Source organism: Maricaulis sp. (assembly GCF_034670125.1).
Classification (GTDB): Bacteria; Pseudomonadota; Alphaproteobacteria; order Caulobacterales; family Maricaulaceae; genus Maricaulis.
On the sequence record NZ_JAXMOC010000007.1, the window covers coordinates 55,052 to 111,016 of the forward strand.

General features: G+C 63.5%; 57 protein-coding genes (2 of these 57 only partly in view). 28 read left to right on the top strand and 29 right to left on the bottom strand.

What is annotated here, in order from left to right; all coding sequences use genetic code 11:
* A protein-coding gene (locus VOI18_RS12530; RefSeq protein ID WP_323762757.1) for a cupin domain-containing protein crosses the window boundary here: on the top strand, nt 1-34 show its 3' end. The gene continues 680 nt to the left of window position 1, outside the view; the window shows 34 of its 714 coding nt (coding positions 681-714); its start codon lies off the left edge, out of view; it ends in the stop codon at nt 32-34.
* 276 nt (nt 35-310) lie between these two features.
* Nucleotides 311-619, top strand: a complete 309-nt coding sequence (locus VOI18_RS12535; RefSeq protein WP_323762758.1) for a GIY-YIG nuclease family protein — start codon at nt 311-313, stop codon at nt 617-619.
* On the opposite strand, the gene VOI18_RS12540 is transcribed toward VOI18_RS12535, so the two are convergent.
* From VOI18_RS12540 to VOI18_RS12565, 6 genes are all read right to left on the bottom strand, one after another.
* Nucleotides 620-1,537 (bottom strand): N-acetylneuraminate synthase family protein, encoded by a 918-nt coding sequence (locus tag VOI18_RS12540; RefSeq protein ID WP_323762759.1) that lies wholly within the window; start codon nt 1,535-1,537, stop codon nt 620-622.
* 3 nt (nt 1,538-1,540) lie between these two features.
* Nucleotides 1,541-2,269, bottom strand: coding sequence for a cytidylyltransferase domain-containing protein (locus VOI18_RS12545; protein WP_323762760.1), 729 nt, complete (start codon nt 2,267-2,269; stop codon nt 1,541-1,543).
* Nucleotides 2,266-3,315, bottom strand: a complete 1,050-nt coding sequence (locus VOI18_RS12550; RefSeq protein ID WP_323762761.1) for an ATP-grasp domain-containing protein — start codon at nt 3,313-3,315, stop codon at nt 2,266-2,268. Before VOI18_RS12550 ends, VOI18_RS12545 begins: the two co-directional genes overlap by 4 nt.
* Nucleotides 3,312-4,277 carry a sulfotransferase gene (locus VOI18_RS12555; RefSeq protein WP_323762762.1) on the bottom strand — a complete coding sequence of 322 codons (966 nt, stop codon included), beginning with the start codon at nt 4,275-4,277 and terminating at the stop codon, nt 3,312-3,314. Before VOI18_RS12555 ends, VOI18_RS12550 begins: the two co-directional genes overlap by 4 nt.
* 82 nt (nt 4,278-4,359) lie before the next feature.
* Nucleotides 4,360-5,304, bottom strand: a complete 945-nt coding sequence (locus VOI18_RS12560; protein WP_323762763.1) for a hypothetical protein — start codon at nt 5,302-5,304, stop codon at nt 4,360-4,362.
* A gap of 5 nt (nt 5,305-5,309) precedes the next feature.
* Nucleotides 5,310-7,106 carry a tetratricopeptide repeat protein gene (locus VOI18_RS12565; RefSeq protein WP_323762764.1) on the bottom strand — a complete coding sequence of 599 codons (1,797 nt, stop codon included), beginning with the start codon at nt 7,104-7,106 and terminating at the stop codon, nt 5,310-5,312.
* Between the two features lie 174 nt (nt 7,107-7,280).
* Here VOI18_RS12565 and flbT point away from each other — a divergent pair, with 174 nt between their 5' ends.
* The 7 genes from flbT to pseC all read left to right on the top strand — a co-directional run bounded on the left by flbT (nt 7,281) and on the right by pseC (nt 13,083).
* Entirely contained in the window at nt 7,281-7,667 is a 387-nt protein-coding gene (gene flbT, locus VOI18_RS12570) for a flagellar biosynthesis repressor FlbT (RefSeq protein ID WP_323762765.1), read from the top strand.
* Nucleotides 7,667-8,047: a flagellar biosynthesis regulator FlaF gene (gene flaF / locus VOI18_RS12575; RefSeq protein ID WP_323762766.1), complete on the top strand. Its 381-nt coding sequence runs from the start codon at nt 7,667-7,669 to the stop codon at nt 8,045-8,047. The genes flbT and flaF overlap by 1 nt, the downstream gene beginning before the upstream one ends.
* 199 nt (nt 8,048-8,246) lie before the next feature.
* Nucleotides 8,247-9,074: a flagellin gene (locus VOI18_RS12580; protein ID WP_323762767.1), complete on the top strand. Its 828-nt coding sequence runs from the start codon at nt 8,247-8,249 to the stop codon at nt 9,072-9,074.
* Between the two features lie 351 nt (nt 9,075-9,425).
* Complete coding sequence (locus VOI18_RS12585; RefSeq protein WP_323762768.1) at nt 9,426-10,250, top strand: flagellin; 825 nt, start codon at nt 9,426-9,428, stop codon at nt 10,248-10,250.
* Nucleotides 10,251-10,412: 162 nt separating this feature from the next.
* Entirely contained in the window at nt 10,413-10,715 is a 303-nt protein-coding gene (locus VOI18_RS12590; RefSeq protein WP_323762769.1) for a flagellar protein FlaG, read from the top strand.
* Between the two features lie 230 nt (nt 10,716-10,945).
* On the top strand, nt 10,946-11,779 hold the full coding sequence (locus VOI18_RS12595) for a flagellin (protein ID WP_323762770.1): 834 nt from the start codon (nt 10,946-10,948) through the stop codon (nt 11,777-11,779).
* 137 nt (nt 11,780-11,916) lie between these two features.
* Complete coding sequence (gene pseC, locus VOI18_RS12600) at nt 11,917-13,083, top strand: UDP-4-amino-4,6-dideoxy-N-acetyl-beta-L-altrosamine transaminase (RefSeq protein ID WP_323762771.1); 1,167 nt, start codon at nt 11,917-11,919, stop codon at nt 13,081-13,083.
* Here the strand turns inward: pseC and pseB are convergent.
* On the bottom strand, nt 13,080-14,153 hold the full coding sequence (gene pseB, locus VOI18_RS12605; RefSeq protein WP_323762772.1) for a UDP-N-acetylglucosamine 4,6-dehydratase (inverting): 1,074 nt from the start codon (nt 14,151-14,153) through the stop codon (nt 13,080-13,082). The two genes, pseC and pseB, sit on opposite strands and share 4 nt — an antisense overlap.
* 239 nt (nt 14,154-14,392) lie before the next feature.
* Here pseB and VOI18_RS12610 point away from each other — a divergent pair, with 239 nt between their 5' ends.
* A complete protein-coding gene (locus VOI18_RS12610; protein WP_323762773.1) occupies nt 14,393-17,143 on the top strand; it encodes a hypothetical protein in 2,751 nt (916 codons plus the stop codon).
* A gap of 31 nt (nt 17,144-17,174) precedes the next feature.
* Here the strand turns inward: VOI18_RS12610 and VOI18_RS12615 are convergent, their stop codons facing one another.
* From VOI18_RS12615 to VOI18_RS12630, 4 genes are read right to left on the bottom strand one after another with little or no spacing between them, the layout of a single operon-like run.
* Nucleotides 17,175-17,849, bottom strand: coding sequence for a class I SAM-dependent methyltransferase (locus VOI18_RS12615; RefSeq protein ID WP_323762774.1), 675 nt, complete (start codon nt 17,847-17,849; stop codon nt 17,175-17,177).
* A gap of 59 nt (nt 17,850-17,908) precedes the next feature.
* Nucleotides 17,909-18,358: a flagellar basal-body protein FlbY gene (locus VOI18_RS12620; RefSeq protein ID WP_323762775.1), complete on the bottom strand. Its 450-nt coding sequence runs from the start codon at nt 18,356-18,358 to the stop codon at nt 17,909-17,911.
* Nucleotides 18,359-18,360: 2 nt separating this feature from the next.
* Nucleotides 18,361-18,687: a rod-binding protein gene (locus tag VOI18_RS12625; protein WP_323762776.1), complete on the bottom strand. Its 327-nt coding sequence runs from the start codon at nt 18,685-18,687 to the stop codon at nt 18,361-18,363.
* A 2-nt stretch (nt 18,688-18,689) separates the two neighbouring features.
* Entirely contained in the window at nt 18,690-19,805 is a 1,116-nt protein-coding gene (locus VOI18_RS12630) for a flagellar basal body P-ring protein FlgI (protein WP_323762777.1), read from the bottom strand.
* 249 nt (nt 19,806-20,054) lie between these two features.
* Here VOI18_RS12630 and VOI18_RS12635 point away from each other — a divergent pair, with 249 nt between their 5' ends.
* Complete coding sequence (locus VOI18_RS12635; protein WP_323762778.1) at nt 20,055-20,465, top strand: flagellar assembly protein FliX; 411 nt, start codon at nt 20,055-20,057, stop codon at nt 20,463-20,465.
* 161 nt (nt 20,466-20,626) lie between these two features.
* Nucleotides 20,627-21,055 (top strand): RNA polymerase-binding protein DksA, encoded by a 429-nt coding sequence (gene dksA / locus VOI18_RS12640; protein ID WP_011643887.1) that lies wholly within the window; start codon nt 20,627-20,629, stop codon nt 21,053-21,055.
* A 121-nt stretch (nt 21,056-21,176) separates the two neighbouring features.
* Here the strand turns inward: dksA and flgH are convergent, their stop codons facing one another.
* From flgH to VOI18_RS12660, 4 genes are read right to left on the bottom strand one after another with little or no spacing between them, the layout of a single operon-like run.
* Complete coding sequence (gene flgH, locus VOI18_RS12645; protein ID WP_323762779.1) at nt 21,177-21,932, bottom strand: flagellar basal body L-ring protein FlgH; 756 nt, start codon at nt 21,930-21,932, stop codon at nt 21,177-21,179.
* A gap of 16 nt (nt 21,933-21,948) precedes the next feature.
* Nucleotides 21,949-22,893, bottom strand: a complete 945-nt coding sequence (gene flgA / locus VOI18_RS12650; protein WP_323762780.1) for a flagellar basal body P-ring formation chaperone FlgA — start codon at nt 22,891-22,893, stop codon at nt 21,949-21,951.
* A gap of 12 nt (nt 22,894-22,905) precedes the next feature.
* A complete protein-coding gene (flgG, locus tag VOI18_RS12655; RefSeq protein ID WP_323762781.1) occupies nt 22,906-23,691 on the bottom strand; it encodes a flagellar basal-body rod protein FlgG in 786 nt (261 codons plus the stop codon).
* Between the two features lie 16 nt (nt 23,692-23,707).
* Nucleotides 23,708-24,457, bottom strand: coding sequence for a flagellar hook-basal body complex protein (locus tag VOI18_RS12660; protein ID WP_323762782.1), 750 nt, complete (start codon nt 24,455-24,457; stop codon nt 23,708-23,710).
* A 261-nt stretch (nt 24,458-24,718) separates the two neighbouring features.
* Here VOI18_RS12660 and VOI18_RS12665 point away from each other — a divergent pair, with 261 nt between their 5' ends.
* The 5 genes from VOI18_RS12665 to VOI18_RS12685 are packed head-to-tail and all read left to right on the top strand — an operon-like array spanning nt 24,719 to nt 30,976.
* The gene (locus VOI18_RS12665) at nt 24,719-25,282 is read left to right on the top strand and encodes a flagellar basal body-associated FliL family protein (RefSeq protein WP_323762783.1); all 564 of its coding nucleotides are present in this window, start codon (nt 24,719-24,721) and stop codon (nt 25,280-25,282) included.
* A 29-nt stretch (nt 25,283-25,311) separates the two neighbouring features.
* Nucleotides 25,312-26,442, top strand: a complete 1,131-nt coding sequence (gene fliM, locus VOI18_RS12670) for a flagellar motor switch protein FliM (RefSeq protein ID WP_323762784.1) — start codon at nt 25,312-25,314, stop codon at nt 26,440-26,442.
* Nucleotides 26,439-26,831, top strand: a complete 393-nt coding sequence (locus VOI18_RS12675) for a DUF6468 domain-containing protein (RefSeq protein ID WP_323762785.1) — start codon at nt 26,439-26,441, stop codon at nt 26,829-26,831. Before fliM ends, VOI18_RS12675 begins: the two co-directional genes overlap by 4 nt.
* A 4-nt stretch (nt 26,832-26,835) precedes the next feature.
* Entirely contained in the window at nt 26,836-27,567 is a 732-nt protein-coding gene (locus VOI18_RS12680; RefSeq protein WP_323762786.1) for a hypothetical protein, read from the top strand.
* On the top strand, nt 27,551-30,976 hold the full coding sequence (locus VOI18_RS12685) for a hypothetical protein (RefSeq protein WP_323762787.1): 3,426 nt from the start codon (nt 27,551-27,553) through the stop codon (nt 30,974-30,976). Before VOI18_RS12680 ends, VOI18_RS12685 begins: the two co-directional genes overlap by 17 nt.
* Before the next feature lie 653 nt (nt 30,977-31,629).
* Here the strand turns inward: VOI18_RS12685 and fliP are convergent.
* Nucleotides 31,630-32,385 carry a flagellar type III secretion system pore protein FliP gene (gene fliP / locus VOI18_RS12690; protein WP_323762788.1) on the bottom strand — a complete coding sequence of 252 codons (756 nt, stop codon included), beginning with the start codon at nt 32,383-32,385 and terminating at the stop codon, nt 31,630-31,632.
* Entirely contained in the window at nt 32,382-32,714 is a 333-nt protein-coding gene (locus VOI18_RS12695; protein ID WP_323762789.1) for a hypothetical protein, read from the bottom strand. The genes fliP and VOI18_RS12695 overlap by 4 nt, the downstream gene beginning before the upstream one ends.
* Nucleotides 32,715-32,821: 107 nt before the next feature.
* Between VOI18_RS12695 and flgB the strand changes: the two genes are divergently transcribed.
* The 3 genes from flgB to fliE are packed head-to-tail and all read left to right on the top strand — an operon-like array spanning nt 32,822 to nt 34,063.
* The gene (gene flgB, locus VOI18_RS12700; protein WP_323762790.1) at nt 32,822-33,274 is read left to right on the top strand and encodes a flagellar basal body rod protein FlgB; all 453 of its coding nucleotides are present in this window, start codon (nt 32,822-32,824) and stop codon (nt 33,272-33,274) included.
* A 10-nt stretch (nt 33,275-33,284) separates the two neighbouring features.
* A complete protein-coding gene (gene flgC / locus VOI18_RS12705; protein ID WP_323762791.1) occupies nt 33,285-33,698 on the top strand; it encodes a flagellar basal body rod protein FlgC in 414 nt (137 codons plus the stop codon).
* Between the two features lie 44 nt (nt 33,699-33,742).
* A complete protein-coding gene (gene fliE / locus VOI18_RS12710) occupies nt 33,743-34,063 on the top strand; it encodes a flagellar hook-basal body complex protein FliE (RefSeq protein WP_323762792.1) in 321 nt (106 codons plus the stop codon).
* 86 nt (nt 34,064-34,149) lie between these two features.
* Here fliE and VOI18_RS12715 read toward each other — a convergent pair whose 3' ends face one another.
* From VOI18_RS12715 to VOI18_RS12725, 3 genes are all read right to left on the bottom strand, one after another.
* Nucleotides 34,150-36,027, bottom strand: a complete 1,878-nt coding sequence (locus tag VOI18_RS12715; RefSeq protein WP_323762793.1) for a DUF885 domain-containing protein — start codon at nt 36,025-36,027, stop codon at nt 34,150-34,152.
* Nucleotides 36,028-36,048: 21 nt separating this feature from the next.
* Nucleotides 36,049-37,935: a DUF885 domain-containing protein gene (locus tag VOI18_RS12720; RefSeq protein ID WP_323762794.1), complete on the bottom strand. Its 1,887-nt coding sequence runs from the start codon at nt 37,933-37,935 to the stop codon at nt 36,049-36,051.
* 119 nt (nt 37,936-38,054) lie between these two features.
* Complete coding sequence (locus tag VOI18_RS12725; RefSeq protein ID WP_323762795.1) at nt 38,055-39,944, bottom strand: DUF885 domain-containing protein; 1,890 nt, start codon at nt 39,942-39,944, stop codon at nt 38,055-38,057.
* Nucleotides 39,945-40,055: 111 nt separating this feature from the next.
* Here VOI18_RS12725 and fliQ point away from each other — a divergent pair, with 111 nt between their 5' ends.
* The 6 genes from fliQ (at nt 40,056) to VOI18_RS12755 (ending at nt 48,555) form a co-directional block, all read left to right on the top strand.
* The gene (gene fliQ / locus VOI18_RS12730) at nt 40,056-40,319 is read left to right on the top strand and encodes a flagellar biosynthesis protein FliQ (RefSeq protein WP_323762796.1); all 264 of its coding nucleotides are present in this window, start codon (nt 40,056-40,058) and stop codon (nt 40,317-40,319) included.
* Nucleotides 40,316-41,068, top strand: coding sequence for a flagellar biosynthetic protein FliR (gene fliR, locus VOI18_RS12735; RefSeq protein ID WP_323762797.1), 753 nt, complete (start codon nt 40,316-40,318; stop codon nt 41,066-41,068). Before fliQ ends, fliR begins: the two co-directional genes overlap by 4 nt.
* Before the next feature lie 15 nt (nt 41,069-41,083).
* Nucleotides 41,084-42,175, top strand: a complete 1,092-nt coding sequence (gene flhB / locus VOI18_RS12740) for a flagellar biosynthesis protein FlhB (RefSeq protein ID WP_323762798.1) — start codon at nt 41,084-41,086, stop codon at nt 42,173-42,175.
* Nucleotides 42,176-42,214: 39 nt separating this feature from the next.
* Nucleotides 42,215-44,791 carry an ATP-binding protein gene (locus VOI18_RS12745; protein ID WP_323762799.1) on the top strand — a complete coding sequence of 859 codons (2,577 nt, stop codon included), beginning with the start codon at nt 42,215-42,217 and terminating at the stop codon, nt 44,789-44,791.
* A 117-nt stretch (nt 44,792-44,908) separates the two neighbouring features.
* Nucleotides 44,909-47,581 (top strand): valine--tRNA ligase, encoded by a 2,673-nt coding sequence (locus VOI18_RS12750; protein ID WP_416374885.1) that lies wholly within the window; start codon nt 44,909-44,911, stop codon nt 47,579-47,581.
* Nucleotides 47,581-48,555 (top strand): DUF3137 domain-containing protein, encoded by a 975-nt coding sequence (locus VOI18_RS12755; protein WP_323762801.1) that lies wholly within the window; start codon nt 47,581-47,583, stop codon nt 48,553-48,555. Before VOI18_RS12750 ends, VOI18_RS12755 begins: the two co-directional genes overlap by 1 nt.
* Here the strand turns inward: VOI18_RS12755 and mnmH are convergent, their stop codons facing one another.
* Complete coding sequence (gene mnmH, locus VOI18_RS12760; RefSeq protein WP_323762802.1) at nt 48,556-49,632, bottom strand: tRNA 2-selenouridine(34) synthase MnmH; 1,077 nt, start codon at nt 49,630-49,632, stop codon at nt 48,556-48,558. It lies immediately after the preceding gene.
* Between the two features lie 33 nt (nt 49,633-49,665).
* Here mnmH and selD point away from each other — a divergent pair, with 33 nt between their 5' ends.
* A complete protein-coding gene (selD, locus tag VOI18_RS12765) occupies nt 49,666-50,715 on the top strand; it encodes a selenide, water dikinase SelD (protein ID WP_323762803.1) in 1,050 nt (349 codons plus the stop codon).
* A 22-nt stretch (nt 50,716-50,737) separates the two neighbouring features.
* On the opposite strand, the gene VOI18_RS12770 is transcribed toward selD, so the two are convergent.
* The 5 genes from VOI18_RS12770 to VOI18_RS12790 form a co-directional block, all read right to left on the bottom strand.
* On the bottom strand, nt 50,738-51,565 hold the full coding sequence (locus tag VOI18_RS12770; protein ID WP_323762804.1) for a DUF2145 domain-containing protein: 828 nt from the start codon (nt 51,563-51,565) through the stop codon (nt 50,738-50,740).
* Nucleotides 51,562-51,915: a hypothetical protein gene (locus VOI18_RS12775; protein ID WP_323762805.1), complete on the bottom strand. Its 354-nt coding sequence runs from the start codon at nt 51,913-51,915 to the stop codon at nt 51,562-51,564. The genes VOI18_RS12770 and VOI18_RS12775 overlap by 4 nt, the downstream gene beginning before the upstream one ends.
* Before the next feature lie 126 nt (nt 51,916-52,041).
* On the bottom strand, nt 52,042-52,833 hold the full coding sequence (locus VOI18_RS12780) for a DUF2145 domain-containing protein (protein ID WP_323762806.1): 792 nt from the start codon (nt 52,831-52,833) through the stop codon (nt 52,042-52,044).
* Between the two features lies 1 nt (nt 52,834).
* The gene (locus VOI18_RS12785) at nt 52,835-53,113 is read right to left on the bottom strand and encodes a hypothetical protein (protein WP_323762807.1); all 279 of its coding nucleotides are present in this window, start codon (nt 53,111-53,113) and stop codon (nt 52,835-52,837) included.
* A gap of 195 nt (nt 53,114-53,308) precedes the next feature.
* Nucleotides 53,309-54,097, bottom strand: coding sequence for an exodeoxyribonuclease III (locus tag VOI18_RS12790; RefSeq protein WP_323762808.1), 789 nt, complete (start codon nt 54,095-54,097; stop codon nt 53,309-53,311).
* A gap of 82 nt (nt 54,098-54,179) precedes the next feature.
* On the opposite strand from VOI18_RS12790, the gene VOI18_RS12795 reads away from it, so the two are divergent.
* Complete coding sequence (locus VOI18_RS12795) at nt 54,180-54,722, top strand: hypothetical protein (protein WP_323762809.1); 543 nt, start codon at nt 54,180-54,182, stop codon at nt 54,720-54,722.
* Here VOI18_RS12795 and VOI18_RS12800 read toward each other — a convergent pair.
* The 3 genes in view from VOI18_RS12800 to erpA are tightly spaced (at most 60 nt apart) and all read right to left on the bottom strand, a layout consistent with a single transcriptional unit that may run on beyond the window.
* On the bottom strand, nt 54,719-55,396 hold the full coding sequence (locus tag VOI18_RS12800; protein ID WP_323762810.1) for a nitroreductase: 678 nt from the start codon (nt 55,394-55,396) through the stop codon (nt 54,719-54,721). The two genes, VOI18_RS12795 and VOI18_RS12800, sit on opposite strands and share 4 nt — an antisense overlap.
* A gap of 6 nt (nt 55,397-55,402) precedes the next feature.
* A complete protein-coding gene (locus tag VOI18_RS12805) occupies nt 55,403-55,750 on the bottom strand; it encodes a DUF1428 domain-containing protein (RefSeq protein ID WP_323762811.1) in 348 nt (115 codons plus the stop codon).
* 60 nt (nt 55,751-55,810) lie between these two features.
* Nucleotides 55,811-55,965 carry the 3' portion of an iron-sulfur cluster insertion protein ErpA gene (gene erpA / locus VOI18_RS12810; RefSeq protein ID WP_323762812.1) on the bottom strand. Its footprint extends 175 nt past the window's final position, so the window shows 155 of its 330 coding nt (coding positions 176-330); its start codon lies off the right edge, out of view — the gene reads right to left on this strand; it ends in the stop codon at nt 55,811-55,813.

The window sequence follows — 55,965 nt, forward strand, 5'->3', positions numbered from 1 at the left end:
GGCCTCGAAGATCGACGCGATCCGCACCAAGTAATTTCCGATGTCAGCCACGACAAAAGGGGCGCCCCCGGGCGCCCTTTTTTTGTTCAAGTGCTGACTCCAGCTATTTGCGCAATGCTTCCAAACTAGCGTCACCCTGACAAAGGTCAGGGCCCAGATCCAAGGGCGAGACTTATCCAGCCCGGGCACCATCTCGCTTTACAATCTGGGTCCTGACCTTCGTCAGGATGACGGTTGGTAGAGGCTGGAAAAATGACAGATGGTGACCGGCATCACGGACGCGCCAACACGCCAGCGGTACACTCCACGCATGGCTCGCCATCCATGCGTCTACACCCTCGCCAGCCAGCGCAACGGCACACTCTATATCGGTGTGACGGGCAATATCGCGATGCGGATCATGCTGCACAAGGAAGGCAAGGGCTCGGCCTTTACCCGGAAGTACAAGGTCAATCGCCTGGTCTGGTACGAGTTTCACCAGGATTTCGGTTTTGCCATAGAGCGCGAGAAACGCCTGAAAAATTGGCATCGCCAATGGAAGATCAATCTGATCGAGCGCACCAATCCCGATTGGGACGACCTATACGAGACCATCCAGATGTGGGCGCCGATGGATTGATCAAGACTCCGCGCGATCGTCCGGAGCGTGTTGCGGGCGCAGCCAGTCGGTGCCGTGATCATCCGGCCTGCCGGTGGCGGCGTCGTAGCGGCCCCGGCGCAGATTGCGGCGGCGATTGATCTCACTGGCGGCCGGTTTCTTGTCGCCATCACCGAGCGCGATCTCCAGATTGCGCAGATCGGCGATCATCGCGGCCAGCTCATCCATCTCCATGGCGAAGGGATGATCCGGACCCGGCGTCGCCCGGTCAAAGGTGACGTGCTTTTCGATCACCACCGCGCCCAGGGCCGCCGCGGCAATCGGCGCCATGGCACCGGGTGAGTGGTCGGACAGGCCGACCGGTAGCCCCAGCGTTTTCTTGAGCGTTGTGATGGCCGACAGGTTGAGATCCTCCCAGGCCGGCGGATAGCTGGCGGCACAATGCAGAACGGTGAGATGCGGGCAGCCGCTGCGGGTCAGGGTGGTGACCGCGGTGGTCACCTCGTCGAGATAGCTGGCGCCGGTGGACAGGATCAGGCGCTTTCGGGTGGCCCCGAGCGCTTCCAGCAGCGGCGTATAGGTCAGATCACCCGAGGCGATCTTGTAGCGTTTGACCCCAAGGCTCTCCATCAGCTCGACGGCGGCGAGCGAGAAGGGGGTCGACATGAACTCGACGCCATTGTCTGTCGCGCAGGCCATCAACGGGCCGTGCCACTCATCGGGCAGGCCGGCATTGCCGAAGGCGGCGAACTTCGGATTTTCGGAGATGGTGCCGTCGGCACCCTTCACGAAGCGGGCGATCAGGCCGTCGCGGGTCAGCGTCTGAAACTTGACCACATCGGCGCCGGCCTTGGCGCTGGCTTCGATATAGCGTTTGGCCTCATCGAGGTCGCCGCCGTGATTGGAGCCGATTTCGGCGATGACATCGATATGGGTCATGGGTCAGGAGGCCAGGTCTGTGAGGATGGATTTGAGGACATTGGTCTCGTCGAAGAGGTGGCACAGATGCCCGGTGTCGACGGGCCAGTCGCGATCGGCAAGGGCGGCAAAAAGCGCCCGAACCAGCTCGAGATCCTCGATCGTGTCGACCGACACATCAAGGTCCGGACGCCTGACCGCTTCAGGAAAGTCGACCGTGTGACAGCGGAAGCGGTCCAGATGATCACGGATGAAGACCGTCACATGTTCACGGTCGCGACGGGTCGTTTCGGACGCTTCGTCGAGCTGGCGCAGGACGGCGGTCTCGACCACTTCGGCGCGCAGCCCCTTGGGCAGATGCCCGGCGCTGGGGCGGGTATACTCGGCTTGGTGTTTGCGGTGTTCGGCGACGCAGCGGGCAATCACGTCGGGATCGCGAAACGGGCTGTCGGAGGTGATGCGGATGATTGTCTTCGCCAGGGTGTGCCCGGCAACCATCAGGAAGCGCGACAACACATCGTTTTCCGAGCCACGGAAGACACGAATGCCCTCGCGTTCGGCCAGCGCCACAACCGCGTCGTCGTCCGGATTGGTCGTGGTGGCAATCACCAGCTCGTCGACGCCCTCGATCGTGCGCAGCTGACGACACTGATAGCTCAGCAGTGACACGTCATCGTGGAGCGTTTCCAGGATTTTTCCGGGCAATCTGTTCGAGCCTGTGCGGGCCTGGATGACGGCTACGGTTCGGGTCATCTGCCTGTCTCCGTGCTCGGCGGGATTTCGATGTCTTGCCATGATCGGACCATACGCGTGGGAGTGTAGGGCGGAAAGGTTGACGGGATATGGCCGGACAAATGCTCCCGGCCTGCCAGCATGCGCACCAGCAGGGCCGGGACATTGAGGCCGGCCAGTGTCATCAGATAGCCAAAGCCCCACATGCGCGGATTGATCTCCAGCAGGTAGGCGGGCGCATCCGGCGTGGGGCGCTTCACCTCGACCGCGGCCAGTCCGTGCCAGGGGCCGGAGGCCTGCAGCACCGCCAGTCCAGCCGCCATCAGCTCGGGATCATCGACCGTCTCGCCGGCAATGGCGACACCGCCGGTCGGCGGATTGGTTTGCAGTTTGCGGTGCAGAGTGGAAACAATCAGGTCGCCGCGATTCCACAGCGAGCCGATCGTATAGATGGTCTCGGCGCCGCCGGGGATCAGCTGCTGGACGACACAGGGTCCGTGCTCCGCCACCGTCTCGCGCCACATCGACGCCAATTCCTGCGCACTGGCCGGATAGCCGACGCCGCGCGCGCCGCGCGAGGTGCGGGGTTTGACGACACAAGGATAGCCGCCGGACCAGTCCGCCAGGTCCTCGGCGCAGGTGGGCTGCAATGTTTGCGGATGGGGCAGGCCGACGCGCTTGACGCGCTCCAGCAACAGGCCCTTGTCGATCCCGAAGGCGATGACGTCCGGATCGGAGACCGGGACCCGCAGGCCGGCCTCGGTCCAGTCGCGAGCGACCGGTGCCAGGGCGGCGACTTCGGCTTCGGAACCCGGAATGATGATGTCGAGCTTGCGCTCGGTGCAGACCTGCCGGACAGCGATGCGATAGGCCTCGGGGTCGGACGCGGAGGGCAGGACCACGCTTGTCGTGCCCGGCTCGAACATGCCACCGGCCAGCCGGTTGATATCGGCCGCGACCAATTTGACGTCGGGGTCGGCCAATCGGAGCGAGCGCAGGGTCCCCAGGCCCGGCGGCGCGCCGACACCGGTGACCAGGATGCCCGAGGTGAGTGTGGCCAGGCTCATGAGGGGCGCCACCGGTCGAGGGACCGACCCAGCAAGTCTTCCAGCGCGACGATCTCGGGGTCGAAGCGGGCCTGCAAGCGGACCCGGGTCTCATCGGCCATGGGCGGAATGGAGACCGCGTCGTCCTGGATCGGCGGGTAAACGCCGTCAGCACTGGTCGCGCCGGACACACCGGTCACCGGGGCGACCAATTCGGCATGAAGTGTTTCGAAACTGTCTGCGTCCCGGTCGTCGTGGGCGCCCTGGAGGGTCGGCATTTTCGAGCGCGGGATGCCGCCGGTATTGAACCGTTGGGCGACCGTGACCGGCGCGTCGGCATTGATGTCCAGGAATTCGAAAATCCGCCGAACCGTGCCCGGTCCGTCCTCGTCGAGTTCGTCCTGCAGCAACACCAGCATGTTGGCAAACCGGTCGCGATATTGCCGCAGGCGGTCGGCATAGCGACCGGTGTCGGCGTACAGCCACTGGAAACCCCAGTTCGCGGCGATGCGGCGCGGTTCGTCGGCGAGTGCTTTCTCGAACGAATAGAATTCGGCATCGCGCCGGACGTTCTGAAGATAGTGCGACCAGGTGCGATCAACCGGGTTTCTCAGGATGGCGATGATCCGGGTGTCCGGACCGCAATAGGTCATCACGCGCCGGGCCGCGATCGGCGCATAGGCGTAGTAGTCCGGCGATACATCGCCAATCCGGCTCTGACCGTCATAGCCGGCAAACAGTGCCTGATAATCGCTGACATCCGGCGCCGTATCGAAGTGGTAGAATTCGGGCCAGTAGACCGATCCATCGCCAACTCCGGAAAAGAAGCGGCCTTCCTTGCGGACTTTCGACAGGAACACGTCCGGGTGCTGGTTGAGATAGTGATAGAGCGAGGTCGTGCCGGATTTCGGCGCGCCGATGACCAGGAAATTCGGCCAGACCTGACCGGTGTCGGCGTTCTTTTCGGAGGAAATGCGGGTCATCGTGAGTGCGGCTTCCTGTGTCGCGGACGAAACGAATCACACGCCCGGCTGGACTTCAATGGACGCGGTTCAGCTTAAGGATTTACTGCGATTCCCGGCTTGCTCCGGTCGCGAGTGCGCAAAGGTGCGACGCGACCCGGATTGCCCCGTCGCCATCGACCAGGGCCTGGCCCTTCCGGGCCATGTCCCGGCGCCTGTGGGTATCGGCCACGAGGGCTTGAAGAACGGCCGCGAACTGGTGCTCGAAGCCGGGGTCGACAGGGTTGAGGCTGACGCCCAGGCCGGCGCTTTCAAACTGCTCCGCCCGATCGAACTGACTGGCGACGATCGGCAGGCACACCGTAGGCAAGCCAGTGGCCGCCGCCTCGTGCAGTGTGGTCCCTCCTGCCAGGATGCCGATGTCGGTCTGCTGCAAGGCTTCCACCAGGGGGTGAACCGGTCCGGCTTGGGCCGGGCCACGCCATTCCAGCGCCAGATCGGGAAACTCCGCTGATATTTGCGCCTGTAGCCGGGCCAGCAGCGGGGTGGTTGTGCCACCCAGCGACAGCAGGACACGCTGGGGCCGCTCCGCGACACGACGCGGTGGCAGCGCGCGGCAGGATCGCGGCAGGAGGAGGTATTTCGGACCGCTCAGCGCGGGAGCACCGGATGGTGACAGGCCAGGCAGGAAGCCCTGCCGCACATGCAGGTCCGGGACGGCGCCATGGAGGAAGTTTCCAACCAGGGTGATGTGCACGCCGGCACGTCGCAGATCAGACACCCGCTGCGGATTGGTCTCTTTCCAGTCGGCGACCAGATGGCGGATGCCCCGGCTGGCCAGGGCGTCAGCGAGTTCTGTCTCGTCGGTCATCACGACACGCTCGACGGACCCGTCGAGATCCGCCGGAACATGGTCCGGTGTGGCCGTCAGCCAGGAGACGGTTGCGCCGCAGTCGATCAGCGCGTTGGCCAGTGCACTGCATCGCATGACATGGCCGAGCCCGATTGTGGTCGAGCCGTCTGCCCGGATGGCGAAGCTGGCCGTCACCGCGATCAGGCAGGCGAGGCGGCCAGGGCCGCCAGCTCGTCCGCCACGCGTTTCATGGTACTGTCCCAGTCGCGGAATCCGGATCCGAAGAAGGACCGTGTCTGCGGATACCAGTGCTGGCGATCGGTGCCGAGCAGGGTCCAGGTTGAGGACCGCGCATGGATGAACCATACCTTGCCGCCACAGGCTGCGGCCAGGTTCGAGGTCGCGTTCATCGGCCCGAGCACGAGGTCGCAAGCCGAGGCGTAGGCCGCGACCTTGTCGAGATCCATCTTCAGGTCAATGTCGGTGGGTTGGTGGAGCGTTACCCCGAAGCGATCCCGGGCCAGCGCCAGTTCCTCCTCGACCTTGCCGTATTGCAGGTTGATGAAGTCGACACCGGGCGTCTTGAGTACGCCCTCCCAAGCGTCGAACGCCGAGAAAAAGCGCGACCGGCGGGCATTCATGTTCAACGACTTCCACAAGACGCCAACTTTCAGCCCGCTGCCGAAACTGTCGATCTGATCGCGAAAGCCGGCTTGGACCTGCGGGTCGGGAACCAGAAATCCGGCGCTGGCCGGAAAATCCTCGATCCGGTTCCTGAAAGCGCGGAGCGGCGTGGCCATCGGCGTCCAGAAATCGGCGCCGTCCTCCAGTTTCGGGACAGCCCGAATGTCGCGGCCTTCGACGGTGGCCGACATGTGGTGTCCGACGACAGCCTGGGGGAATGAGCGTTTGACCAGCGGCATTAGTCGGTATTCGCAGGCGATGCGCAGCTCACCATCAGGCCCGATGGCTTCGATCAGGTCTTTGACAATGTTCATGAAAAGGACTTCGTCGCCAAGCCCTTGCTCGCCGACAAGCACCAGTGTCTTGCCGCGGATCTGGCCGGGGTCGACGCCATCCCAACGCGGCGGCTTGAGGGTGAAGAGCGTGGCCTGGGCGCGGTTCGGGTCCAGCCGGCTTTCATTGGCCGCCCAGCCGTCCGCGATATGACCGGCCGCGAGCATGACCATGGATCGGCCATGCCGCATGGTGGCTTCCTCCATGGGGTCAGCCGGGTCTTTCAGGGCCTCCTCATAGTGCGGGATGGCCAGTTCCGGCTCGCCCAGAAGTTCATGGATATTGGCCATGTTGTTGTGAGCGCGCCCGTAGGTCGGCTTGAGGCGCAGCGCTTCCTCATAGAATGTCCGGGCCTGGATCGGGTCGCCGCTGTCATTGATGACTGTGCCCATCGAATTCCAGAGCTCGTAATCTTCCTGGTTGGCGTAGATCGCGGTGCGCAGGATTTCCGTCGCTTCCTCAAACTTTCCGGCATCGCGCAGGACACCGGCCAGATTGATCGTCGCGTCGACCGCTGTGGGCGCGAGCTTGTATTGTAGCCGGTAGAACTTCTCGGCCGCATCGAGCATGTTGAGTTTCCAGGCGACCAAGCCGAGCTTCTGGTAGATTTCCGCGTCTTTCGGGTCGATCTTCCAGGCGGCCTCGAAAAAATCGAGTGCCCGTGACAGACGTCCCAGATTGTACAGCATCAAGCCGAGCACATGATTGGTGAGCGCCATGTCCGGCGCCAGCGTGTAGGCCTTGTGGGCCAGGCGGGCAGCGGCGACATTATCGCCCTCCGCTGAAGTCCTCATGGCGCGTTTGGCGAGGGCCGCGACTTTCTGGAAGACTCGGCGGCGGTCGGCCGGCACGCGATCCAGATGGGCATCCACCCGGACGGCCTGCTTACCAAGCGGCACCGAGTCGCGGGTTTCGTTCTTTTCGACTTCTGCCTCGGCGGAGATCTCCGCATCAAGGTCGAGCGTGCTGGCATTTTGCATGGTGATCAGTCCTGCCTCGATTCTATCGGGCAAGGCAGGAGATTCGCTTTAAGAACTTGCTAAGAACCGATGATCCTGCCCGGGCGGTTCGGAAACCATTTCTTCACCCAGTATTGCGAACGTGTGCGCAGCGACCGTCATGGATCGCGTCAGAACGCCGACCGGAGGGATCCCATGCCGCTCAAAATCTCGCTCAAGCCTGGCGAGAAGTTTGTCCTGAACGGAGCCGTCATCGAGAATGGCGACCGTCGGGCCAATCTTGTGCTGCAGAACAAGGCGTCGGTCCTGCGCGAGAAGGATATCCTTCACGCCGAGGATGTCGATACGCCGGTCAAGCGCATCTATTTTCCGATCATGATGATGTATCTGTCCGACAAGGCGGACGACAAGCTGTATGACGAGTTCGTGCTTCGCATGAATGAGTTTATGGGGGTTGTCTCGGACCCGCAGACCCTCGGTCTGTGCGTGAATGTCAGTCGCGACGTGATGGCAAACGAGCACTACAAGGCGTTGCTGGGTTGCCGCAAACTCATGACCTATGAAGCCGAGAGGCTGAGCTGATGTCCCTACAAGCCTATCAGACGACTGCCGCGCGAGCGGAAGACCCGCGTGCCACCGAGTACCGGCTGTTTGCCCAGGTGACCCGGTCCCTCATGAACGCCAAGACGCTGCCCCTCGAAGCGGTCCGCGACCGGGCCTCGGCCATTGACTGGAACCGGCGTGTCTGGAGCAATCTTGCGCTCGATTGTGCCAGTCAGGACAACAAGCTTCCCGAGGCCTTGCGGGCGGCGATTATTTCGCTGTCGATCTTCGTGTCGAAACACGGCAGTCATGCCATGCGCAATCCCGAGGCGATCGACGACCTTGTCGACATCAACCGGACGGTGATGCAGGGGTTGATGCCGCAGGCCGGCGCCGGGGCGGAGCAGGCCGCGGGGTAACAATTGCCGACACGGCAATAACAGCAGGCAGAAACAGGCACCTTCTCCGGAAGGTGCCTTTTTTAATATCCTAAAACACTGATTTTAAGCTCTTTTCTGGCGCTTCTCTGCGGCATGCCGCTTGCGAAGTCCTGTGCGGGCAAAACGCCCACGGCTGAAAAATTCAGCTTCAAATGCATCCAGAATGGAGAGCACAACAATGGCACTTTCTGTCAACACCAACGCTGGGGCAATGATCGCCCTGCAGAATCTGAACAAGACGAACATGTCGATGAATGAGGTTCAGAATCGCATCAACACCGGACTGGAAGTAGCCAGTGCGAAGGACAATGGCGGTGTCTATGCCATTGCTCAACGCATGCGCTCTCAGGTCAATGGTTATGGTGTGGTCGGGCAAAGCCTGGACCTCGCGACCTCTGTCACCGATGTGGCTCTGGCTGCCGGTGAGGCGATTTCGGATATTCTGATTGAAATGAAGGAGAAGGCGCTCGCGGCATCTGACTCATCGCTTGATGCAGCCTCCCGGACGGCCCTGAACGAAGATTTCAAGGCCCTGCGGGACCAGATAGCCACGATCACTTCCAACGCCGAGTTCAACGGCACCAACCTGATCAACGGTTCGGTGACTTCGATCACGGCGCTGGCCAATGCTGACGGTACCAACACGATCACCATCTCTGACCAGAACTTTACCCTGGCCGGTGGTACGGTGACCGTGGCGGCGGCAGCATCCTTCGCTTCGGCAGGTGACGCGTCCACGCTCGTCACGACAATCGAAACGTCTCTCGACAACCTGAACACCTCTTTGGCAAAGCTCGGTACGGCATCCAAGTCGCTTGAAGTTCACAAGAATTTCGTTTCGCGTCTGTCGGATGTCCTCGAGACGGGGATCGGCAACCTGGTCGACGCCGACCTGGCCAAGGAAAGCGCCCGACTCCAGTCGTTGCAAGTCAAGCAGCAGCTGGGTGTCCAGGCTCTCTCCATTGCCAACCAGGCGCCGCAGACCATCCTGTCGTTCTTCGGCTAAGTTCGTCCGGCCGGGATCGCCCTTGTGGCGATCCCGGTCTTTTTTTCAGGTTCGACAGCGCTGGCGGGTACCCATGTCTGAAATCGGTCATTAACTTGATATTAATCATAAAAACTTGCCGATCGGCAGGATTTGCCTAGCGAATTCTGCCTGTTGGTAGGCAAAAATTGCCGCCCAAATGGTTACTGGGCAAAGAATGACTCGGCAAAAACAGCCCGGCGAATCACGCGACTCGGAGTTAACCCTTGCGGTCAATGCCCAATTGGCACCGCGCTTGCTCTTTCCTTGGCAGGGTCAGAAGACCCGACGGGCAGAACGTCCGGATGAAACCAGAATGGAAAGGGCCAAGAAATGGCTACAATCAACACGAATGCCGGCGCCATGGTTGCGCTGCAGAACCTCAATCAGACCAACCGCGACATGGAGCAAGTCCAGAGCCGCATCAACACCGGTCTGGCTGTGGCTTCCGCCAAGGATAATGGCGGCGTTTACGCGATTGCCCAGAAGATGCGTTCTGACGTCAACGGCTATGCCGCTGTCGGCAATTCGCTCGATCTGGCCGCATCGACCACCGACGTGGCCCTGGCTGCTGGTGAAGCGATCGGTGACATTCTCATCGAAATGAAGGAAAAGGCCCTGGCCGCTTCCGACTCCTCGCTCGATACGGCGTCCCGTACGGCCCTGAACGAAGACTTCAAGGCCCTGCGTGACCAGATTGCGACTATCACGTCCAATGCCGAGTTCAACGGGACCAACCTGATCAATGGTTCGGTGACCTCGATCACGGCGCTGGCCAATGCTGACGGCACCAACACGATCACCATCTCCGACCAGAACTTCACTCTGGGCGGCGGTAATGTGACGGTTGCTGCGGCAGCGTCCTTCGCGTCTGCCGGTGATGCGTCCACGCTCGTCACCACGATCGAAACCTCGCTCGACAACCTGAACGCATCGCTGGCCAAGCTCGGCACCGCGTCCAGCTCGCTCGAGATCCACAAGGGTTTCGTCGGCAAGCTGTCTGATGCCCTGGAAAAGGGTATCGGCAACCTGGTCGATGCAGACCTGGCCAAAGAGAGCGCGCGTCTTCAGTCCCTGCAGGTCAAGCAGCAGCTTGGCGTCCAGGCCCTGTCGATCGCCAACTCGGCGCCCAGTACGATCCTGGGTTACTTCCGTTAATCACGGACTGGATGGCGGAGCCTCGCTCCGCCATCCGCCTCCGCGGTTGACGCGAAATTCTGATGAGGCGCTGATGCCTCCGCGTCAGCGAAAATTCAAATGGCAGAAACGGGGTTCAATCCAAAATCTGTTCCAGTGGCACCCATCACCGAGAACAGGGACATGTCTGCAGACCGCCCACGCGAAGCCGTGCGGCGGGTCGAGCCCGTTCTGGACGCGGACCGCAGCGCCCCGGGCCGGAATGCGTCGCCGGAACGCACCGCTGACATTGAGCGCCTGGCGGCAGAGACGCTGAGCAACTCCCGTTTGAAGATTCTCCAGGACGACGCCTCCGGTGAGTACATCTATCTGCTGATTGACCAGGATACCGGCGAAACCGTGCGGCGCTGGCCCCCGGAAAAACACGGCGACCTGATGGAATACCTGCGCACCCGCTCGGCCGGCATCGTCGACCAGAAGGCCTGACCGGTCACAGTGTCGCCATTGCAGGCTGCAAAGACCCGGCAAATATTGACCACCCGGGCATATGTGGCCCGGCAAGCCCACGCAGAGCATCCTTACCCTTGCTTGGATTGCGCGTTTAACTAGCTGAAAATATTTCTTATTTTACACCGTGCCAAAACGGCACGCCTCTTGCGCATACCGGTTCGAACAGCCGCTGAATGGCGGTGACTGAGAACGCGGGAGAATGTCGCATGACCATGAGCGTCCATACCAATACCGGGGCGATGATCGCTCTTCAGAATCTGAACAAGACCAATGACGACATGTTGGGGGTTCAGAACCGGATCAACACCGGCCTGAAAATTGGCGGCGCCAAGGACAATGCCGCGATCTATGCTGTCGCCCAGGGAATGCGTGCCGACATTCGAGCCCTTGAGGCCGTGCAAAGCGGTCTCGACCGGGCTTCGACCATCGGCGATGTGGCCCTCGCGGCAGGCGAGTCAATTTCCGACCTCCTGGTCCAGATGCGCGAAAAGGCCACCGCGGCCATGGATCCGTCGCTCGACAGCTTCTCGCGGGCTGCCTACGACTCGGACTTCAAGGCGCTCCTCGACCAGATCAGTGGCATCCTCCAGAATGCCGAGTTTGACGGTGCCAACATTCTCGACGGCTCGATCACCAGCGGCATCGAGTTCCTGGCTGATGCCGATGCGGCCCGGTCGGTGACCCTGAAGTCGCAGGACATGAGCATTGGCGGCACCATCCTGACCATTGCCGCAACGGCCAGCCTCGGGTCCGTCACCCTTGCGACCAATGCCGTGGCTGCGATCAAGACCTCCCTGGAAAACGTCAACCAATCGCTGGCCAATCTCGGCTCCGACACGAAAAAGCTGGAAGCCCATTCCAACTTTGTCGGCAAGTTGATGGACTCATTGACCCGCGGCGTCGGCGACCTGGTCGATGCCGACCTTGCCGTCGAGAGTGCCAAATTGCAGGCCTTGCAGGTCAAACAGCAACTGGGTGTCCAGGCCCTGTCGATCGCCAACGGCCAGCCGCAGATCATCCTCAACCTGTTCGGCGGTTGATCCGTCCCACCGTCTCCACCACCACGGCGCGGCCCCCGGTTTCCGGGGGCCGTTTCCGTTTGGGCGACTCAATCCATCATTTCCGGCAACATGATGCCTGACCGCCGCCTCGCCGGGGTCAGCAGGGAGTATCGAGCATGTCCAAACGGTTCTTGCCCTATGGTCGCCAATCTATCGACGAAAGCGATATTGCGGCCGTGGTTGATGTCCTGCGCAGCGACTGGCTGACAACCGGTCCGGCCATTGATGCCCTGGAAGCGGCCTTCGCCGACCAGGTCGGGGCGGCACACGCCATTGCCTGCTCGAACGGGACGACGGCCCTGCATCTGGCCCTGGCGGCGGAAGGGGTGGGCCCCGGTGACACCTGTATTGTCCCGGCAGTGACCTTCCTGGCGACGGCCAATGCGGCACTGTATTGTGGTGCCGATGTCGTCTTTGCCGATGTGGACCCCGATACCGGCTTGATGCGACCCGCTGACCTGGCTGACGCGCTGGCGCGAGCCGGCGGGCGGGCCCGTGCTGTCCTGCCGGTCCACCTGGCCGGGCAGTGTGAGGCGCTCGACGAACTCGAAGCGATCGCCGGCGAGGCCGGTGCTGTGCTGGTCGAGGATGCTTGCCATGCGGTCGGATCGCGGTGGCGGGGGCAGCCTGTCGGGGCCTGTCGCCACTCCCGAGCAGCCTGTTTTTCATTCCACCCGGTCAAGACCATCGCAGCCGGGGAGGGCGGCATGGTCACAACCAATGACCCCGAGCTTGCCCGCCGGCTGCGGCAATTGCGCAGTCACGGCATCGAGCGCGACGCCAGCCGTCACCAGCGCCGCGAGGGCGAATCCTGGTGGTACGAGATGCAGGCGCTGGGTTGGAACTATCGGCTCAGCGACATCCAGGCGGCGCTGGCGCTGTCGCAATTGCGGCGCCTGGACAGTTTTTCCAGCCGGCGTGCTGCCCTGGCCCAAGCCTATGATGCTGCGCTGTGTGCGGCTGACTTGCCAGTCGAGCCGCTGGCCCGCACGCCGGACTGTGAGCCGTGCCTGCACCTGTATCCGGTCAGGATCGGGTTTGACCGGACCGGTCTTGGGCGTACCGGCGTGATGGCCGGCCTGGCGGAGCTCGGCATCGGCAGCCAGGTCCACTACATCCCGGTCAGCGACCAGCCCTACTACAAGCAACGTTACGGCCCACAGGATTTGCCCGGTGCGCGCACCTATTACGCGCGCACACTGTCGCTGCCGCTCTTCGTCGACATGGCGGATGAGGATCCGGCCTATGTGATTGAGGCGCTGGCGACGGTGTTGAAGGGTTAGGCGGCCGCGGCCATGCCGATCAACTGCCTCAGGGCGGCGTCGGTCAATTGTTCCGGATTGGTGTTGGACGCGTAATTGAACCCGTCCGGTACGAGGTGACCGCCGCTGGCCAGATAGCGGGCCGTGACCTTGGCGCCATGGGCCGGCAGGATCGCGAAACGGTCGTCGAGCTCGATCGTGGTGCGGGCATCATCCTCGGGGATCATCACTTCGTGCAGTTTCTCGCCCGGCCGGATGCCGATCACCTTGTGGGGAAGGTGAGGGGCCATCGTGCGGGCCAGGTCTGCCGTGCTCATCGACGGGATTTTGGGAACGAAGATCTCGCCGCCGCGGGCCATCGACAGGCTGGACAGAACGAAATTGACGCCTTGCTCGAGCGTGATCCAGAAGCGTGTCATGCGCGGGTCGGTGATGGGCAGCTCGGTGGCACCGGCCTCGATCAGTCGGCGGAAATAGGGAATGACCGATCCGCGTGATCCGACAACATTGCCGTAGCGCACCACCGAAAAGACCGGGCCGCCTTCGCCGCCCATGTGTTGCGCCGCCGTGAATATTTTATCGGCGGCCAGTTTTGAGGCGCCATAGAGGTTGATCGGGTTGGCGGCCTTGTCGGTCGACAGGGCGCAGACATGGCTGACACCGCGCTTGATCGCAGCGCGGACCACATTCTCGGCTCCCATCACATTGGTCTTGATGCACTCGAACGGATTGTACTCGGCGATCGGAACATGCTTGAGGGCCGCCGCGTGGATGACGATGTCGACATCGCGCATGGCCTGGTCGAGCCGCGATTCATCGCGCACATCGCCAATGAAATAGCGCAGGAACGGATAGTCGCTGGGCGAAAAATCCTGAGCCATTTCATACTGTTTCAGCTCATCGCGCGAGAAGATGATCAGCTTCTTCGGCTTGTACTCGGCGCAGATGGTCTCGGTCAGCTTGTGGCCGAATGAGCCCGTCCCGCCGGTGACGAGAATGGTCTTGCCGTCGAGCGGCATGCGTGGGTCGAGGAAGGAGCGTTGGTTCATCATTTCCTCGAAAGACGCTTCGGGCGCTGTCTTGTCTGACATGCTTGGCCTCGCGATTCGTATCCAGTGTCAGACGCTGCGCTGCCAAGGTTAACGGTGCGTTAGGCATGTCCGGGAGCGCGCAACACTAGCAGATTTCATCGGTTGTGAGCAGGCCCGGCACAGGCCACCCCGAACAGCGGCAATACAGACAATTTGTCTGACCCGATTTACCTTGTCTCGCAACACTTTCTTCTTGTTTCGGGTCCATGATGCAAAGTCGGACTTGAAGGATTTTCGTTGTGAGCGTGATCGGACTGAATGTTGGTCTTCTGACGGGGTGGTACAATTCACGTATCAGCGCCTCGCTGGCCTCGTCGTCTGCGCTGTCGACCGCGTCGTCCGCCCGCTCCCAGGCCCCCGCCGCCCCGGCGCCGTGGGAGGTCGGATCCCCGAACCTGATGACGCTCGAGGAGATGAGCCGCAAGGTTCTCGCCAATGGTGTGTTCTTCAACGATCCGGATCGTGAGTTTTCCGGTCTGGATGCACCGGATGACCACAAGCAGCTGTTCTCGTTGCACCAAGGCCTCAAGCGCCTGGCAGCACTGGCTGAAGAGGCCAAGGAAAAATCCACGGCGGACAGCCGTCGCTCGTTTCTCGACAAGAGTTTCCAGTCCGGCCTGGCCCAGCTGGATGGCTTCTTCGACGACATGGACCTGGAAGACCTGACCCTCCTGAAGGGGGAGCAGCTGTCCAAGATTGAAAGCGAAGTCGCAATTGCGCGCGGCACGTCGCAGTATACGACGGGCACGATCCACAAGGGTGATTTCGATGCCGAGGTCGCCAGCCTGACCGGTGATGTCCAGTTCTCGATTTCGGTGAAAAAAAGCGGCGTAACCCAGACCATCGACATCGATCTGGCCGACATGGGGGCAACGACCCGCAACCTCGACAATATCTCGGACCATATCAACACCAGCCTGGAAGCGGCCGGCGTGATCTCGCGCTTCGAACGCGCCAAGATTGGTGAGGAGAATGATGTCGGGGTCGTGCCGGGCAATAATTACGGCTTCAAGATTTCCGGCGTCTCCACGGAGACACTATCCTTCTCCGCCGCGGCGGCCGAGCCGGCGCTCTATTTCGCCGGCGTTTCCGGCATCAATGACAGCGCCGGCGGGCAGGTTGTAAAGCTGACCGATCTGGCCAGCGGGACGCCCCAGACAGGCTACACCACGCGCTTCAGCGCCGACCCGGACACCACGGAAGTGGAGGTTGTCGGCGGCGAAGAGGGCGAGACACGGATCAAGCAGGAAGATAATCCGCTCGAAATCCACGCGACAACGGCGTCGGCGGATGGCGGAATCTTCGTTGTCGGCCATGCCTCGGCATCGACCGATGGGCAAGTGCTAAAAGGCGAGCAGGACCTGGTCCTGGCCAAATATGACTCGACCGGCAATCGCGTCTGGAGCCGGGTGCTCGGCGCTGCAGAAAGCGCTCAGGGCCTGTCGGTCGCGACGGATTCCAGCGGCAATGTGGTTGTCGCCGGCAAGGTCGAAGGCGGCCTTGGCGACACGACCAATATTGGCGGCAGCGACAGTGTTGTCGTCAAATACTCTGCCAGCGGCGTCGAGCAATGGACGCAACGCTTCGGCGGAACCAAGGATGATCAGGCAGGCACGGTCGCCATCGCCGATGACGGCACGGTCTATGTGGCTGGCAAATCAGCGAGCGCGTTCGGCGACGACGCCCATGAGGGCGGCGCGACAGACGGGTATATCCGTGCGATCGACACCAGCGGCACCACCTTGTGGACGCGTCGGGTCGGGTCGACCGGCGATGAATCCGTGTCGGCAATCGCAATCGCCGAAGACGGCAATCTGGTGGTGGCCAGCAACGAGGACGGCCACGCTGTCCTGCGCAAGTTTGATGTCAGCGACGACACTTCGGCCGCGATCTGGGAACAGGATCTTGGCGATCTGGACGATGGCCGGATTGGTGGCCTGGCGATTGATGCGAGCGGGATCTATCTGACCGGCGCGGCCGGCGATGCCTTCGCTCCGACGGCTCCGGTATCGGCCCATGCGGGTGGTGTTCGCGATGCCTTCGTCATGAAGCTTTCCGATGGCGCCGCACCGACGACTGATTTTCTGACCTTTGTCGGCTCGGACAAGGATGACGGCGCCGCCGGGGTCCAGGTCCATGACGGCAAGGTCTATATCGCCGGCAAGACCCTGGGCGGACTCAATGGCGGGACCCTGACCGGTGAGCGCGATGCGTTCGCGGCACAGCTGGATGCCACGACCGGGGCGTTGGACTGGTCGACCCAGGTTTCCGGGCGGGGTGGTCTGGCCGATGCCAAGGGCGTCGCCCTGTCGACCACCGACGACAGCGTGCTTGACGCGCTTGGCCTGCCTTCCGGAACGTTGACCTATTCCGACAGCCGCGTGGTCACCGACCGCAGCTCGGCGCGGGAGGACGACTTCTTCTACGTGTCGGTCAATGGCGGTCGCCGCAAGAAGGTTTCCATCGACGCCGATGACACGATGCGCTCGCTCAGTTTCAAGATCAACGCAAAGCTGGTTCTGGACGGAACGGCCGATGTGCGGCGCTCCAGCGAAGGCGACATGCTGCGGATCAAGGCCGCCGAGGGTTCGACCATTGAACTCTTCGCCGGCAGTGAGGGCCGTGATCTCCTCAAGTCACTGGGCATCTCGGCCGGCGCAATCGTCAATACGGGCTCATTGCTGAACAAGGACGACCAGACCACAGATGGCCCGCCGCTGTTCGCCCTGGACCTGCCGACGGTGATGTCGCTGTCTGACCAGGATACGGCGGAGACGGCGATGGAGGCGCTGCAGGATGCCCTGTCCAAGGTCCAGCGGGCCTACCGGGACCTGACAATGGATCCCGCCCTGAAAGAATTGTTGAAAGGCCCGCAGGCCGGCAAGAAGGGTGGCACCGTTCCGGCCTACTACAACGCGCAGCTGGCCAACTACCAGGCCGGTCTGGCCCGTCTGAACTCCGGTAGCGGACAGTCCGGTGGCTATTTCTAGCCAGGCCGGGCCTCCAGCTGACTTTTTCCTACTAGACCGACTGCCTGCCGGCCGCCTTCGCGAACTGCATCACCAATAAGCGAGGTGCCGCACCGCTACCCACCGTGATCCCGGCATCAGCAGGCTCACGGAGGTCCCGCAGGTGCAGGCCGGCCGCCCGGGCCGCCGAACAGTAATCCGAGACCCCGTGATACCAGGCATCAACGTGTCGGAGTGTCCCATCAGCCTGTTCGAAGCGCGCCTGGCTGCCCTGCAACTGGCGGAACGGGTGAAGCTCGGCCAGATAGAGCACGCCCGCCGGGCGCAATACCCGCGCGGCCTCTTCGAAGACCGGTGCCAGGCTTGCAACATGTTCCAGAACCAGATTGCCGACAACTAGGTCGACCGACCCGCTCGCAACCGGCCAAGGGCGTGTCACATCGTGCTCGATGAATGTGACGTGGGAGCCGAGATTTCGGTCGCGGGCCCGGTCAAGCATGCCCGGTGAGATGTCCATCGCCAGGACATGGTCGGCCTGCTGTCCCAGCCAGACCGTATTCTTGCCGGTCCCCGCGCCGAACTCGACCACGCGTTTGCCGGCCAGGTCCAGACCGGCCTCGACGAGGCAAGTCGCGTCCAGATCGCGGGTCTTGTTGCTGTCGCTGTCGTACTGACCGGCCCATGCATCATAGGCGTGTCTTACAGGCGTGTCGGCGGACTGGTTCATGGCGGTGAGATGCCGCAACCGGCTCGATCGTACAAGCCGGTCGCACCAATCTGCCCGGATCAGGCGGTGCGATTGACCGCGATGGCGAAATTGCCGCCGCGCCCGGATTGCTGCGAGGCGCCGGGGCCGTAACCGCCAGCGGTGGAGCGTTGCCGGGCAGCCTCGTCGGCGATCGCCTTGACGACGCCTTCGGTGACGGTTTTCAGGGCGCCGACAATCCGGCCGTTTTCCGCCAGCGACTCGTGGAAGCGGGTGGTTGCGTCACGCAGGGCCTGCTTGATCGGAGCCGGGGCACCGGAGAAACGGGCCGGTTCCTTGCGGGCCCGGGCCACCTCGGCCCGATAGATATTGGCCAGCTGGGACTTTTCGTCCTGCAGGACCAGTGCCTCGTGCGGGCGGCGGTCCTGGAACAGGCGGGTTTCCTCGTTGATCAAGTCAGTCAGGCGACGAGTCAGCTTGAGCAGACCCTCAGCACGTTCGGCAGGGTTGCCAGCGGCAAGTTCGGTCATGATTAGATCTCCCCGGTTTCCTGGTAGCGCAGGATTTCTGAAGTCAGGCGGTCGGCAAGCCCAAGCCCGCCAGCCTGGGCCATCACCTTGGCGTATTCCTCGTGCAGCAGGCCGGTGAAGGCGCGCTCGCCGGACCCGCCGCCGAACGGGTTCTCCTCGCCGGTCTGAGCGAACATCTGCTCGATCATCTGCGACAGGAAAAAGCTCTCGAAGTCCTCGGCGATGGCACGGGCTTCGGTCTCGTTGCGAGCGCCGCCGACATTGGGAGCGCCCTGGGCGCGACCGGCGCCGGTGGCATTGGCGAGTTGCAATTCCAGCATGCCGTCCATGACTACAGCACCTCGATTTCGGCCTGCAGGGCGCCGGCCGCCTTGATCGCCTGGAGGATGGTGATCATGTCGCGCGGGGTGACGCCCATGGCGTTGAGGCCATCGACCAGCTGGCTCAGCGAAACGCTTTCCTCGAGCACGCCGAGCTGCATGTTGTCTTCCGTGACCGACACATCCGTGCGCGGCAGGACAACAGTCTCGCCGTCCGAGAACGGCGCCGGCTGACTGGCGACCGGGCTTTCGGTGACGGTGATGGTCAGATTGCCCTGGGCAATGGCCACGGTGGAAACCCGGACATTTTCGCCCATCACGATGGTGCCGGTATTCTCGTCGATGATGATGCGGGCCGGGATATCGGCTTCGACACGCAGCTGTTCGACTTCGGCCAGCAAGTCGATCATGTCGCCGTCAAAATGGCTCGGGCGCAGCAGGGTGACCGTGCTGGGATTGGTGGCCCGTGCCGATCCGGGGCCGACATAGGCGTTGATGGCGTCGGCCATGCGGCGCGCGGTGGTAAAGTCGGGATTGCGCAGCGACAGGCGCAGGCTGCCGCGACTGGCAATCTCCGCCCAGGGGTCGATGCCGGATCCCTCGAACGGGTTCTCGACCAGGGCGCCGTTGGCGATGCGGCCGGATGTCGGAACGCCGCGTGTAATGCTGGCACCGTCGCCGGCGGCCTCGAAACCGCCGACCGCGAGCGAGCCCTGGGCGACGGCCCAGGCCCGGCTCTGACTGTCAAACAGCGGGGTGGCGATCAGCACGCCGCCCTGCAGGCTGGAGGCGTCGCCAATGGCCGACACCGTCACATCGATGCGGCTGCCCTGCGAGGAGAAGGCCGGCAGCGAAGCCGTGACCATTACCGCAGCGACGTTGCGGGTATTCAGGTTGGCGTCGCGGGTGTTGACGTTGAAGTGTTCCAGCATCGCGTTCAGCGACTGGTTGGTGAAGGCGGCATTGCGCAAGCTGTCGCCGGTGCCGTCCAGACCGACGACCAGGCCGTAACCGACCAGGTGGTTGTCGCGGACGTCCTCGACATCGACCATGTCCTTGATGCGGGAGGACGCCAGGGTCGGCGTCGACAGGGACAGGGCGGCGAGAAGGGCGATGATCAGGCGCATTTTGCGGTCTCCGGAACAGGTTCGCCCACGACCTTGCCAGTGCCGTGCCAGTTTTCCGGATTTGGTTAATAAAATAAAACGTCGAAAAACAATGGGTTGACGAGTAGTGTGATGCTCGCAGGGGCGGAAAAACGCGCCACCTGCAATACCGCACCGGCAGATTTTGCCGATCCGGGCAATCGGGTTAAGTCTCTGTTAATCGCCCCGACCGCATCCATTGGATGTCATCACGAGGAAATGATTCCTGCCATGAAAGTCTCCGGACCCAGCTCCACCAGTTCCGTTTCCGCCGGCAAGCGCAAGACCACCTCGCGCGCGTCAGGCGAGGCGTTCAAACTGGACTCGCCGGCCAAGGCCGGTGCCGGGATGACGGCCAGCGGCGTTTCCTCCGTCCAGTCGGTTGATGCCATCCTGGCGCTCCAGGGCGTCGAGGATTTTACCCACGCGCGCAAGCAGGCGACCGATCGGGCCTTCGACATGCTGGACATGCTTGATGAGCTCAAGATCGCCTTGCTTGAAGGCGGTCTGCCGCGCTCCAAGCTGATCGCCTTGATGGACCTTTTGCAGACGCGTCGTGACGCGACCAATGATGCCCGGCTGGAAGCCGCGCTTGATGAGGTCGAGACACGGGCAGCGGTTGAACTGGCCAAGTTCAGCTAAATCGCGTTTTTGGACACAAATCATTCAAGGTTTTCGGCTATTTGCTCACTGTAGCTGGTGTGGCAACAGCGTCTCCACATTGACTTGAGCGGCTTGGTGCATATTCTCCGGCCCGCTTTCTGGGGGAGAGCGCTGTACCGCGTGGAGTTGAGTGGAAAGCGATGAGCGAAGCTGAACCGATCGAACTGCCCAAGGATTATTTCCCGTCGGAAGACGAGCCGTTCATGAATGACCGGCAGAAGGAATATTTCCGGCGCAAGCTCATGGCCTGGAAGGATGACATCCTCCGGGAAAGCCGTTCGACGATCACCAATCTCCAGCAAGACATGGGCGCTCTGCCCGACCTCGCCGACCGCGCCTCGACTGAAACGGACCGGTCGCTGGAGCTGCGTGCCCGCGACCGTCAGCGCAAGCTGATCTCCAAGATCGACAAGGCCCTGCGCCGTCTTGAAGAAGACGAGTACGGCTATTGCGACGAGACCGGTGAACCGATCTCGCTGGCCCGGCTCGATGCCCGGCCCGTCGCCACGTTGAGCCTCGAGGCGCAAGAGCGCCACGAGCGCAAGGAACGCGTCCACCGCGACAGCTGATCCGGTCACCGTCGAGCCCGATTCCGCCGGACATTCAGGTCAATCCCGCCATAAAAAATGGGCCGTCACGCGTGTTGCGCAACGGCCCAGTTGGTCCCGATGGTGGTGGGGATTGGTTGTCCTAGAACGGCATCAGGATGTCATAGAGTTCCTGGCCGTAGCGGGGGCGCTGGGCATCGGAAAGATGTCCGCGGCCACCGTAGGAAATGCGGGCTTCGGCAATTTGCGTGTGGGCGATCGTATTGTCGGACCCGATGTCCTGGGGACGCGCAATGCCGGTGATGAGAAGTTCGCGCACCTCGTTGTTCACGCGGACCTCCTGACGCCCGGCGATCACCAGATTGCCGTTGGGCAGGACCTGGGTGACGAGGGCGGCGACGGTCAGCGAGATGCTTTCGGTGCGGTTGACGGATCCCGATCCGGCCAGCGACGAGGTCGAGCCGAGGCTGGTCATCGAGGTCGGGTCGATATTGTCATTGAAGAAGCCGGTCAGGTCGGCGCCCAGGAAGCTGGTCAGGTCGCTGTCCTCGGCCGATGAGCGGCTGCGGTTGGTGGTGTTGTTCAGCTGGGCGCTGTCGGAGATGGCGATGTTGACGGTGACGATGTCGCCGACCTGGTCAGCGCGGGGGTCACCGAAAAAGGTCGGCGAATTGGCGTTCCAGAGCGAGTTGTTGGCGGATGCGTTTGTCGCGTGACGCTGCTGCGGCATGCGCGGCATCGGCATCGGCAGCTGCGACGGGCCGGTCCCGGCGAGTTCGGCCGGATTCTGGATCGGCGTCATCGGCGGGGTCTGGCCGACATAGGACAGACGGTCGGAAACAGCGCAGGCCTGCAGGGCAGCGGCGGCGATGACGAGGGTGGCGAGTTTGCGGATCATGGCGTGATCTCCTGGATCAGAAGCTGGCAGCCGGCGAGGTGCCGACGCGGGCACGACCCGGGCCGTCCACGAGGGCCTCCACCGTGCGGTTGGATTGCAGGTTGACGAAGCGGGCAACCTCGCCGTCGGCGGCATCTTCCATGGCGCGGGCGCGCACCGTCAGCTGGATGCCGGGGACCGAGAACATCAGGGTGACCAAGTCTCCGCGCTCGACCATCAGCGGGCGCTGCAGGTCGTAGCCACGCAGCGGTTCGTTGGGACGCAGGGCGCGGCGTGTCTCCATGCCGATCAGGGCGTCGGGGTCGAGGATGGCATCGGGGCGCAGACGGTCCGAGCGATGGCTGACCCAGGTGATGTCCGACGCCGTGATTTCCTGTCCCGAGGCGACCGGTCGTGCCAGGACCGGCAGCTCGATCGTGGCATAGGCACGCCCGGTGACGCGAACCGTCCGGCCCCCGTGATAGGGCGCGATCTCGGCGGCCAGCATGCCGGAGCGGCTGTCGAACGACAGGTCATGGATCTCCGGGCCGCCAATGCTGTCGAGCGGAGCGTGCAGGGCCATGGCGGTGCTGGACAGGTGCACTTCGTGGACCCGGCCTTCCGAGGCAAACAATTCGCCTTCCAGCATGGCGGCCAGCGTATCGGCCGAGACGACCCGGCTGGCGCGCTCGATGGACAGGCGACGCAGACCGCCGGCATTGGCCCATTCGAGGTCATTTTCCAGCGCGATGCGGCGGACATAGTTGACGTCCAGTGCCGTCCGCCCGCCCGGCGCCGGAGCGCGGGCAAGGACGATGTCGGCCTGCTCGCCGGTAATGTCGAACAGGTCGCCGAGCGTGATCTGGGCGTTGTCGACGCGGATGGTTTCGCGCAGCACGACCGGGTCGCCGGCCAGCGCGGAGGCGGTCGCAAACGGGGCCGTGGTGAGGCAGGCGATTGCGATGAGGCTTGTGCGGATCATCAATCTCTCCCGTTAGCGAAGGTTGGAGGAAGCGGCCATCATCTCGTCGGACGCGGTGATGACGCGGGCGTTCATTTCATAGGCACGCTGGGCCTGGATCAGTGAGGTGATCTCGGACACCGAGTTGACGTTCGAGGTCTCGACAAAGCCCTGGCGGACATCACCAAAGCCGGGTGATCCCGGTGTGCCGAGCGATGCAGATCCGGATGCGGCGGTCTCCAGGAAGAGATTGTCGCCGATCGCTTCGAGTCCGGCCTGGTTGAAGAAGGTGGCCAGTTCGAGCTGCCCCACGGTCTGCATGTCCGTCTGGCCGTCGATCTGAACCTGTACCTGTCCCTGGACATTGATTTCGATCTGGCGGGCGCCGTTGGGAATGGCGATGCCGGGGGCAACGGTGTAGCCCTCCGAGGTGACCAGCTCGCCATCACCGCTCACAGCAAAGTTGCCGGCACGGGTGTAGCCATCGGAGCCATCGGGCATTTGCACCCGGAAATAGCCTTCGCCGGACACGGCGAGGTCGAACGGATTGCCGGTATTCGACAGGGCACCCTGTTCGGTAATGCGATAGATGGACGCTGTTTGAACGCCCAGGCCGACCTGGACGCCGGTCGGCACAATCGTCCCGGCGTCAGAGCTGGCGGCGCCCATCTGCTGGACATTCTGGTAGAGCAGATCCTGAAACTCGGCCCGCTGGCGCTTGAACCCGGTGGTGTTCATGTTGGCCAGGTTGTTCGAGATCACTTCGACATTCAGCTGTTGGGCCTGCATGCCGGTGGCGGCGGTGGTGAGAGCACGCATATTCGGTCTCCTCCGATCAGATCCGGCCAAGGCGCTCGATGGCGCGCTTGCTCAGGTCTTCTGCTTGTTCAAGGAATTTCGAGACCGACTGATAGCTGCGCATGACAGCCATCATGTCGGTGAGTTCGAGGATCGACTGGACATTGGATTGTTCGACATAGCCTTGGCTGACCGTCGGATCGAGCATGGCCAGCGGCGCGTCGGCCGGGTCCTCGATCGGCGGGATCGTGTAGCGGCCATTGCCCTGCTTGGACATTTCCGAGCGGTTGGCGATCTCGAACACGCCGACCCGACCGATCTGCTGGTCGTTCTGCATGATCGTGCCGCCATCGACGATCTGGACACTGCCAGCCGAACTGTCGATCAGGATCGGGCCGCGCGTGTCGGCGTCGAGCACCGGCGACCCGTCGGATGCGACCAGCTGGCCGGCTCCATCCAGGCGGAAGCGACCATCGCGGGTGAATTGTTCCTCGCCATTCGTCTCGATTGCGAAGAAGCCATTGCCATCGATCGCGAGGTCAAATTCGCGACCGGTAAAGGCGAGCTCTCCCTGGCGGAAATCACGGGCCATGCCCCACGTATTGACGAACTGGACGTCGGACGGTCCGTCATCATGGGTGGCGGTCGGCGCCGCACGGTTTTCCAGCAGCAGGGATTCAACCTTGAAGCCGGCCGTGTTGGCGTTGGCGATATTGTTGGCCACGACATCCATAGACCGGCGAAGGGTCATCTGGCGCGAGAGGCCGATCATCATTGCGTTGTCCATCGGGCGGTTCCTTTCTGGAGCCTGGGGTCCGCCGTCGTCATTGCGCGGCAGTTGCCAGTGCTGCTGCACAGGCCGTGCCAAGGTTAATTTTCATGGAAAACAAGAGGTTGACGGGAGGGGCGGCGAGCGCCCGGCAAGCCTTTCCGGCAAAGACCGCCGCGGTGGGGGAAGAAGTTGCCGGGTCGCGGCCCATCACTACGAAACGTTAACCGCGCTGGCCGTTAATGGGATCAGATGATTCCCCCGACTGGGAGCCTGACGATGGCTGATGACAACGAAGAGATTGAAGACGACGCCGAAGGTGAAGAGGCGCCGAAGAAGAACCCATTGAAACTGGTGCTCTTTATCGGCCTTCCTGTCCTGATCCTGCTGCTCGCGGGTGTGGGTGGATTCATGATGTTCGCCGGTGGCGGCGATGACGAGGAACTGCACGCCGACGCCGGTCATGGTGAGGCCGCGGACGGCCATGGCGCCGCCGACAGTCATGCCTCTGACGAAGTATATTATTATGACCTGCGCGAGGGTGACGGCACTGAAGAGACCATCACCACCAATATCCGGTCGGCGACCGGCCGCCCGGTCATCGTCCAGCTGAAGATCACCTTTGAATCCAGCCGTGATGATCTCGGCCCAATCCTGGAAGAGCATGTCGATCCGATCATGGATCAGTTCATCATGTTCCTGCGGGAATTGCGCGAGGACGATCTTTACGGGTCGGCCGGCATGCACCGCGTGAAGCTGGAGCTGCTGCGCCGCGTCAACCTGGCTATCGAGCCCGCTCAGATCGATGCGGTCTGGATCCAGGAATTCATGATTGTCGACTAGGCCCATGACGACCAACGGAAAGCACACGCATGTCTGACGATATGGACCAAGATGCACTGGCGGCCGAATGGGAAGCCATGGCCGAGGACGGCGACGACCTCGACCTGGCGTCCGAATGGGAGGCCATGGTCGGTGCCGAGGATGACGAGCAGGACCTGCCGACCGTCGGTGGTGGCGCCGAGCGCATTCTCAACCAGGACGAAATCGACAGCCTGCTCGGCTTCTCGCTCTCGGATGACGATTCCGCGGACAAGTCGGGTATTCGCGCGATCATCAATTCCGCGCTGGTCTCCTATGAACGCCTGCCGATGCTGGAGATCGTCTTCGACCGCCTCGTGCGGCTGATGACCACCTCGTTGCGCAATTTCACCTCGGACAATGTCGAGGTCTCGCTCGACAATATTTCCTCGATCCGGTTCGGCGACTATCTCAATTCGATCCCGCTGCCGGCCATCCTGGCCGTGTTCCGGGCCCAGCAGCTGGACAATTATGGCCTGCTGACGGTCGACTCGAACCTGATCTACTCGATCGTGGACGTATTGCTCGGCGGTCGCCGCGGCACCTCGGCCATGCGGATTGAGGGGCGGCCCTACACCACCATCGAACGGATGCTCGTTCAGCGCATGATCGAGGTGGTGCTGGGCGATGCCAAGCAGGCCTTCGCGCCGCTGACCGATGTCGAGTTCGATCTCGAGCGGGTCGAGACCAACCCCCGCTTTGCCGCCATCGCCCGACCGGCCAATGCGGCGATTCTGGTCAAGCTGCGGATCGACATGGAAGACCGCGGCGGTCGAATCGAGCTTCTTCTTCCCTATGCGACTCTGGAGCCGATCCGGAAAATGCTGCTCCAGCAGTTCATGGGGGAAAAATTCGGACGTGATAATATCTGGGAAGGCCACCTGGCGACCGAGCTCTGGTCGACCAAGATGGAAGTCCAGGCCGTGCTCGACGAGCAGCGCGTGTCCCTGGGTACGGTGGCCAATCTGAAAGTGGGTGACACGCTCTATCTCGACGCGTCACCGAGCAGTGATGTCGAACTGCGCTGCGGTCAGGTCCCCCTGACCCGCGGTCGCATGGGTCGCATCGGACACAATGTTGCCCTGCGCCTGAGCGGACCGCTCTCGCCGGGCGCCAAGAAAGCCATGATGAGGTTTGCATGACACTCGCCGCCCTGATTTTTGAAGGCCTTGTTGCCGCACTCCTGATTGTGGCTGTCGTCATGTGCTGGCGCGTCGACCGCCGTCTAAGCGCCCTGAAGAAGGGCCAGGACGGCGTGCGTGAGTCGGTGATTGCCCTCAATGAGGCGACCGACCGCGCCCGGGCCAGCCTTGGTGCACTCGAGCGGGCGACCTCGCAGTCAGTGGATGTCCTGGAAAAGCGCGTTGGGGAAGCCCGCGCCCTGGCGGATGAGCTGCATCTTGTGACCGGCAGTGTCGACCGCAAGGCCGACAGCCTTGCCCAGCGCCGCGCTCCGCGCCGCCGGGCCGCCGACATTTTCCCCGACGGAGCCGGGTCTCGCATTATCAACGATCTCAAGGATGTGAGGTAGCACCATGCGTGAACCCCTTCGCTTCCTCACCGTGCTGGCCGTCCTGATGGGCGGTCTGTTGGGGCTCAAGACATTGTCGATTGCCAATGGGGCGGCCGACTGGTGGGAGGCCCAGGGCAGCGCCATGGCGGCAGAAGTCACCGAGCAGGCCCATGACGAGCCTGACGTGGGCGAGGGCGATGATGCGCCCATCATGCCGGCCGATCATGCCGCAGCGGCGCCGGCCGAAGATGAGCCAAGCGCGTCGGACGTGTCAGCAGCCTTCGCCGAGCGGATTGCCAGTGGTGCCCGGACGGCCGAGGAGGAGCGTGTCATCTATCGACTGCGCGAACGCTCGGCCGAACTCGACAGCCGCGAGCGCGAGCTGGAGACGCGCGAGGCCTTGATGCTGGCGATGGAACAGCAGGTGGACACCAAGATCACGGAGCTGAATGCGCTGCGGACCCAGATCGAGAGCCTGTCCGGCGAGCTGTCGGAGCGTGAGGATGAAGACATGCAGGTGATCGTGTCCTGGTATTCGGCCATGGACCCGCGTGATTCCTCGGAGCGCATCGCAACGCTCGACATGGACACCCAGTTGCAGATCGCGTCGCGCATGTCGCAGCGCACGTTCGGGGCGATCCTGGCCGAAATGAATACCGGTGCCGCCGCGGCATTGACCGAGCGCATGGCGCGCCGGTCCGATCTGCCGGAAACCGTCGCCGAGCTGGAGGCGCGGATTGCCGAGGGCGACTAGACATACGGCCGGCCTTGCCGGATGCGTCCTGCCGCTGTTGCTGGCGTCAACAGCCCTGGCCCAGTCGCCAGCCACGCTCAGTGTCGAGCGTGGCGATAACGCCCTGCGCCTGCTGATCGACTATGACGACGCGGTGGCCGACAGGCAGCCGACGGCGCAGGTATCCGTCGAGCACACCGTCCTCATTGCCCGCCTCTCCGAGCCGCTGGACGCGGATGTATCGGCCCTCGTCGGGGAGCTCCAGGGCCTTGCCGCCCGGGCCAGGCTGGACGCTGACGGGTCAACGCTCCGGATCGCGCTCAACCAGTCGGTCGATGCCTATGCGTCCGCCAGCTACGACCAGATCGCGATCGATTTCGTCCCCTTGGGCGGTGCCCGGCCGGACGCCATCGTCTCGCCGCGCGAGGCGCGTGAAATCGAGGCGGCGCGCCTCGCCGCCGACCAGGCCGCCCTGCCACCGCCACCACCGCCGCCGGCCGAGGCGTTGCCGGTGCAATACCGGGTCGGACAGGCAACCGAATACACCCGGATTGAATTGATGTGGCCGCGCGAGGTCGCGGTGTCGGTCAGCCAGTCCGGCGATGTCGCAGAAGTGCGGTTCGCCGAGCCGGCCGAGATTGATCTGAGCCGTCTGGCCGGGTCACCGCCGCGCTTTCTCAATGGGCTGACCGCGACGCGGGAAGGCGACGAGTTCGTCCTGACGCTCGAGGTCGAACCGGGGGTCCAGGTGCGGGCCTGGGGCGAGAACGGGCGGGTCGCCATCGATCTCCCAGACCCGGCCTTTACCGACGCCGAAACCCTGTTGGCGCAAATCGAGGCGGCCGCCGGTGCAGAATTGGCCGCCGCCAACCCGGTCGACGAAGGCATGGAACCGGCGGAGGCAGCACCGGTTGCCGTACCCCGCCCGCAGCGCGAGACGCCGACGCGCCCCGCCCAGGCCGCCGAGCCGGTCGCTACCGATACACCGCCGCCAGCAACCGTCGCTGACCCGAGTTCTCCAGCCCCCCTCGTGGCCCAGTCGGCGGGGGCAAACCCGGTCCCGGCTGATGGCGTCGTGCGCGCGGAAGTCTCGGATTTCAATGGAGACCTGCGGATCGACTTCAACTGGCAGGCCCCCCTTGGCATGGCAGTTTTCCGCCGCGGCGAGGCGATCTGGGTGGTGTTCGATGCCGCTGCCGAGCTTGACCTGCGCGAACTCGACGGGGCCAGTCGACGCCATATACGGAATTTTGTCGGCGTTGATGGCGAGACCTATTCGGCGGCGCGCCTGATCGTACCCGCAACTTCGCAGGCGGAAGCCCGCGTCGACGGCAATCGCTGGACCGTCGTCCTGTCCGAGCGGATCGATGCGCCGCCGCGTCCGATCACCGTACGCCGCGATGCCCGTCGCGGACGGCCCGGCCGTATCCTCATGGACATGTCGAGTGCCCACGCCATTCGCTGGATCGATGATCCGGTGGTCGGCGACACGGTGGGCGTGATCACTGCGCTCGGTCCCATCCAGGGACTGGCCGCGCGGAGCGAATTTGTCGGCGGCGCCCTGCTGCCAAGCGCCCAGGGCGGCGCTGTCCAGGCGATTGCCGAAGACATCGAGATTACACTGATTGGAGCCGGTGCGGCGATCAGCCGACCCAGCGGACTGGACCTGACGCCGGCGGCCACTGCCGGCCGGGCTGATCCGGATACGTCGGTGCTGGCCAATATTTCCTCGCCGGCATTGATGTATTTCGACGCCTGGCGCGGCGATGGCCGATACATGGACGAGTGGAATGCCCGCTTGCGCCGTACCGCGCTCGAGGACGGTACGGACGGCCAGATCGCACTGGCCCGTTTCCTGTTGGCGCGTGACCTGGCCCCGGAGGCACTCGGCATGCTCGAGCTGGCCACGGCCGCGGAACCGCAACTGGTCGATGATCCGCATGTCCGCGCGCTCCGGGCTGTGGCCAGTTACATGCTGCACCGCCAGGAGGATGCCTCGGCCTATTTGTCTCATGCGTCGCTGGCGCAGGACCCGGCCGCCGACCTCTGGCGCGCGATGGTCGCGGTGGAAGAAGAGCGGTGGCAGGATGCCCGCCGCCGGTTCAGCACGGGCGAGGCGACCGTCTATCATTATCCGCCCGAGTGGCAGGCCCGCTTCAATGCCGCGCACGCCCGTGCCGCGCTGGAGCTCGGCGACACGGCGGCGGCGCAAAATTATCTCTATGCGGTCGAGGCTGGCGATCCGGACTGGCAGACGCGTCTGGATGCCCGATTTGTCGCCGCCCGTCTGGCCGAGATCGGCGGTAATCGCATGGAGGCGATCCGCCGTTTTGAGGAATTGTCGGAATCCGGCCATCCCGAGTCCGAGGCCAGGGCCCTGTATGATCTCAACCGCTTGCAGCTGGAAGAGGGGCTGATTAGCCGCAGCGAGGCCATCGAAAGCCTGGAGAATCTTCGTTTTCGCTGGCGGGGCGACACGATCGAGCTGGAAACCGTCCGCACCCTCGGCGAACTCTACGTCCAGGCCGGCGATTTTGCCGGCGGTCTGGAAACCATGGCGACCGCCCAGGCACGCTTCCCGGAATCGGAAGCGGGACGCCGTATCGGTGAGGACATGGTGTCGATCTTCCGCCGCCTGTTCCTCGATGGCGAGGCTGACCGCATGGATCCGGTCGAGGCCGTCGCGATCTTCTACCAGTATCAGCACCTCGCCCCGATCGGGGCCGATGGTGACCGCATGATCCGTCGCCTGGCCGACCGGTTGATCGCCTTCGATCTGCTCGACCCGGCCGCCGAGTTGTTGCAGCACCAGGTCGACTATCGCCTGCGTGAGCCGCTGGCGCGTGCCCGGGTCGCGACCGATCTGGCGATCGTCTATCTGATGGACCGCCGCTATGAGGATGCGCTCAACACCATCCGCCGGTCGCGCATTGCCGGCTTGCCCGATGAACTGGTCGATGAACGCTATCTGCTGGAAGCCCGCGCCCTGTCCGAACTGGGCCGGTCGGACCAGGCGCTTGAGTTGATCGCCTCGGACCAGTCCGAGGCCGCCAGCCGCTTGCGCGCCGACGTCGCCTGGACCCAGCGCGACTGGCGCAATGCCGGGCGGCGTCTGGAAGGCATTCTGGGCAATCGGTATTCGGATCCGGCACCGCTGGAACCGACCGAGGAAGACGATCTCCTCAGGGCCGCCATCGCCTACAGCCTGTCGCGGGACACAACGGGTGCGGTGCGCCTGGGTGAGCGATATGGCGAAGCAATGACACAGACCGACCAGGCCGCCGCGTTCAGCCTGCTGACCGACGATGGCGCGACGCCGGGCAATGTCCGCTTCTCCGACATGGCCTCCCGAATCGCCAGCATCGATACGCTGGATGCCTTCATGGAGCCGTTCCGGGCGCGCTTCGTGAATGGCGGTGGGCCGAGCTAGCGGTCGCTGCTCCTTCTCCAGACATGCGCACGGCTTATCGTCTTCGCGCGCATTTGCGCCGAAGTGTGGGAGGGAACGGGATGCCGGTGGACACCGGGGTGTCCGATTGGCTGGCAGGCGGTGTCCGTGGTGTCCTCGGCATCCCGCCAAATCTTTGTTGAAAAAAAAGGGTGGGAGGTTTCCCGGGCTGTCTCCACCCCGATTCCAATGCGTCAGGTAGATGGGGTCGGTCGTTTAGTGCCCCGCGACCTGGTCGCACGCCCTGCCAGTGCATATCGGCTGTCACACCGCTGCCCGGACAGGCTCCGCTCGTTTCCGGGCACAAGTGACTGAGCTCGTGCCTCCCGTCCCGAAAACCAAGGCCATTATCGCCTGGTGGCGAGGGGTGGGGATAAGTTTTCGCGGATTTTTGCTGACACGCACTTTCCCTCTCCCCCGGGAGAGGGTCAGGGTGAGGGGTAAATCCCGGTGAAAGCGGGCGTTTCCCCCCTCATCCGGCCTCCGGCCACCTTCTCCCAAGGGAGAAGGAAAGTGGTGCGCAGCGGGGATAAATTACAAAACAAGGGGGCAGGCATATTCAACGCGGCCACCCTGAGCCGGCTCAGTCAACCCAGCCGACAGTGTCGCGCGTTAAATACACCTGGCCCCATTATTCAACTCAACGTTCCGAAACTCTGCACCAGTGATCCCACCACCAGTCGCCAGCCATCGACCAGCACGAAGAAGATCAGCTTGAACGGTAGCGAAATGACGATCGGTGGCAGCATCATCATACCCATCGACATCAGGATCGAGGCGACGACGAGGTCGATGATCAGGAAGGGGATGAACAGCAGGAAGCCGATCTCGAAAGCGCGCCGCAATTCCGAGATCATGAAGGCCGGGGCGACGATCCAGAAGGATGTCGCTTCAGGCGATTCCGGGACGGCGTCCTGGGACATGTCGATGAACAGGGCGAGATCGTCTTCGCGGACATGGCTGAGCATGAAGGTCTTTAAGGGCGCGGTCGACAGGTCGAAGGCTTCGGTCAGCTCGATCTGTTCGTCCAACAGGGGCCGGATGCCCTCGTCATAGGACTGGGTGAAGACCGGCGCCATGATGAAGCCGGTCATGAAAATGGCCAGCGACACCAGCACGGCATTCGGCGGACTTTGTTGCAGGCCGAGCCCGGTACGCAGCAGGGAGAGCACCACGATGATGCGCACGAAGCTGGTGGTCATGATGATGATCGACGGAGCCAGGGACAACACCGTCAACAGCGCCATCAGCTGCAGGACCCGCTCGGTCAGCGCGCCTTCCTGGCCGGCATCGATGGTGACGGTCTGGGCGTCCGCCTGGAAGCCGATCAGCGTGATGACGCCCAGCAGGAATAGCGAAAAACAGGTCCAGAAGCCTTTCCGGGCACTCATGCGGACCCCTCCATCACGTCACGCAGGTCGGCCGCGCTGACCGGTTTGACCGCGCGGCTTGCCAGGACGGTTTCCCGTTCCGCTCCCAACAGCACCACATGTTCCTCGCCATCGGCCTGCAGGATCACCAGCCGGCGACGCGGATCAATGACCAGCGTTTCGCGAAGCTTCAGGCGACGGTCCGATCCACCCAACTGGCGCAATCCGGTCACCTGTTGCAGCAACCAGCCCTTCTGGACGGCATAACCGAACAGCCCCAATCCGCCCAGCAGAACGACGAGGATGGAGATGGCAAACAAGTAGCTGGTCCAGTTGACGATATCGGACATCGAGCCTTGGCCTCATAAACAATAACCACTGTCTGGGGTGATGCGGTTAAGTCCGCGTTAACCGTGCCGGACCACCTTCGTTCATAACCGAGAAAGGGGATTCGCGCATGCGGCCCGACGACGTGCCGGTCCTGGCACTGCTTCGCCAATCGATGAGCTTCCACTCTGATCGCCAGCAGGTGATCGCGGAGAATATCGCCAATGCGAACACGCCGGGCTACACGCCGCGGGACATCGACGAATCCGAATTCCACGCCGCACTGCGGGCCCAGATGGGCGGCGGCGCAGGCAATGCCCGGGGAAGCGGTCGCGGGGCATTGAACCTGACCACAACGGCGGCGAGTCACATTCCGGGTTCAAGCGCCGGTGGTGGCGCGTCATCGGGCTGGGAGACCAGCGAGCGACCGGACTCGGAGACCACAGTGAACGGCAATTCGGTCGTCATTGAAGAACAGATGGTCAGGGCCCAGGACAACCGGATGCGCTATGAGAGCGCGCTGACCCTGTACCAGAAAAGCATCGGACTGCTGCGCACGGCGATCCGTGCGCCGGGCCGATAGGGAGTGATCGATGGGTAACGCTTCAGATACGATGCAGATCTCCGCTTTCGGCATGCGGGCGCAAGCCGCACGGATGCGGATCATCTCGGAGAACATCGCCAACGCCGACTCCACGGCCCGCGAACCGGGCGGTGATCCCTATCGGCGCCAGGTACCGGTTTTCGAGGCCGAGCTGGATCGCGCTACCGGGCTCAATGCCGTGCGCATGACCGATGTCGCGCATGACCAGAGCGAGTTCACGCTTGAATACGATCCCGGTCACCCCGCCGCGAACGCCGAAGGTTATGTCCAGTATTCCAACGTGCAGACGCTGGTGGAAATGATGGACATGCGCGAAGCGATGCGTTCCTACGAAGCCAATCTCAACATGATCGAGAATGCCCGCCGCATGCAGGAGCGGGCGCTGGATCTGCTGCGTCGCTAGAATGGCCGACGCGAGCCCTAGAAACAGGATGAAGGACCCCGTCCATGGCCGCTGATCTCTCTGCCGTACAGGCCTACCAGGCCGCTATCCGCACGGCCCAGCAATCCTCGCTCGGATCGAGCCAGGACAGCGCAGCCGCCAGTGGTGGCCTCGACTTCGGCTCGCTGCTGGGCAATGCCATCGCCGATACCAGCCAGACGCTGGGTCACGCCGAACAGATGACGGCCGCCGGCGCCGCCGGCGAAGCCGAGCTGATCGACGTCGTGACCGCCGTCTCGGCCGCCGAAATCTCGCTGGAAACCGTCGTCGCCGTCCGCGATGAGGTGGTGAAGGCCTATCAGGAAATCCTGCGCATGCCGATCTGATCCATGTGATCACCCGCCCATGCAAAAGCCCCGGCCGAGACCGGGGCTTTTTCATGTCTGGTGGTCGTTGGACCGATGGACGAGGGCTAGTTCTGCTCGCTTTCGACCCAGGCATTCACCCGCTCTTCCAGCACTGAAAGCGGCATGGCGCCCTGGGTCAGCACGACATCGTGGAAGTCGCGGATGTCATAGCTGTCACCGAGCGCTTCTTCGGCCATGCCGCGCAGGCGAAGGATTTCCAGCATGCCGATCTTGTACGCCGTCGCCTGGCCCGGATAGACGATGTAGCGGTCGATTGCCGCAATACTGTCGCCGAGCGGGTTGGGCGTGTTCTCGGCCAGATAATCGATCGCTTCCTGGCGCGTCCACTGGTGATAGTGCAGGCCGGTATCGACCACCAGGCGACAGGCCCGCCACAGCTCCATCGCGAGGCGGCCGAAGTCAGAATAGGGGTCGGAATAGAAACCGTATTCCAACGGCAGATACTCGGTGTAAAGGCCCCAGCCTTCAGTATAGGCCGTGTAGCCGCCGAAGCGACGGAAAGCGGGGATGCCCTCCAGCTCCTGCATGATGGCCAGCTGCATGTGATGGCCCGGGCTGCCCTCGTGATAGGCGAGGGCTTCCATCTGGTAGGTCGGCATCAGCGACATGTCGCGCAAGTTGGCGTAGTAGACACCCGGACGGGAGCCGTTCGGGGCGGGGCGCTGATAGAAGGCCTTGCCGGCCGCGTCTTCACGGAATTCCTCGACCCGACGTACTTCCAGCGAGGCCTGCGGGAAGGTGTTGAACATCTGCGGCAGGGTTTGCGTCATCGTGTCGATGAGCGAGGTTGCCTCGGCCAGGTATTCGGCCCGGCCCTCATCCGTGTTGGGATAGTAGAACTGCTCGTCGGTGCGCATGAATTCGAAGAAGTCCTGCAGCGACCCTTCATAGCCGACCTGCTCCATGATGCCGCGCATTTCATCGTGGATGCGCGCGACTTCCGAGACGCCGAGCTGGTGGATCTCTTCAGCTGACAGGTCCATCGTCGTGTAGCCGTTGAGCAGGAAATTGTAGAACTCGCCGCCATCGGGGTGCTTCCACACGCCATCATCCTCGGTCGCGACTTCCGCCTGTTCCTCGAACAGGGCGATGACGCGTTCATAGGCCGGGGCGACCGCCTCGGTGAGGGCGGCTTCGGCGTCATTTATCAGACGGGCCTTCTCGGCGTCATCGATGTCCAGCGCTTCGACCTTGCCGGTGAAGTCGGCGAGCAGCGGGCTGGCCTCCCCATCGTCGAACGGAGCGCCCGAAATGATGTTGCGGGCCGTCGCGATCATCGGCTCGTAGGTCCATTGCGGGGTCAGCACGCCCAGTTCGGCCGAGCGGCGCGAATTGGCGATGTTCTGGTCCAGATAGGTCGGCAGATTGCGCAGGCGGCCGATATAAGCTTCGGCGTCCTCGGCCGTATCGACGCGGTGATTGTTGATCAGGAAGGAGGCCGCATTCATGTGAGGGCCGGAACGCGGCGTGAAGGTGTAGCCGTGATCATTCCAGCGCTGGGCTTCCTCGGCGCGCTCGGCATTGTATTCGAACAGGCGCCAGGACAGCTGCGCGCTATCGTCCAGGGCGTCAAAATCGAAGGTTTCACGCATGTGCGCAAGATCGGCCTGGCCGAGTTCATAGCCTTCCCGGGCGTATTCCGGCGACGCGTCCGACCACTGGTCGTAATTGGTCTTCATGCCGAGATAGGTCTGGGTCATTGGCGACCGTGCGACATTGCGGTCAAACACATCCTGGAACCAGGCATTGAGGCGATCGGACTCCGTCTCCTCCAGGCTCGCGGTTTCAATCTGTTCCGTGGTGGCCGTCGCAGCCGTGTCGGCCGGTACGGTGTCGGTGACAGCGGCGGTGTCCTCGGTCGCATTGCAGGCGGCGAGGAGGGCGAGTGCCGAGACGCCGGCGGTCCAGTGTGAAATACGCATTTGCTTACCCCTTCAGGTGCATCATTGGGGCGTTTCGGCCCGCTTTTCGTCGACATAATCATTGATCAATGCGGTCAGTACAGCCAGTGGCAAAGACCCATTGGTGAGAACGACATCGTGGAATTCGCCATAGTCGAAGGCGTCGCCCAGTTCGGCCTGCGCGAAGTCGCGCAATTGCCGGATCCTCATCTGCCCGGTCTTGTAGGACGTCGCCTGGCCCGGCCAGACGATATAGCGCTCGACCTCGCGGGTGATCTCCTCCTCGGTGAACGAGGTGTTGGTCCGCAGATAGTCGATGGCATCCTCGCGCGACCATTGCAGCGAATGGATGCCGGTATCGACGACCAGGCGGCCGGCGCGCCACAACTCATAGGCGAGGCGTCCGAAATCCTGGTAGGGATCGTCGAACAGGCCCATGTCCTTGCCCAGGCTCTCGGCGTACAGCGCCCAACCCTCGCCGAAGGCCGACAGGTAGAGGAAGCGCTGAAACATCGGCGTGCCGACCTGCTCCTGCGCCAGGGTGAGCTGGAAATGGTGGCCGGGAATGCCCTCGTGATAGGCCAGCGTCTCCATCTGGTAGATCGGCAGGTTCCGCATGTTCAGCGTGTTGGCGTAATAGATGCCCGGCCGGGACCCATCCAGGGCGCCGGTATTGTAGAAGGCGGTCGGTGACCCGGCGGCGCGATAGGCCTCGACCTCGCGCACGACCATCTCGCCCTGCGGCAGGGTGTCGAAATAGTCCGGGATGACACCGCGAACGCGGTCGAACACGTCCGAGACCTCGGCAATGTAGCGCGCGCGACCCTCATCGGTGGACGGGTAGTAGAATTGCTCGTCGGTGCGCATGAACTCGAAGAAGTCCTGCAAGGTGCCCTCAAAGCCGACCTGCTCCATGATATTGCGCATCTCGCCATGAATGCGATCGATCTCGGCCAGCCCGGTATCGTGCACCTCTTGCGGCGAAAGGTCCGGCAGGGTGGTGAAGGCGGCCAGCTGGCTTTGGTAATAAGCCTCACCATTCGGCAGTTTCCAGGCGCCGTCGCGCTCGTCGGTCATCGCTTCGTGGCGTTCGAACATCGCGATCAGCCGGTCATAGGCCGGGCCCACGACACCTGTCAGCGCGGTGGTGCCGCGGGCGATCAGGTCGGCCTTGGCGTCATCGTCGATGTTGAGAGCCTCGACCTTGGCTGTGAAGTCGGCGAGCAGGGGTGACACCGCATCACTGTCATCAAACGGGGCACCGGTGACGACCGCACCGGTATTGCCGATCAGGTATTGAAAGGCGAAGCGGGGCGGAATGACGCCGGCTTCGGCCCGGACATCGGCGCGGGCGATCAGCGTGTCGAGGACCGGCCCGATGCCGTTGAGCCGCGAGATATAGGCCTCGGCATGGTCGACATTCTCGACACGGTGCTGGCCGATCAGGGTCGAGGGCAGACCGGTATGCGGGCCGAACATCTGCGTAAAGACGTAGGTCTGGTCCCGGAAGTCGAACTGGCGGATGCCGGTTTCCTGCAGGTATTCGAACACCCGCCAGGACACGCTGGCATCGCGGTCGAGGGCGTCAAAATCGAAGTTTTCGCGCATGTAGGCGAGGCGTTCGATGCGGCGCTGCTGGGCAGCCTCGGCGGCGGCATCGCTGACATCATCCCAGCGGCCATAAGCGTCAAGGTCGTCGATCCGGCCAAGGCCGGTCTGTTGTTGCGGCGACCGGTCGAGGTCGGCCTCGAACAGGTCGGCATACCAGGCGTAAAGGCGTTCGCTCTCGGTCTGTTCGACCGGTGCTGCAGCTGCGTCAGTCGCCGTTCCGGCGCCCGGGTCGGTCGCCGGGGCAGCGGCTTGCGGTGAACAGGCGGCGGCGATGGCCAAAACCGAGGCGGCCGCGAGCCAGTGTTGCAGGCGTTTCATGGTGTCTCCCCCGGCAGGCCCTGCCTCTCCCGGGACAGGACGGCCGCTCAATCGAACCGGGCGGCAGAATAACCTGCCGCCCGGTCGGACTGTCAAACGATGGTCGCAATGCGGGCCGGTTATTCGGCCAGCTTGCGGGCAATCCAGTCATTGACCAGTTCTTCCAGCAAGGTCAGCGGGATCGAGCCATTGGTCAGCACGATGTCATGGAACTCCCCATAGCTGAATTCGTCACCCAGCTGGTCCATGGCCCGCTGGCGCAGGTCGAGGATGGTCAGCATGCCGACCTTGTAGGACACCGCCTGACCCGGCCAGACCATGTAGCGACGGACCTCGTTGACGATGTCGCCTTCCGGCATGGGCGTGGTGGCCAGCATGTAATCGACGGCCTCCTGCTCGCTCCACTGCAGGTGATGGATGCCGGTGTCGACGACCAGGCGGGCGGCGCGGAAGACCTCATAGGAGAGGCGACCGAAGTCCTGGTAGGGATCGGTGAAGAAGCCCATGTCCTTGCCGAGATTTTCGGCATACAGCGCCCAGCCTTCGCCATAGGCGGAATACCATTGCAGGCGCTGGAACATCGGCGCGTTCTCGAGCTCCTGGGCCAGCGACGACTGGAAATGGTGACCCGGAGCGCCTTCGTGATAGGCGAGGGATTCCATCAGATAGGTCGGGTTGTCACGCATGTTGGCGAGATTGACGTAATAGGCGCCTGGTCGCGTGCCATCGAGGGACCCTGGCTCGTAGAAGGCCCCGGTCGCCGTCGTGATGCGGTATTCCTCAACCGCACGGACCTCGAGTTCCGCTCGCGGAAGCTGACCAAAAAATTGCGGTGCGGCATCACTGATCTGGTCGATCATTGCGGCCGACTCGGTCAGATAGCGCTGACGGCCTTCCTCAGAGTCCTCATAGTAGAATTCATCGCTTGTGCGCAGGTGCTGGAAGAAGTCCTGGAGCGATCCCTCGAAGCCGACCGTTTCCATGATGGTGCGCATCTCGCCATGGATGCGCTCGACCTCGTCCAGACCTGTCTGGTGGATCTGGTCGGCGGTCATGTCCGACCGGGTCGTGTAGTTCATCAGCTGGCTGCGATAATAGGCCTCGCCCTCGGGCAGGGACCAGGCGCCGTTATTGGCGCCATCGGCCATTCCGGCATGCGCTTCCATGGTCGCGATCAGATGGTCATAGGCCGGACCGACGCTGGTCAATAGCGCCGCTTCGGCGCGGTCGAGCAGGCCGTCGCGGGTCTCGTCATCCAGGTCGATTTCACCGAGTTTGGACTGGAAGTCGGCCCAGAGCGGTGAGTCGTCGGGGCTGTCGTCGAACGGAGCGCCCGTAACAAAGCGTCGGGCGGCCCCGATGATGATCGGATAGGCGAAGGCGGGCGCCAGAACGCCCTGTTGCGCGCGGTCATCAGCCTGCTGGGTGGCGGTGTTGAGGACATCGCCCATTCCCTGCAGGCGGCTGACATAGGCTTCGGCGTGATCGACGTTCTCGATACGATGATAGCCGATCATCGTGGAGGCGAGGCCGGTGTGGGGGCCGAAGAAAGACGAGTAAACGTAGCCGTGATCCCAGAACTCCGATTGCTGGGCATTGTTCTCGGTGATGAATTCGGCGAAGCGCCAGGTGACCTGGGCCTCGGGTGTCAGCGCCTCATAGTCGAAATTCTCGTGCATGAAGCGTTGGCGCTCGGCGGCGCGCTCGAGCCCGGCGCGGAACGCCTCCTCGCTCGGGTCGTCCCAGCGGCCATAGGCATCAAGATCATCGATCATGCCCAGATAGGTCTGACCGATCGGCGAGTAGGCCATTTCCGCTTCGAATTCCTGCTGGAACCAGGCGTAAAGGCGTTCGGTCTCGGTCTGCTCACTCGCCGCGGCCGGCTCGGAGGCGGACCCGGCGGCCGGCGGATTCGCGGTTGCAGTCGCCGTCTCGGCTTCCTCGGCCGGCGTGCAAGCGCCTGCCAGGACAAGGGCGCTCGCGCTGGCGAGCAGGAGGTGTAGGCGCATGGTTGGATGTCCCCGTTTACAAGAATTGACCATTTCTTAACGCTGCTGGAGCATGCGTAAACATAATTAACCGTAAGACCGATTCTCCCCGCTCGTGCTGAGGCGAGACCCGTGACCGGACCTGAAGTTCTTGATTTTGCAAGGGAAGCCATCTGGCTCATGCTTGCCATGGCGGCGCCGATCATGCTGGTCGGCTTGGCTGTGGGTGTCACGATCGCGTTATTCCAAGCCTTGACGCAAGTGCAGGAAATGACATTGGTCTTCGTCCCGAAGATCATTGCCATCTTCGTCGCCTTGTTGTTGTTCCTGCCCCTGATGGGCGGCTTGATGGCCGGATTCATGGCGATGGTGTTCGACCGGATCGCCAATCCATGATCCCCGAACTCCCCGCGCTGGTTTATGCCGCCGGACTGGTCTTCGCGCGGCTCGGGGCGATCCTGATGCTTCTGCCCGGTTTCGGGGAACCCTCGATCCCGGTCCGCTTCCGCCTCGCCTTTGCCTTGCTGCTTTGCCTGATCATGGGGCCGATCATCGCGCCGTCGCTGCCGGTCATGCCGGCGCAGCCCCTGGCGATGGCCGGCATCGTGATGAGCGAGTTGATCATCGGGTTGATGATCGGGGCCGTCGCCCGCATCTTCATGTCGACAGCGGCGGTGGCGGGACAGATCATCGCCATGCAGTCGGGCCTGGCGATGGCGATGTCCTTTGACCCGTCGCAAGGCGCCCAGGGCTCACTGATCGCAACCTTCCTGAACCTGACGTTCCTGATGCTGCTGCTGGCGACCAACACCCATCACATGCTGCTGCAGATGGCGGCCAATTCCTATCAGGTGTTCGATCCGGGCAGTATGCCCTCGATGACCGATGCGGCGGAATGGGCCTTGGATGCGTTTGTCGACGCGTTTCGCATCGGGGTGCAGCTGGCATCGCCGCTGATCATGTATGGCCTGCTCTTCTATCTGGCACTGGGTGTCCTCTCCCGATTGATGCCGCAAGCGCAGATCTTCTTTATCGCCATGCCTTCGAATATCATGATCGGTCTGTTCATCCTCACCATCGCGCTGGGCGCCATGAGTGCGGTCTGGCTGGAGCGCATGCAACGCTTCGCCCTGGACATGAACTGAGAAGGCTGAACCCGCATGGCCGAAGGCGAAGACGACAGCCAGAAAACGGAAGAGCCGACCCAGCGGCGGCTGGATGACGCGCGCAAGAAGGGCGATGTTGCCAAGTCACAGGAGATTCCCGGCTGGTTCGTGCTGGCGGCCGGCCTTGCCCTGTTGAGCTTCATTTTCCCGATGATGTCCCGGGCGCTGGCCGGTTATCTGGAGGGCTTCCTGGAGCATCCGCATGATTTCGCGGTCGATCCGGGCGCCATGATGGCGATGATCCAGTCGGTGGCTTGGCAGTCGGTGGCCATTGTCGGTTTGCCGATCGGCGCGCTGGCCGTGGCGGGGTTCGCCGGACATTACGTCCAGCAGGGGATGTTGTTCACCACCGAGAAGATCCAGCCCAAGCTGAGCAAGCTCAATCCGGTCGAGGGGTTCAAGCGTAATTTCGGACCGCAAGGACTGGCCAACTTCCTCAAGGGTGTCGGCAAGATGGCGCTGGTCGCCGTGGCGGCTTTCCTGGTCATTTATCCCAAGCGGGAAATCCTCGCCGGTCTGCCGGCGCTGGATATCGGTTCCCTGCTGTCCCTGGTTCGCCAGGGTGCGATCGAATTGCTGCTGGCGGCCCTGACCGTTTATGCCGTGATTGCGGGGCTCGACTACATTTTCCAGCGCCAGAGCTTCATGAAGCGCAACCGGATGTCGCGGCGCGAGATCAAGGACGAGATGAAGCAGTCGGAAGGCGACCCGCTGGTCCGTGCCAAGCTGCGTCAGCTTCGCCAGGAGCGCTCGCAGCGGCGGATGATGACCAAGGTCCCGGATGCGACGGTCGTCGTCACCAACCCCACCCACTACGCCATCGCGCTGCACTATGTGCAGGGAGAGACCCCGGCGCCGGTCTGTGTCGCCAAGGGTGTGGACGAAGTCGCATTGCGCATCCGCGAGCTGGCCGAGGAGCATGGCGTTCCCATTGTCGAGGATCCGCCGCTGGCGCGTGCGCTGCACGCCACCGCCGATCTCGACGAGGAGATTCCCACAGAGCATTTCCAGGCGGTGGCAAAAGTCGTCGGCTATGTTCTGTCTCTCTCGCAGGGACGGCGCGCACGATACCGCCCGAGCGAGTAGACTTCCTGCAAGCAGTCCTGATTCGCGCCGGAGAGCCGCATGGCCGATACGTCCCCAACCACCCCGCAAGTTGATGCCGGACCGATCGACGCCGGAAACGGCGGCAAGCGCTTCTGGTCGAAACCCGCCGCGCGCGTCGCTTTCTGGATATGCGGCGGGATCGCGGTCGCTGCGGCGGCTGTGGCGCTGATCGGGGCGGGGCAGGATGGCGGGCATGGCCTGGTCTACCTGTTCGGCCTTGCGGTCATTGCGGTGTTGATCCTGTTCGCCATCGCGGCGGGTGAGGCGGCGGGCCAGACCATGCGCCGCCAGGTGGCACGCAACACCGCACCGACCACTGCCGAGCTGGGGTATGCGGCCATGGACGGGTTTCCCGACCCGGTCCTGATTTCGGATCAGCGCGGTGCCGCGCGCTGGGCCAATGCGGCCTATCGGGACCTGGCCCGGCAGGCCGGCGGGTTCGGACAGAGTTTCGGCCTGCCGACCGTTGACCGCCTGTGGGCCGGGTCCGGCGGTGGTGATGGCACAATCTATCGCCTGGCCCGCTCGGCGGCCCGGGGCGAAATGGCCCGGGAGCTGCTGCCGCCGCTCGATCTGGGTGAGCATGGTGTCCGGCGCTTCAGCCTGGAAGCTGCACCCCAGGCCGATGAGCTCATCCTGTGGCGCCTGTCACCGCAGGGCGATGCCGACACTGCGGCATCGGGAGCGCTGTCGGACTGGTCGCAGCACTCCCCCGTTGCGCTCTTTTCGCTGCGGCCCAACGGCGATGTGCCGATGGCGAATGCGACCTTGCGGGACTGGCTGGGGCTGGCCGAGGGCGCGGCCCTGCCGCCGCTGAAGGACATGCTCACCGGCGATGGTGCCCGGCGCGTGCTGCAGACCCGGGGCGGAGACGGTGTCGCCCGTATCGATGCCCGTTTGAAGGCCCGCGACGGCATTGAAAGCCCGGTCGCGATTGCGGTTGAGTGGGCCGCCGGCGAGCCGTCCGTCGGCCGCGCGGTGATGTACGGCCTGTCGGTCACCGGTGCGCCTCCGGGTGTGTCACAGGCCATGGCCGACGGCGCGACCACCGAGTCCCGACCGGCAGGGCGGACCCTCGACGACATGTTCGGCAATGCGCCCTTCGGCGTGGTCCGGCTGGATGGCGCCGACCCGGAAACCGCGATGATCGAGGACGCCAATCCGGCGCTGGTCCAGTTGTCCGGCGGCAAGGCCCTGCCCGGGATCAAGTTCTGTGACCTGTTCAACTGGGAAGATGGTCGCTCGCCGACCGACGCCTTTGCGGCGGCCATGGCCGGCAGCAGCGACCCGGCCGAAGCCCGCATCGATCGGGAAGACAAGGGTGTCTATGTCCACCTCGCCTTTGCACCGGCCCGGGGTGGCAAGCGGGTGGCCTATGTCATCGACGTGACCGCCTGGAAAGAGCTGGAGCGCCAGTTCAGCCAGGCCAACAAGATGCAGGCCGTCGGCCAGCTGGCCGGCGGTGTTGCCCACGACTTCAACAATCTTTTGACCGCGGTCCGGCTCAATTGTGACGAGCTCCTGAACCGTCACCCGGTCGGCGACCCGGACTATTCCGAGCTGCAATCGATCAACCAGACCGTTGCTCGCGCCGCAGGTCTGGTGCGCAAGCTGCTCGCCTTTTCGCGCAAGCAGACCTTCCGCATGGAGACGCTGGAGATCGGTGACCTCCTGTCGGATGTCTCGGTCCTGCTGCGCCAGATCGTCGAGGAGACGGTCCGGCTGGACATCAAGCATGGCCGTGACCTGCCGTTGATCAAGGCCGACAAGGGCCAGCTGGAAACCGCCATCATCAATCTCGCCGCCAATGCCCGCGACGCCATGCGCGACAATGGCGGTGGCTCGCTGATCGTGAAAACCTCCCGGATCGATGCCGACGCCGTGCGCAGTGCGGGGGCTCCCAATCCACGCGAGGGCGACTGGCTGGCCATTGCGGTGACCGATGAAGGTCACGGCATGGACAAGGAGACGATGGAGAAGATCTTCGAACCCTTCTTCACCACCAAGGAGGCGGGCAAGGGCACGGGGCTGGGCCTCGCCACTGTCTACGGCATCGTCAAACAGTCCGGCGGCTTCCTGTTTGCCGACAGTGAGGTGGGCAAGGGCACGACCTTCACCATCTACCTGCCCGGTCACGAGCCGACCGAGGAAGAGGCCAGCGAACTTGAGCAGGCCGAGGTCGCCAAGACCGTCGAGAAAGCGCCGGCCGACCTGTCCGGTCGGGGCCGCATCCTGCTGGTCGAAGACGAGGACGCTGTCCGCCAGATCGCTGCCAAGACGCTGGTCAAACGCGGCTATGATGTGGTCGAGGCCTGCGATGGCGAAGAGGCCTATGAAATCCTCGAGGATGACGAGGAGGGGTTCGACCTGATGATCTCCGATGTCGTCATGCCGGGCCTTGACGGTCCGGGCCTGCTGAAGAAAGCCCGCGACATGCTGGGCGACACCCGCGTGGTCTTCATCTCCGGCTATGCCGCCGAACAATTCTCCGAAACCCTGTCCCAGGAACAGGACGTGTCCTTCCTGCCCAAGCCGTTCACGCTGACCCAGCTGGCCGAGAAGGTGAAGGAAGAACTGGGTCAGAAGGGCGAATAGCCACGCGCAGCCGACCGCAGCCCGGGGCGGTCCGCAGTTTGCGGGCTGACAATTCCGGTGAGATGTCCATAAAGGGTGCAAACGCGCGCTGGCGCGCCAGAACAGGCTGTGCGGACCATCATGGACAAGACTTTCAACCCGAATGACGCGGAAACCCGGATCTATCAGGCCTGGGAAGACAGCGGGGCTTTCCAGCCAAAAGATGACGACAAGGCCGAGGCGTTCTCGATCGTCATTCCGCCGCCCAACGTCACCGGTCGCCTGCATATCGGCCACGCGCTGAACAACACGCTCCAGGACGTTCTGGTCCGCTACAAGCGCATGCTGGGCTGTTCGGTGCTGTGGCAGCCGGGCACCGACCATGCCGGCATCGCCACCCAGATGGTGGTCGAACGCCAGCTGGCCCAGGAAGGCAATATCTCCCGCGCCGATATGGGCCGCGACGCCTTCATCGAGCGGGTCTGGGAATGGAAAGAGGAAAGCGGCGGCGCGATCATGCAGCAGCTGCGCCGCCTCGGTGCCACCTGCGACTGGTCACGCGAGCGCTTCACCCTGGATGAGGGCCTGTCCAAGGCGGTCCTCAAGGTCTTTGTGGAATTGCACCAGCAGGGCCTGATCTACCGCGACAAGCGCCTGGTGAACTGGGATCCGCACTTCCAGACGGCCATCTCCGATCTCGAAGTTGAGAACCGGGAGACACAAGGCCATTTCTGGCATTTCGCCTATCCGCTGGCCGATGGTTCCGGCGAGCTGGTGGTCGCGACCACGCGCCCGGAAACCGTGCTCGGCGACAGCGCGGTTGCCGTCCACCCGGACGATGAGCGCTATCAGCACCTGATCGGCAAGATGATCAAACTGCCGATCGCTGATGTGGAAATTCCGATCGTCGCCGACGAGCACGCCGATCCCGAGCAGGGCACCGGCTGCGTGAAAATCACCCCGGCGCACGACTTCAACGATTTCGAGGTCGGCAAGCGCCATGACCTGCCCAAGGTCAACATCCTCGACCGCGAGGCCCGCCTCCTGACAGCGGATGATGGCACCGGCGGTCTTGATCGCATCCCGGCCGAATGGCGCGGCATGGACCGGTTCGAGGCGCGCAAGAAACTCGTCGCCAAGATGGAGGAGCTGGGCCTGCTCCGCGAGGTCGAGGACAAGACCATCCAGCAGCCTTATGGCGATCGCTCCGGCGTCGTCATCGAGCCCTGGCTCACGGACCAGTGGTATGTGAATGCCGGCGAGCTGGCCAAGGATGCCATCGCCGCCGTCGAGGATGGCCGCACCACCTTCCACCCCAAGACCTGGGAAAAGACCTATTTCGAGTGGATGCGCAATATCCAGCCCTGGTGCATCTCGCGCCAGCTGTGGTGGGGGCATCGGGTTCCGGCCTGGTATGATGAGGACGGCAATGTCTTTGTCGCCGAAAGTGAGGCGGACGCAGTCGAGCAGGCGCGCGCCAAGCATGGCAAGGATGTGGCCCTGACCCAGGACCCCGACGTCCTCGACACCTGGTTCTCCTCCGCGCTCTGGCCTTTCTCGACGCTGGGCTGGCCGGACGACTCGCCGGAGATGGTCGAGCGCTATTACCCGACCTCGGTGCTGATCACCGCCTTCGACATCATCTTCTTCTGGGTTGCCCGGATGATGATGCAGGGCCTGCACTTCATGAAGGTCGCCCCCTTCAAGGACGTCTACATCCACGCCCTCGTCCGTGACGAGAAGGGCCAGAAGATGTCCAAGTCCAAGGGCAATGTGATCGACCCGCTCGAGCTGATCGACGAGTACGGTGCCGACGCCGTTCGTTTCACCTTGGCCGCCCAGGCCGGGCAGGGCCGCGATATCCGCATGTCCAAGGAACGCGTTGAAGGCTATCGCAATTTCGGCACCAAGCTGTGGAATGCCGCGCGCTTTGCCGAGATGAATGAGTGTGTCGTGCCCGAGGGGTATGACCCGAAGACCGTCACCCAGACCGTCAACAAGTGGATCCTCTCCGAGGCCGCCCAGGCGGTCGAGGCGATCAATGCCGGGCTCGACACCTATCGCTTTAACGATGCCGCCGCTGCCGCCTACCGCTTCGTCTGGAACGTGTTCTGCGACTGGCATCTGGAATTTGCCAAACCGCTCTTCAATGGCGAGGACGAGGCCGCCAAGGCCGAGACACGGGCGACGACGGCGTTCGTGCTCGATCAGGCCCTGAAAATGCTCCACCCCTTCATGCCGTTTGTCACCGAGGCGCTGTGGGCCGAGACGGGTGAGCGCTCCAGCCAGCTGATCGTCGCCGACTGGCCACAGCTCGACGGGCTGCAGGACGCCGAGGCCACCGCCGAGATGGACTGGCTGATCAATCTGGTCACCGATATCCGCCGCCTGCGCGCCGAAATGAACATCCCCGCCGGTGCCCAGCTGCCGCTGGTCGCGGTTGATGTCGACGAGGTCGTCGCCCCCCGCTTGTGGCGGCATGACGCCCTGATCAAGCGGATGGCGCGTCTGTCCGCGATCGATCTGTCTGATGCGGTACCGCCAGCCTCTGCCCAGACCGTGCTCGGAACCACAACGCTGGCCCTGCCACTGGAAGGCGTCATCGATTTCGGCGCCGAGAAAGAACGGCTCACCAAGGAAGTCGCCAAGCTGGACGGAGAGATCGGCCGGCTCGAAAAGAAGCTCGGCAATGAGCGCTTCGTCGCCAACGCCCCGGCCGAGGTGGTCGCCGAACAACGTGAGAAACTCACCGACTATGCCGGCCAGAAAGCCAAGATGGCCGAAGCCCTGGCCCGGCTCGAGGCGATGTAATGGACGCGCGCATCCAGGCGCTGTGGCGAGAGAAGCTCGAGCCGTGGCTGGCCGGGCTGGAGGCGGACCGGCTGCGCTTTGTGAAGCGCCGCTGGACGTGGACGGCCGGCGGCATCGTCCTCAGCCTGATCGTGGCTCTGGTGCTCGTGCAGCAGGGCTTCGAGCTCCCACCGGTCATCATGGCGCTCGTGATCGGACCCGTTGGCGGTTTCATGGTCGGCAGTCATGAGCTCGGCAAGCTGTCAAAGCGGATCAAGGCCGAGCTCAACGCCACCATCGCGGACGCGCTGGGGCTGACCTACAGCGCCAGCCCACCGGCTCCGGTCCGGTTCCGCGAGATGCGCGACTATGGGCTGCTGCCGGGGTCTGACCGCCAGAAATTCGAGGACCATTTCGCCGGCCAGCGCGACGGCTGCGACTTCGAGCTCTACGAGGCGCATCTCGAACAGCGACGCCGGTCGAAGAAGCGCACCTACTACGTCACCGTCTTTCGCGGCGTCATCATCCGCATCAATTTTCCGCGCAAGGTCGAGGGGCTGACCGTGATCACGCGGGATGCGGGGTGGTTCAATGGCCTGCAGGCGTTCGGGCGGTCGTTCGGCGGCAAAAAGCTGGAACGGATCGGCCTGGTTGATCCGACTTTCGAGAAGGCTTTCGAGGTCTATGGCAGCGATCAGGTGCTGGCCCGCTACATGCTGACCCCGTCCTTCATGGAGCGTCTGCTGGCGCTGGAAACCAGTCTGGCGGGCAAGAATGTACGCGCGGCCTTCGACGAGCACAGTGGTCAGGGCGAGCTGCTGATCGCGGCGGAAACCGGCAATCTGTTCGAGGTCGGTTCCATGTCGAAACCGCTGACCGATCCCGGGCGTTTCTCGAAAATTGTCGACGAGCTCGACCACATAACCGGCCTGGTCGACCTGCTGATCGCACCGGCGCAGCTGAATGAGCACGAGGCCCGGCAAGGCGGCGATTGATCAGACCGCGGCGTCGATGAGCCGGTCTGCCAGCGCGTTCAGCGCCGCGTCGTCCAGACGGTCGGTTGCCAGGATGGTGCGCGACACGGCTGTGTCACCGCGTTTGCGGGCGCGGTCATAGGCCGGGTCGTAGTGGGTCGACACGAGCGCCGCTGCCAGGGTCTCCCAGTCGCCGGCCCGGGCCAGCTCCTGCCAATCATCGATCACGCTGCGCGCATGAAAGCGGCGCAAGCCGTCAATGGCGGCGAGAAGCTTGGCCGGATCATCCGGCAGATCCGGATAGGCCGTCATCAGATAGCGGGCGCGTTCGGCAATCGGGGCCCGGACCTCCAGACGCGGCGCCGCCTGCATGGCATGCCACAGGCGCGGTGGCACACGCAGCCGACCGACCGAGCGACTTTCCGCCTCGACATAGACCGGACGGCTTGGGTCCAGATCCCGGATTTCCGTCCACAGAGCCGTCTCGAAGGCCTTCTGGCCCGGCTGCGGGTGGTCGGAGAAATCGCCGAAGATCGAGCCGCGATGGCAGGCCAGGCCCTCCAGGTCGATCACCTGTTCGCCCCGCTCGGCGAGCACATGCAGGAGCCGGGTCTTGGCGGTCCCGGTCTGGCCGTCAATGAGGACGACCGGTAGTGGCGTCTCGGTGTCCAGCTGCGCCACGACCTGGCGGCGCCAGGTCCGGTAGCCGCCATCGACCAGCGTCGTTTTCCAGCCGACCGCCGCCAGAATGGTCGCCATCGACTGGGACCGCATGCCGCCGCGCCAGCAATAGACCAGCGGCTTGAACGTCTTGTCCTTGTCGGCGAGGGCCGTGGCGATGTGCTGCGAGATGTTGCGGGCAGCAATGGCCGCCCCCATGCGCCGTGCCTCGAAGACGGAGACCTGTGTGTAGTGGGTGCCCACCCGGGCCCGCTCCTCATCGTCAAGGACAGGAAGATTGATGGCGCCCGGCAGGTGGTCCTCGGCAAATTCCGACGGCGATCGCACATCGATGATGGCATCAAAGCGTTCCAATCCGCGCGCGGATAGGTCATCAGTGGTGGCAATGCGTTGCATCGGCGTGTCGATCCCGGTCATCGGGGCAGACTAGCCAAAAACTCAAGGTACGGGATGATGGATGACACAACACCGATCCGGCTGAGTTCGCTGGCCCATGGCGGCGGCTGCGGCTGCAAGCTGGACCCGGCGGTCCTGAGCGAGATTCTCGGTGCGCCGTCGGGCTTTGCGCTGCCCAAGGAGTTGATCATCGACGCCTCGACCCGCGATGACGCGGCGGTCTGGCGGATCAATGACGAGACGGCGCTGGTTGCGACGACGGACTTCTTCACACCCATTGTCGATGACCCGGACGTGTTCGGAAGGATCGCCGCGACCAATGCCCTGTCGGACGTCTATGCCATGGGGGCGACACCGATCTTCTGCCTTGCCCTGGTCGGCATGCCGGTCGGCAAGCTGCCGCCGGAAATGATCCGCGCCATCCTGGCCGGCGGGCGTTCGGTCGCCGAGGCTGCCGGGGCACCGGTGGCGGGGGGGCATTCCATTGACGCGGCCGAACCGATTTATGGCCTGGTGGCATTGGGGACGGTGCATCCGGATCGCCTGCTGAGCAATGCGGGGGCTCGCGAGGGCGATGTCCTCATCCTTGGCAAACCGATCGGCATCGGGGTGTTCTCGGCAGCGCTGAAACAGGACCGGCTCTCCGCCGACGGCTATCAGCAGATGGTCGCTTCGACGACCCGCCTCAACACGCCGGGCGCCGGCCTCGCCGCGCTGGGCGGTGTGCATGCGGCGACCGATGTGACCGGTTTTGGCCTGCTCGGACACCTGTCGGAAATGTGCGAGGGGGCGAAGGTTCGCGGTGTCATCGACCGTGCGGCGGTGCCGGTGTTCCAGGAGGCCCGCATGCTGGCCGCCGAGGGCGTGAAGACCGGAGCCTCGGGCCGGAACTGGGCCGCGGTCGGCCATTCTGTCGAGACACCCGCCGACTGGGCGGCGCTGGACGAGGTGTTGTGGTGCGATCCGCAGACGTCGGGCGGCCTGCTGGTCAGCTGCACACCTGAAAGGGCCGAGGCCGTGCTGGAGCACTTCAAACAAGCCGGACATGTCGATGCCGCCGTGGTCGGCCGCATCGAGGCCGGTGAGGGAATCCGTGTGATCTGAGGCAAGGTCCGGGACTGGCGGGTCAACCGGCGGGTAACGACGCGCGCCGGGCGTCGAGGAAGTCCGCGCGGATTTCATAAGCCTCACTGGACAGGCGGTGCTCGCTCATAAAGCGGGCGAGGGCCGAATAGGTCGTCGTACGGATCGTACCGCGCTGGTCCTCCAGCCGTATGCGTTCATCGACCGACGGCCCCAGCAGGCGCTCGAACAGGCCGGTACGGATCGGTGCCGGTTCGAACCAGGCGGTGAGATTGGCCTTGATCTGCTCACGATCCATGGTTTCCCAAGCCGCCGCGGCGATCACATCGAGCAGATACTCATTGCAGTTCTGGTAGCGCGGGTCGTGGGGATTGGAGAGCAGGGAATAGTCCGGCTGGTGCAGGGCTTCGTCGGTTTCGCTGACCAGCATCATCCACACCCGTCTTTGCATTTCCGGTGAGGGCAGGATCACCCCGACCTCGCCGACCACATCGCCTTGGGTGAAATTGAGGGGCCAGTCCTGGGCGAGATAGGAGACCCGGGTCTCGTCGGCGTGGTGGTAGAGGTTATGGACGGCATAGCCGTGTGTGCGGGTGCCGTCCGCCAGCTCGATTTCGGACCAGACCCAGAACGCGCCATGGGTGTAGCGCACCCCGTCCGGCAGGTCTTCGCGATACCGGCCGGTGCGAAAGACCAGGGCGACGCGGGCTCCGCGCGCCGCCAGATCGCGTTCGATCTGCTTGGAGAAGTCCGCCGTGTCCTCGATCGCAAAGGGCGATATGGGCAGCGCGCCCGACCCGGCTTCGGCGCCGGGCAGGGTGAAAAAGCCGGTCAGGACCAGGGCCGGGAGGCCGGCGAGGGCATGCCTCATGGAGCCTCGTCCGCGTCGAAGGGGACCAGCGGGGCGTCATCGGCAATGATGATCGCGTCGGTCACCTCGAGCGGGCCGGGTCCGAAGGGCGCCGCGGCCATCCCTGCAGCAAAATCAAGACTGTTCTCGACCAGGTCCGGGTTGCCGGTCAGGACGCCCGCGGTCGATCCCGTCACGCCGACCACCGCCGCGCCGGTCACGGTGACGCCGGCTGACGCCAATGTGGCTGTCGCCTCGACAGACGCGCCGGCACTCTCGCCGGATGCCCGGGCGGTCGGATTGCCGCTGTCGGCGAAACTCATCGGGGTCGCTGCGAGCAGCAGGCAGGATGCGAGGGGCAGGGTGCGCATGGTGTGTCTCCATTCGGGTTCCAGTTCGATATCACCCTCACTGATCATCCCTGAATTGTAAATGAACGATGTTCGTAAATTAGATTCACGTTTTGGGCGTGCCCCGATGCGCTCCCATGTTCTCATTCAATCCGAATGGTCCGCCTGGATTTCGAAGCTCTCGTCGGCGAGATCGAAGGTCAGCATGAAGTCGCTGATCGAGGCGAAGCTGGCGATGTTCACCGGCCCACTGCCCTGGTCCTCCAGGCGCAGTCTGGGGTCGAACCAGCCAGCGGTCACCCGTCCCCACCAACCCAACTGGATCTGGGTCGGCAGGAAATAGGCGTCGAGATTGACCTTGATCCGTTCGCGGTCATCGGTCAGCCAGGCCGCGGCCGCGACCACGTCGAGGAGGAATTCGGTGCAGTTCTGAAAGCGCAGGTCGGCCGGGTTGGAGAGCAGGGAATAATCCGGCTGGTGCAGCCGGTCATACTGCTCGGAGGCCACCACATCGAGCAGTCGGATCTGCATTTCAGCGCTGGGAATGATCACCCCGACCTCGCCGATCGCATCGCCGCGCATGAAGTCCAGCGGCCAGTCCTGGGCCAGGTAGGACGCCGTCGGATCGGCGTCGCCATGATAGAGGTTGTAGACCGCGTAGCCGTGACCCTGCGATCCGTCAGCCTCTGTGACCGGGCCATAGATCCAGAATGCACCATGGGTGTAGCGCACCCCGTCCGGCAGCCCGTCGCGGGGTCGGCCGGAGCGGAAGACGAGGGCGATATAGGCGCCCCGGTCTGCCAGCTCGCGCTCGACCTGTTTGGAGAAGTCCGCAGCCTGGCGCAGCGTGAAATGGTCAACCGGTCGCGCATCGCTATCGGCCCCCGCCGGGGTGACGGCGGTGACGATCAACAGGCAACACGCGATCACGAAGCGCATGCTACCGATCCGGGTCCGGGTCGGGAGTGGGCTGGTTCACGACTGTTTCCGAGACGGGCAGGCCGGCCGGGGCGGGCGAGCGATCGTCTGCCGTGTCGGAACTGTGCCGGGCCCGGGCCAGGCGCTGGGCCGCCCGGGCATGACCGCGGCGCTGCTGGGACACCGAGGCGGTGTCAGATTCTTCGGCGCGTTCGGCAGCAGGTTGCGTCGCCGCCTGTTGGCCGTGGGCCACGCCGCCATAGAGGGCCAGAGTGAATGTCGAAATCAGGATTATTCGCATGATGTGTCCGTGTCGTTTGGTCCCCCTCCAAAACCTTATACGAAAGGCTCGCGCCTTTGGAGAGAAAATCGCGAACCACGCGAGTTTGTGATGTTCGGCAGGTCGTTTCCGTCCCGTTTTCTCCGCACGTCTTTTGCGGACCAGCCGGTCATCCGGGCCGCTTGGCCTGGCCGGCAGGTCGTTCGCGGTGTCCGGTCAAAGGGAAAAGCGCCCGACGATCGGAATATGATCCGAGGCTTTTTCCTTGCCGCGTGTCCTGGTGTGGATCTCGATGCCGTCCAGCCGGTCAGCCGCTTGCGGCGAGCACAGCAAATGGTCGATGCGGATACCGTGACCCTTGTTCCAGCGGCCGGCCTGATAGTCGTAGAAAGTGTATTGGTGACCGCGCCCGTCCAGCTGTTCGAAGGCTTCGGTCAGGCCGAGCCATTTCAGCGCCCGGAAGGCGGCGCGGGTCCGGGGCAAAGCAAGCGCGTCGCGCTCCCATTCGGCGATGTCCCAACAATCACTGTCACGCGGGATGCAGTTGTAGTCGCCGGCGAGGATGAGCGGTTCCTCGAAAGCCAGCAGGTTTTTCGCGTGCAGGCGCAGGCGCTCCATCCAGGCGAGCTTGTAGTCGTATTTCGGACCGGGTGCCGGATTGCCGTTTGGCAGGTAGATGGAGGCGACACGCACCGGTCCGGTTTCGGCGGAGATCACCGCTTCGATATAGCGCGCCTGCTCATCGCTCTCATCGCCGGGCAGGCCGCAGCGGACCTCCTCGATGGGATGTTTCGAGAGGATGGCGACGCCATTGTAGGACTTCTGGCCGTGGGTCTCGATATTATAGCCGAGGGCCTCGATCTCCAGTCGCGGAAAGCCTTCATCGACTGTCTTGATTTCCTGCAGGCAGGCGACATCCGGCTTGGCTTCGTTCAGCCAGTCGAGCACATTGGGCAGGCGGGCCTTGACGGAATTGACGTTCCAGGAAGCAACGGTCAGGGTCATGGTGGATCACGGGTCTTGGTTGGCGATTGAGCGCGCAGCCTACCCCGTTTCGGCGATGAGAAAAGACAGCGGAGCGCGGCAGATGCACAGACAGGTTTTGACGGCGTTCACGGCGGTCCTCGTTCTGGGTTCCGCCAGCCCGGCGCAAGACGAAGCGCTTGTCCTGCGCGACGAGCTGATGCCACTCGCCTTTCTGGCCGGGTCCTGCTGGACCGGCGTGTTTCCCGGTTCCGAGACCTTCGACGTGCACTGCTATGAGCCGGTCTATGGCGGCCAGTATCTGCGCGACGTTCACGCCGTGCCGCAGGGCAGCGAGGTCTATCGCGGCGAGACGCTTTACCATTGGGATGCCGAGGCGGGCGCGATCACCTATCGCTATTACAATTCCATCGGCGGCGTGTCGGACGGCACTGCGACGCCGGATGGCGACCGGGTGCTGTTCCCGGACGAAACGCATCGCGGTCAGGATGGCGAGGAGCGGGTCTTTTCGACGGTCATGGAGATCACCGGGCCGGACGGGTATTCGGTCGTCACGAGCGAAAATGGTGCGGTTGTCATGGAGGTCGAGTTCCAGAGGATTTCGCGCCAGGACGCTGACGAGATGATTTCTGGTGGCGTTTATTAGTCGCGAAGAAACATCGTAAAATCATCCACCTCCGCCCGCTCCGAGCGCAGCAGGTTGACCGCCGCGTCGGGGTCGGCATGACCCAGCGCCATGCCGCACCAGATCCGCTCGTCCGGTGACAGGCCGAGGGCGGCGCCGACGGTTTTCCAGCGTGTCATCCAGGCTTCCTGGGCGCAGGTCGCCAGCCCCTTTTCCTCGGCGGCCAGCATGACGCACATGATGAACATGCCCAGATGGCCCCATTGATTGGGGTTCATGCGGGCGTCGAGGCTGAAGAACAGGCCGACCGGAGCGCCGAAGAACTCGAAATTCTTCAGCAGGTGGTTGAGCCGCGCCGCCTTGTTGTCGCGTCCGATTCCCATTGTCTCATACATCTGTTCACCCAGAGCATGGCGGCGAGACCGGAAGGGTTCCCAGAGTGATTTGGGGTAGGCGCCGAAGTCGTTTTCGTCACCGAATGGGTCCACCTCGAGCCGCATGCGGACCGTGTCGATGATGCGTTGGCGCGCCTGGCCGGTCACGACATGGACGGTCCACGGCTGGACATTGCCGCCAGACGCGGCCCAGCGGGCCGTGTCGAGGATGTCGCGGACCTGGTCTTCGCTGACCGGCGTGTCGAGGAAGGCGCGCGTGGAGATGCGGCGCCGGGCGATGTCGGAAAATGTCGTGGTCATCAGGCGTCAGATCTCGCCAAGCGCGTCGAAACCCCCGAAAATGAGGCGTTTCCCGTCAAAAGGCATGCTGTCGGCTTGCATGCGTGGGTCGGCCATCATCTTTTCCATGGCAGCGTCCGCGGTCGCCTTGTCCGGCCACACGGCCCACGAGAAGGTGACGGTCTCGCCATCCTGCTTTTTCACGGCTTTCGGGAATGAGGTCAGCTCGCCATCAGGGACATCGGCGCCCCAGCAATCGACAGCCTGGAGGGCGCCAAATTCCTTCATCATCGCGCACATGGCGACGCTGCTCTCGATGAAGGCGTCCCGATTCTCGTCTGGAACCGCTGCGACATACCCCTGAACATAAGCCATTGTGTTCTCCTCCCGATTGTTGGCGAAGAGGATAGGGCAGCTTCCGGTGAGGCGCGAGGCCTAGACCGAGAAACTCGTCCCGCAACCGCAGGCGGCGGTGGCGTTGGGATTGTGGATCTTGAAGCTCGCGCCGATCAGTTCGTCGACATAGTCGATCTCGGACCCGTCGAGGAAGGGCAGGGAGGCCTCGTCGATGACGACCTTGGCGCCATCGC

Coding starts and splice junctions, on each gene's coding strand:
- VOI18_RS12535 (WP_323762758.1), top strand. CDS start 311: ATGGCTCGCCATCCATGCGTCTACACCCTCGCCAGCCAGCGCAACGGC.
- VOI18_RS12565 (WP_323762764.1), bottom strand. CDS start 7,106: ATGCAAAATGCCAGCACGCTCGACCTTGATGCGGAGATCTCCGCCGAG.
- VOI18_RS12755 (WP_323762801.1), top strand. CDS start 47,581: ATGGACGCGCGCATCCAGGCGCTGTGGCGAGAGAAGCTCGAGCCGTGG.
- VOI18_RS12695 (WP_323762789.1), bottom strand. CDS start 32,714: ATGTCCGATATCGTCAACTGGACCAGCTACTTGTTTGCCATCTCCATC.
- VOI18_RS12800 (WP_323762810.1), bottom strand. CDS start 55,396: ATGACCACGACATTTTCCGACATCGCCCGGCGCCGCATCTCCACGCGC.
- VOI18_RS12785 (WP_323762807.1), bottom strand. CDS start 53,113: ATGCGAATAATCCTGATTTCGACATTCACTCTGGCCCTCTATGGCGGC.
- VOI18_RS12585 (WP_323762768.1), top strand. CDS start 9,426: ATGGCTACAATCAACACGAATGCCGGCGCCATGGTTGCGCTGCAGAAC.
- pseC (WP_323762771.1), top strand. CDS start 11,917: ATGTCCAAACGGTTCTTGCCCTATGGTCGCCAATCTATCGACGAAAGC.
- VOI18_RS12805 (WP_323762811.1), bottom strand. CDS start 55,750: ATGGCTTATGTTCAGGGGTATGTCGCAGCGGTTCCAGACGAGAATCGG.
- VOI18_RS12660 (WP_323762782.1), bottom strand. CDS start 24,457: ATGGACAACGCAATGATGATCGGCCTCTCGCGCCAGATGACCCTTCGC.
- VOI18_RS12615 (WP_323762774.1), bottom strand. CDS start 17,849: ATGAACCAGTCCGCCGACACGCCTGTAAGACACGCCTATGATGCATGG.
- VOI18_RS12720 (WP_323762794.1), bottom strand. CDS start 37,935: ATGAAACGCCTGCAACACTGGCTCGCGGCCGCCTCGGTTTTGGCCATC.
- fliR (WP_323762797.1), top strand. CDS start 40,316: ATGATCCCCGAACTCCCCGCGCTGGTTTATGCCGCCGGACTGGTCTTC.
- dksA (WP_011643887.1), top strand. CDS start 20,627: ATGAGCGAAGCTGAACCGATCGAACTGCCCAAGGATTATTTCCCGTCG.
- VOI18_RS12725 (WP_323762795.1), bottom strand. CDS start 39,944: ATGCGCCTACACCTCCTGCTCGCCAGCGCGAGCGCCCTTGTCCTGGCA.
- selD (WP_323762803.1), top strand. CDS start 49,666: ATGATGGATGACACAACACCGATCCGGCTGAGTTCGCTGGCCCATGGC.
- VOI18_RS12790 (WP_323762808.1), bottom strand. CDS start 54,097: ATGACCCTGACCGTTGCTTCCTGGAACGTCAATTCCGTCAAGGCCCGC.
- flaF (WP_323762766.1), top strand. CDS start 7,667: ATGTCCCTACAAGCCTATCAGACGACTGCCGCGCGAGCGGAAGACCCG.
- VOI18_RS12680 (WP_323762786.1), top strand. CDS start 26,836: ATGCGTGAACCCCTTCGCTTCCTCACCGTGCTGGCCGTCCTGATGGGC.
- pseB (WP_323762772.1), bottom strand. CDS start 14,153: ATGTCAGACAAGACAGCGCCCGAAGCGTCTTTCGAGGAAATGATGAAC.
- flgB (WP_323762790.1), top strand. CDS start 32,822: ATGCGGCCCGACGACGTGCCGGTCCTGGCACTGCTTCGCCAATCGATG.
- flhB (WP_323762798.1), top strand. CDS start 41,084: ATGGCCGAAGGCGAAGACGACAGCCAGAAAACGGAAGAGCCGACCCAG.
- flbT (WP_323762765.1), top strand. CDS start 7,281: ATGCCGCTCAAAATCTCGCTCAAGCCTGGCGAGAAGTTTGTCCTGAAC.
- VOI18_RS12630 (WP_323762777.1), bottom strand. CDS start 19,805: ATGCGCCTGATCATCGCCCTTCTCGCCGCCCTGTCCCTGTCGACGCCG.
- VOI18_RS12595 (WP_323762770.1), top strand. CDS start 10,946: ATGACCATGAGCGTCCATACCAATACCGGGGCGATGATCGCTCTTCAG.
- fliE (WP_323762792.1), top strand. CDS start 33,743: ATGGCCGCTGATCTCTCTGCCGTACAGGCCTACCAGGCCGCTATCCGC.
- VOI18_RS12775 (WP_323762805.1), bottom strand. CDS start 51,915: ATGCGCACCCTGCCCCTCGCATCCTGCCTGCTGCTCGCAGCGACCCCG.
- VOI18_RS12665 (WP_323762783.1), top strand. CDS start 24,719: ATGGCTGATGACAACGAAGAGATTGAAGACGACGCCGAAGGTGAAGAG.
- flgA (WP_323762780.1), bottom strand. CDS start 22,893: ATGATCCGCACAAGCCTCATCGCAATCGCCTGCCTCACCACGGCCCCG.
- VOI18_RS12580 (WP_323762767.1), top strand. CDS start 8,247: ATGGCACTTTCTGTCAACACCAACGCTGGGGCAATGATCGCCCTGCAG.
- VOI18_RS12635 (WP_323762778.1), top strand. CDS start 20,055: ATGAAAGTCTCCGGACCCAGCTCCACCAGTTCCGTTTCCGCCGGCAAG.
- VOI18_RS12540 (WP_323762759.1), bottom strand. CDS start 1,537: ATGACCCATATCGATGTCATCGCCGAAATCGGCTCCAATCACGGCGGC.
- VOI18_RS12780 (WP_323762806.1), bottom strand. CDS start 52,833: ATGCGCTTCGTGATCGCGTGTTGCCTGTTGATCGTCACCGCCGTCACC.
- mnmH (WP_323762802.1), bottom strand. CDS start 49,632: ATGACCGGGATCGACACGCCGATGCAACGCATTGCCACCACTGATGAC.
- flgH (WP_323762779.1), bottom strand. CDS start 21,932: ATGATCCGCAAACTCGCCACCCTCGTCATCGCCGCCGCTGCCCTGCAG.
- VOI18_RS12745 (WP_323762799.1), top strand. CDS start 42,215: ATGGCCGATACGTCCCCAACCACCCCGCAAGTTGATGCCGGACCGATC.
- VOI18_RS12625 (WP_323762776.1), bottom strand. CDS start 18,687: ATGGACGGCATGCTGGAATTGCAACTCGCCAATGCCACCGGCGCCGGT.
- flgG (WP_323762781.1), bottom strand. CDS start 23,691: ATGCGTGCTCTCACCACCGCCGCCACCGGCATGCAGGCCCAACAGCTG.
- VOI18_RS12555 (WP_323762762.1), bottom strand. CDS start 4,277: ATGACCCGCATTTCCTCCGAAAAGAACGCCGACACCGGTCAGGTCTGG.
- flgC (WP_323762791.1), top strand. CDS start 33,285: ATGGGTAACGCTTCAGATACGATGCAGATCTCCGCTTTCGGCATGCGG.
- VOI18_RS12620 (WP_323762775.1), bottom strand. CDS start 18,358: ATGACCGAACTTGCCGCTGGCAACCCTGCCGAACGTGCTGAGGGTCTG.
- VOI18_RS12795 (WP_323762809.1), top strand. CDS start 54,180: ATGCACAGACAGGTTTTGACGGCGTTCACGGCGGTCCTCGTTCTGGGT.
- VOI18_RS12590 (WP_323762769.1), top strand. CDS start 10,413: ATGTCTGCAGACCGCCCACGCGAAGCCGTGCGGCGGGTCGAGCCCGTT.
- VOI18_RS12715 (WP_323762793.1), bottom strand. CDS start 36,027: ATGCGTATTTCACACTGGACCGCCGGCGTCTCGGCACTCGCCCTCCTC.
- VOI18_RS12550 (WP_323762761.1), bottom strand. CDS start 3,315: ATGAGCCTGGCCACACTCACCTCGGGCATCCTGGTCACCGGTGTCGGC.
- fliP (WP_323762788.1), bottom strand. CDS start 32,385: ATGAGTGCCCGGAAAGGCTTCTGGACCTGTTTTTCGCTATTCCTGCTG.
- VOI18_RS12675 (WP_323762785.1), top strand. CDS start 26,439: ATGACACTCGCCGCCCTGATTTTTGAAGGCCTTGTTGCCGCACTCCTG.
- VOI18_RS12545 (WP_323762760.1), bottom strand. CDS start 2,269: ATGACCCGAACCGTAGCCGTCATCCAGGCCCGCACAGGCTCGAACAGA.
- fliM (WP_323762784.1), top strand. CDS start 25,312: ATGTCTGACGATATGGACCAAGATGCACTGGCGGCCGAATGGGAAGCC.
- VOI18_RS12770 (WP_323762804.1), bottom strand. CDS start 51,565: ATGAGGCATGCCCTCGCCGGCCTCCCGGCCCTGGTCCTGACCGGCTTT.